55 protein-coding genes and 6 pseudogenes (2 of these 61 running past the window's edge) are annotated in these 54,275 nt (G+C 61.5%); 28 read left to right on the forward strand and 33 right to left on the reverse strand.

The features are described from left to right. A protein-coding gene (locus FJ977_RS33690; protein ID WP_140776826.1) for a low affinity iron permease family protein crosses the window boundary here: on the forward strand, positions 1-42 show its end. The gene continues 378 nt to the left of window position 1, outside the view; the window shows 42 of its 420 coding nt (coding positions 379-420); its start codon lies beyond the left edge, outside the window; the stop codon is at positions 40-42. A gap of 48 nt (positions 43-90) precedes the next feature. Here the strand turns inward: FJ977_RS33690 and FJ977_RS33695 are convergent, their stop codons facing one another. After that, positions 91-462: a response regulator gene (locus FJ977_RS33695; RefSeq protein WP_181180155.1), complete on the reverse strand. Its 372-nt coding sequence runs from the start codon at positions 460-462 to the stop codon at positions 91-93. A gap of 171 nt (positions 463-633) precedes the next feature. On the opposite strand from FJ977_RS33695, the gene FJ977_RS33700 reads away from it, so the two are divergent. The 4 genes from FJ977_RS33700 to FJ977_RS33715 all read left to right on the forward strand — a co-directional run bounded on the left by FJ977_RS33700 (position 634) and on the right by FJ977_RS33715 (position 6,074). Continuing rightward, positions 634-2,427, forward strand: coding sequence for a PAS domain S-box protein (locus FJ977_RS33700; RefSeq protein ID WP_140776830.1), 1,794 nt, complete (start codon positions 634-636; stop codon positions 2,425-2,427). A gap of 166 nt (positions 2,428-2,593) precedes the next feature. Continuing rightward, on the forward strand, positions 2,594-2,815 hold the full coding sequence (locus FJ977_RS33705) for a hypothetical protein (RefSeq protein WP_140776832.1): 222 nt from the start codon (positions 2,594-2,596) through the stop codon (positions 2,813-2,815). 225 nt (positions 2,816-3,040) lie between these two features. Beyond that, on the forward strand, positions 3,041-3,775 hold the full coding sequence (locus FJ977_RS33710) for a Crp/Fnr family transcriptional regulator (RefSeq protein ID WP_140776943.1): 735 nt from the start codon (positions 3,041-3,043) through the stop codon (positions 3,773-3,775). 340 nt (positions 3,776-4,115) lie between these two features. After that, complete coding sequence (locus FJ977_RS33715) at positions 4,116-6,074, forward strand: PAS domain-containing sensor histidine kinase (RefSeq protein WP_140776834.1); 1,959 nt, start codon at positions 4,116-4,118, stop codon at positions 6,072-6,074. A gap of 252 nt (positions 6,075-6,326) precedes the next feature. On the opposite strand, the gene FJ977_RS36050 is transcribed toward FJ977_RS33715, so the two are convergent. Continuing rightward, positions 6,327-6,476, reverse strand: coding sequence for a hypothetical protein (locus tag FJ977_RS36050; RefSeq protein ID WP_181180156.1), 150 nt, complete (start codon positions 6,474-6,476; stop codon positions 6,327-6,329). Between FJ977_RS36050 and FJ977_RS36515 the strand changes: the two are divergent. Continuing rightward, positions 6,475-6,752 (forward strand): annotated as a pseudogene (locus FJ977_RS36515) (hypothetical protein); the annotation flags it as partial. The gene FJ977_RS36050 and the pseudogene FJ977_RS36515 overlap by 2 nt on opposite strands. 929 nt (positions 6,753-7,681) lie before the next feature. Here FJ977_RS36515 and FJ977_RS33725 read toward each other — a convergent pair. Next, positions 7,682-8,512: a PRC-barrel domain-containing protein gene (locus tag FJ977_RS33725; protein ID WP_246683404.1), complete on the reverse strand. Its 831-nt coding sequence runs from the start codon at positions 8,510-8,512 to the stop codon at positions 7,682-7,684. An 801-nt stretch (positions 8,513-9,313) separates the two neighbouring features. On the opposite strand from FJ977_RS33725, the gene FJ977_RS33730 reads away from it, so the two are divergent. Continuing rightward, a complete protein-coding gene (locus FJ977_RS33730) occupies positions 9,314-9,535 on the forward strand; it encodes a hypothetical protein (protein WP_140776836.1) in 222 nt (73 codons plus the stop codon). A gap of 190 nt (positions 9,536-9,725) precedes the next feature. Here FJ977_RS33730 and FJ977_RS33735 read toward each other — a convergent pair whose 3' ends face one another. Both FJ977_RS33735 and mobC read right to left on the reverse strand, forming a co-directional pair. Beyond that, positions 9,726-11,966, reverse strand: coding sequence for a relaxase/mobilization nuclease domain-containing protein (locus tag FJ977_RS33735; RefSeq protein WP_140776838.1), 2,241 nt, complete (start codon positions 11,964-11,966; stop codon positions 9,726-9,728). After that, the gene (gene mobC, locus FJ977_RS33740) at positions 11,963-12,370 is read right to left on the reverse strand and encodes a plasmid mobilization relaxosome protein MobC (RefSeq protein WP_140776840.1); all 408 of its coding nucleotides are present in this window, start codon (positions 12,368-12,370) and stop codon (positions 11,963-11,965) included. Before mobC ends, FJ977_RS33735 begins: the two co-directional genes overlap by 4 nt. A 470-nt stretch (positions 12,371-12,840) precedes the next feature. Here mobC and FJ977_RS33745 point away from each other — a divergent pair, with 470 nt between their 5' ends. Then, complete coding sequence (locus tag FJ977_RS33745) at positions 12,841-13,521, forward strand: ParA family protein (protein WP_181180157.1); 681 nt, start codon at positions 12,841-12,843, stop codon at positions 13,519-13,521. Further along, complete coding sequence (locus tag FJ977_RS33750; protein ID WP_140776844.1) at positions 13,518-13,925, forward strand: hypothetical protein; 408 nt, start codon at positions 13,518-13,520, stop codon at positions 13,923-13,925. The genes FJ977_RS33745 and FJ977_RS33750 overlap by 4 nt, the downstream gene beginning before the upstream one ends. 115 nt (positions 13,926-14,040) lie before the next feature. Here FJ977_RS33750 and FJ977_RS33755 read toward each other — a convergent pair whose 3' ends face one another. Together FJ977_RS33755 and FJ977_RS33760 are read right to left on the reverse strand one after the other, a co-directional pair. Beyond that, positions 14,041-14,379: a hypothetical protein gene (locus FJ977_RS33755; protein WP_140776846.1), complete on the reverse strand. Its 339-nt coding sequence runs from the start codon at positions 14,377-14,379 to the stop codon at positions 14,041-14,043. 58 nt (positions 14,380-14,437) lie between these two features. Beyond that, positions 14,438-14,761: a DUF736 family protein gene (locus FJ977_RS33760; protein ID WP_006205585.1), complete on the reverse strand. Its 324-nt coding sequence runs from the start codon at positions 14,759-14,761 to the stop codon at positions 14,438-14,440. A gap of 36 nt (positions 14,762-14,797) precedes the next feature. On the opposite strand from FJ977_RS33760, the gene FJ977_RS33765 reads away from it, so the two are divergent. Continuing rightward, on the forward strand, positions 14,798-15,154 hold the full coding sequence (locus tag FJ977_RS33765; protein ID WP_140776848.1) for a hypothetical protein: 357 nt from the start codon (positions 14,798-14,800) through the stop codon (positions 15,152-15,154). A gap of 308 nt (positions 15,155-15,462) precedes the next feature. On the opposite strand, the gene FJ977_RS33770 is transcribed toward FJ977_RS33765, so the two are convergent. From FJ977_RS33770 to FJ977_RS33795, 6 genes and pseudogenes are all read right to left on the reverse strand, one after another. After that, complete coding sequence (locus FJ977_RS33770) at positions 15,463-15,996, reverse strand: hypothetical protein (RefSeq protein WP_140776850.1); 534 nt, start codon at positions 15,994-15,996, stop codon at positions 15,463-15,465. 192 nt (positions 15,997-16,188) lie between these two features. Continuing rightward, complete coding sequence (locus FJ977_RS33775; protein ID WP_140776852.1) at positions 16,189-16,695, reverse strand: GNAT family N-acetyltransferase; 507 nt, start codon at positions 16,693-16,695, stop codon at positions 16,189-16,191. Then, positions 16,696-16,980, reverse strand: coding sequence for a DUF1778 domain-containing protein (locus tag FJ977_RS33780; RefSeq protein WP_140776854.1), 285 nt, complete (start codon positions 16,978-16,980; stop codon positions 16,696-16,698). Between the two features lie 206 nt (positions 16,981-17,186). Further along, positions 17,187-18,128 (reverse strand): DUF2493 domain-containing protein, encoded by a 942-nt coding sequence (locus tag FJ977_RS33785; protein ID WP_140776856.1) that lies wholly within the window; start codon positions 18,126-18,128, stop codon positions 17,187-17,189. A 248-nt stretch (positions 18,129-18,376) separates the two neighbouring features. Then, entirely contained in the window at positions 18,377-19,426 is a 1,050-nt protein-coding gene (locus FJ977_RS33790; protein WP_140776858.1) for a toprim domain-containing protein, read from the reverse strand. 13 nt (positions 19,427-19,439) lie between these two features. Beyond that, positions 19,440-21,257 (reverse strand): annotated as a pseudogene (locus FJ977_RS33795) (strawberry notch C-terminal domain-containing protein); the annotation flags it as partial. A gap of 122 nt (positions 21,258-21,379) precedes the next feature. On the opposite strand from FJ977_RS33795, the gene FJ977_RS33800 reads away from it, so the two are divergent. Genes FJ977_RS33800 through FJ977_RS33810 form a run of 3 tightly spaced genes read left to right on the forward strand, consistent with a single transcriptional unit; the run spans position 21,380 to position 24,827 of the window. Further along, positions 21,380-22,915 carry a tyrosine-type recombinase/integrase gene (locus FJ977_RS33800; protein WP_140776860.1) on the forward strand — a complete coding sequence of 512 codons (1,536 nt, stop codon included), beginning with the start codon at positions 21,380-21,382 and terminating at the stop codon, positions 22,913-22,915. Beyond that, a complete protein-coding gene (locus FJ977_RS33805) occupies positions 22,912-23,823 on the forward strand; it encodes a tyrosine-type recombinase/integrase (RefSeq protein WP_140776862.1) in 912 nt (303 codons plus the stop codon). Before FJ977_RS33800 ends, FJ977_RS33805 begins: the two co-directional genes overlap by 4 nt. Further along, complete coding sequence (locus tag FJ977_RS33810; RefSeq protein WP_140776864.1) at positions 23,820-24,827, forward strand: tyrosine-type recombinase/integrase; 1,008 nt, start codon at positions 23,820-23,822, stop codon at positions 24,825-24,827. The genes FJ977_RS33805 and FJ977_RS33810 overlap by 4 nt, the downstream gene beginning before the upstream one ends. 165 nt (positions 24,828-24,992) lie before the next feature. On the opposite strand, the pseudogene FJ977_RS33815 reads toward FJ977_RS33810, so the two are convergent. Beyond that, a pseudogene (locus FJ977_RS33815) lies at positions 24,993-27,637 on the reverse strand (strawberry notch-like NTP hydrolase domain-containing protein); the annotation flags it as partial. 196 nt (positions 27,638-27,833) lie between these two features. Here FJ977_RS33815 and FJ977_RS33820 point away from each other — a divergent pair. Continuing rightward, on the forward strand, positions 27,834-28,310 hold the full coding sequence (locus tag FJ977_RS33820) for a hypothetical protein (protein ID WP_140776866.1): 477 nt from the start codon (positions 27,834-27,836) through the stop codon (positions 28,308-28,310). A gap of 45 nt (positions 28,311-28,355) precedes the next feature. Here the strand turns inward: FJ977_RS33820 and FJ977_RS33825 are convergent, their stop codons facing one another. The 8 genes and pseudogenes from FJ977_RS33825 to FJ977_RS33860 form a co-directional block, all read right to left on the reverse strand. Beyond that, positions 28,356-28,778: a hypothetical protein gene (locus tag FJ977_RS33825; protein WP_140776868.1), complete on the reverse strand. Its 423-nt coding sequence runs from the start codon at positions 28,776-28,778 to the stop codon at positions 28,356-28,358. Between the two features lie 330 nt (positions 28,779-29,108). Further along, a complete protein-coding gene (locus FJ977_RS33830; protein ID WP_140776870.1) occupies positions 29,109-29,738 on the reverse strand; it encodes a DUF1419 domain-containing protein in 630 nt (209 codons plus the stop codon). An 84-nt stretch (positions 29,739-29,822) separates the two neighbouring features. Further along, the gene (locus tag FJ977_RS33835) at positions 29,823-30,239 is read right to left on the reverse strand and encodes a hypothetical protein (RefSeq protein WP_246683405.1); all 417 of its coding nucleotides are present in this window, start codon (positions 30,237-30,239) and stop codon (positions 29,823-29,825) included. Between the two features lie 62 nt (positions 30,240-30,301). Next, positions 30,302-30,778: a hypothetical protein gene (locus tag FJ977_RS33840; protein ID WP_140776872.1), complete on the reverse strand. Its 477-nt coding sequence runs from the start codon at positions 30,776-30,778 to the stop codon at positions 30,302-30,304. A 70-nt stretch (positions 30,779-30,848) separates the two neighbouring features. Further along, positions 30,849-32,993: a ParB/RepB/Spo0J family partition protein gene (locus FJ977_RS33845; RefSeq protein ID WP_140776874.1), complete on the reverse strand. Its 2,145-nt coding sequence runs from the start codon at positions 32,991-32,993 to the stop codon at positions 30,849-30,851. A gap of 118 nt (positions 32,994-33,111) precedes the next feature. Then, the gene (locus tag FJ977_RS33850; protein WP_140776876.1) at positions 33,112-33,312 is read right to left on the reverse strand and encodes a hypothetical protein; all 201 of its coding nucleotides are present in this window, start codon (positions 33,310-33,312) and stop codon (positions 33,112-33,114) included. A gap of 47 nt (positions 33,313-33,359) precedes the next feature. Continuing rightward, a pseudogene (locus FJ977_RS33855) lies at positions 33,360-33,511 on the reverse strand (DUF2958 domain-containing protein); the annotation flags it as partial. Positions 33,512-33,693: 182 nt separating this feature from the next. Beyond that, positions 33,694-34,890, reverse strand: a complete 1,197-nt coding sequence (locus FJ977_RS33860; protein WP_140776949.1) for a DUF932 domain-containing protein — start codon at positions 34,888-34,890, stop codon at positions 33,694-33,696. A 317-nt stretch (positions 34,891-35,207) separates the two neighbouring features. Between FJ977_RS33860 and FJ977_RS33865 the strand changes: the two genes are divergently transcribed. Then, a complete protein-coding gene (locus FJ977_RS33865) occupies positions 35,208-36,422 on the forward strand; it encodes a DUF1173 domain-containing protein (protein WP_140776878.1) in 1,215 nt (404 codons plus the stop codon). 66 nt (positions 36,423-36,488) lie between these two features. On the opposite strand, the gene FJ977_RS36055 is transcribed toward FJ977_RS33865, so the two are convergent. Further along, positions 36,489-36,809, reverse strand: a complete 321-nt coding sequence (locus FJ977_RS36055; RefSeq protein ID WP_181180158.1) for a hypothetical protein — start codon at positions 36,807-36,809, stop codon at positions 36,489-36,491. Between the two features lie 92 nt (positions 36,810-36,901). Between FJ977_RS36055 and FJ977_RS33870 the strand changes: the two genes are divergently transcribed. The 6 genes from FJ977_RS33870 to FJ977_RS33895 all read left to right on the forward strand — a co-directional run bounded on the left by FJ977_RS33870 (position 36,902) and on the right by FJ977_RS33895 (position 39,149). Further along, the gene (locus FJ977_RS33870) at positions 36,902-37,180 is read left to right on the forward strand and encodes a hypothetical protein (protein ID WP_140776880.1); all 279 of its coding nucleotides are present in this window, start codon (positions 36,902-36,904) and stop codon (positions 37,178-37,180) included. 20 nt (positions 37,181-37,200) lie between these two features. Then, entirely contained in the window at positions 37,201-37,560 is a 360-nt protein-coding gene (locus tag FJ977_RS33875) for a hypothetical protein (RefSeq protein ID WP_140776882.1), read from the forward strand. Positions 37,561-37,563: 3 nt separating this feature from the next. Continuing rightward, positions 37,564-38,268, forward strand: coding sequence for an SOS response-associated peptidase (locus FJ977_RS33880; RefSeq protein ID WP_140776884.1), 705 nt, complete (start codon positions 37,564-37,566; stop codon positions 38,266-38,268). Between the two features lie 11 nt (positions 38,269-38,279). Beyond that, complete coding sequence (locus FJ977_RS36060) at positions 38,280-38,453, forward strand: hypothetical protein (RefSeq protein ID WP_181180159.1); 174 nt, start codon at positions 38,280-38,282, stop codon at positions 38,451-38,453. A 187-nt stretch (positions 38,454-38,640) separates the two neighbouring features. Then, positions 38,641-38,934 (forward strand): hypothetical protein, encoded by a 294-nt coding sequence (locus FJ977_RS33890; RefSeq protein ID WP_140776888.1) that lies wholly within the window; start codon positions 38,641-38,643, stop codon positions 38,932-38,934. Then, positions 38,934-39,149, forward strand: a complete 216-nt coding sequence (locus tag FJ977_RS33895; RefSeq protein WP_246683406.1) for a hypothetical protein — start codon at positions 38,934-38,936, stop codon at positions 39,147-39,149. Before FJ977_RS33890 ends, FJ977_RS33895 begins: the two co-directional genes overlap by 1 nt. Before the next feature lie 378 nt (positions 39,150-39,527). On the opposite strand, the gene FJ977_RS33900 is transcribed toward FJ977_RS33895, so the two are convergent. After that, a complete protein-coding gene (locus FJ977_RS33900; RefSeq protein WP_140776890.1) occupies positions 39,528-40,406 on the reverse strand; it encodes an ATP-dependent DNA ligase in 879 nt (292 codons plus the stop codon). Positions 40,407-40,537: 131 nt separating this feature from the next. Here FJ977_RS33900 and FJ977_RS36830 point away from each other — a divergent pair, with 131 nt between their 5' ends. From FJ977_RS36830 to FJ977_RS33930, 4 genes are all read left to right on the forward strand, one after another. After that, the gene (locus tag FJ977_RS36830; protein WP_348643257.1) at positions 40,538-40,900 is read left to right on the forward strand and encodes a hypothetical protein; all 363 of its coding nucleotides are present in this window, start codon (positions 40,538-40,540) and stop codon (positions 40,898-40,900) included. A gap of 407 nt (positions 40,901-41,307) precedes the next feature. After that, a complete protein-coding gene (locus tag FJ977_RS33920) occupies positions 41,308-42,141 on the forward strand; it encodes a thermonuclease family protein (RefSeq protein ID WP_246683407.1) in 834 nt (277 codons plus the stop codon). Between the two features lie 234 nt (positions 42,142-42,375). Next, complete coding sequence (locus tag FJ977_RS33925) at positions 42,376-43,062, forward strand: DUF309 domain-containing protein (protein ID WP_246683408.1); 687 nt, start codon at positions 42,376-42,378, stop codon at positions 43,060-43,062. A 283-nt stretch (positions 43,063-43,345) separates the two neighbouring features. After that, on the forward strand, positions 43,346-43,810 hold the full coding sequence (locus FJ977_RS33930; RefSeq protein WP_140776896.1) for a MucR family transcriptional regulator: 465 nt from the start codon (positions 43,346-43,348) through the stop codon (positions 43,808-43,810). Between the two features lie 136 nt (positions 43,811-43,946). On the opposite strand, the gene FJ977_RS33935 is transcribed toward FJ977_RS33930, so the two are convergent. The 4 genes and pseudogenes from FJ977_RS33935 to FJ977_RS33950 all read right to left on the reverse strand — a co-directional run bounded on the left by FJ977_RS33935 (position 43,947) and on the right by FJ977_RS33950 (position 46,285). Continuing rightward, entirely contained in the window at positions 43,947-44,159 is a 213-nt protein-coding gene (locus FJ977_RS33935; protein ID WP_006339568.1) for a cold-shock protein, read from the reverse strand. 237 nt (positions 44,160-44,396) lie between these two features. Further along, positions 44,397-44,827 (reverse strand): annotated as a pseudogene (locus FJ977_RS33940) (plasmid maintenance toxin (PemK-like)). Next, on the reverse strand, positions 44,814-45,107 hold the full coding sequence (locus FJ977_RS33945) for a type II toxin-antitoxin system Phd/YefM family antitoxin (protein ID WP_140776898.1): 294 nt from the start codon (positions 45,105-45,107) through the stop codon (positions 44,814-44,816). The pseudogene FJ977_RS33940 and the gene FJ977_RS33945 overlap by 14 nt, the downstream one beginning before the upstream one ends. A gap of 473 nt (positions 45,108-45,580) precedes the next feature. Beyond that, on the reverse strand, positions 45,581-46,285 hold the full coding sequence (locus tag FJ977_RS33950) for a hypothetical protein (protein WP_140776900.1): 705 nt from the start codon (positions 46,283-46,285) through the stop codon (positions 45,581-45,583). 248 nt (positions 46,286-46,533) lie between these two features. Between FJ977_RS33950 and FJ977_RS33955 the strand changes: the two genes are divergently transcribed. Continuing rightward, positions 46,534-46,734, forward strand: coding sequence for a DUF6494 family protein (locus tag FJ977_RS33955; protein ID WP_125002587.1), 201 nt, complete (start codon positions 46,534-46,536; stop codon positions 46,732-46,734). A 568-nt stretch (positions 46,735-47,302) separates the two neighbouring features. On the opposite strand, the gene repC is transcribed toward FJ977_RS33955, so the two are convergent. From repC to FJ977_RS33980, 4 genes are all read right to left on the reverse strand, one after another. Next, a complete protein-coding gene (gene repC, locus FJ977_RS33965) occupies positions 47,303-48,508 on the reverse strand; it encodes a plasmid replication protein RepC (RefSeq protein WP_140776902.1) in 1,206 nt (401 codons plus the stop codon). Positions 48,509-48,662: 154 nt separating this feature from the next. Beyond that, a complete protein-coding gene (repB, locus tag FJ977_RS33970) occupies positions 48,663-49,628 on the reverse strand; it encodes a plasmid partitioning protein RepB (RefSeq protein ID WP_140776904.1) in 966 nt (321 codons plus the stop codon). Positions 49,629-49,708: 80 nt separating this feature from the next. Then, positions 49,709-50,911, reverse strand: coding sequence for a plasmid partitioning protein RepA (gene repA, locus FJ977_RS33975; RefSeq protein ID WP_140776906.1), 1,203 nt, complete (start codon positions 50,909-50,911; stop codon positions 49,709-49,711). Between the two features lie 634 nt (positions 50,912-51,545). Continuing rightward, a complete protein-coding gene (locus FJ977_RS33980; protein ID WP_140776908.1) occupies positions 51,546-52,640 on the reverse strand; it encodes a hypothetical protein in 1,095 nt (364 codons plus the stop codon). A 194-nt stretch (positions 52,641-52,834) separates the two neighbouring features. Between FJ977_RS33980 and FJ977_RS33985 the strand changes: the two genes are divergently transcribed. Then, on the forward strand, positions 52,835-53,098 hold the full coding sequence (locus FJ977_RS33985; RefSeq protein ID WP_140776910.1) for a hypothetical protein: 264 nt from the start codon (positions 52,835-52,837) through the stop codon (positions 53,096-53,098). A gap of 336 nt (positions 53,099-53,434) precedes the next feature. Here the strand turns inward: FJ977_RS33985 and FJ977_RS36520 are convergent. Then, a pseudogene (locus tag FJ977_RS36520) lies at positions 53,435-53,794 on the reverse strand (hypothetical protein); the annotation flags it as partial. Positions 53,795-53,969: 175 nt separating this feature from the next. Between FJ977_RS36520 and FJ977_RS34000 the strand changes: the two are divergent. After that, a protein-coding gene (locus FJ977_RS34000) for an MbcA/ParS/Xre antitoxin family protein (protein ID WP_179296568.1) crosses the window boundary here: on the forward strand, positions 53,970-54,275 show its 5' portion. It continues 30 nt past the right edge of the window; 306 of the gene's 336 nt are visible here — the first part of the coding sequence; the start codon lies at positions 53,970-53,972; its stop codon lies off the right edge, out of view.

A 54,275-nucleotide genomic window follows, 5' to 3' on the forward strand; every position in this document is an offset into this window, starting at 1 on the left:
TCGGCGGGCCGACGGGCGAAACGGCAATCGCCACCACCGTGACACGTGGGACCGGCACTTAAGCCCCCGAGCTTAAGTTCAAAGGAGCAGCTATCCCGTCATCCTCGGTTGCTGATCTGCCAACAGCTCTCTGAGAAGGCGGACGATTTCTTCCGGTCCGGCCGGCTTCATCACTGTCACACCACGTGAGAATGCCTCGTCGTGATCCTCGACGCCAAGACCGGAATACACGACGAAGGGCACATCCCGGCCAGCCAGCGTTCTTGCTGCCTCAACGCACTCACCGTCCGACAACCTGACATCCAGGACCGCTGCGGCAGGGGTGTGGTCGGCAAGAAAACGCTCCGCTTCGGAACATGACGATGCCAATGCTACGGTAAAGCCTGCCTCGCGAAGGGCGGACTCCATCTCCAGGGTAATCAAAGCTTCGTCGTCAACGACAAGGACCAGAGATTTGTCCATTTGAGGCACGATTTGCACGTTACGCGAGGTTGTTTTCCGTTCGGGTCTAAGCTTGCATGTCGCAACAGGCTGAATCAAGAGCGGCATCGTGCGCAGGCCGCGAGGCAGGAGCTGCTGGAACAAATTGGCCACAGGCCGCGTTATGGGCGGTTAAGCAGCAAGGGGATTGGGATGTATGAAGTGCCGCACGCGAATGTTGTCGCGTTCAAGAACCAAGAAACATCCGGTGGGGATAGCCGGAACTTCAACTACCAGGATTTCTTCGAGAACGGCGCCCTTGCGCTCCATCTGGTGAGCGGCGACGGCGTGATTCTACAGGCCAACAAGGCCGAGCTCGACCTTCTCGGCTATCCCGCGGAGGACTATATCGGCCGCCACATTGCGGAGTTCTATCCGGACCGGGAGGTCATCGAGGATATTTTGAACCGCCTCACCCATGGCGAAAAAATCGCGAGATATCCGGCGCGATTGAGAGCCCGCGACGGATCAATCAAGCATGTCGAAATTTCGTCCAGCGGCCACTTCCGAGACGGCGAGCTGGTACACACAAGATGCTTCACCGTTGATGTATCCGACCTCGAGCGGACGCCGACAGAACTGAGACTCCAGGACAGCACCTACCATCAGGTCCTCGACAGTCTCCCGGTAGCCATCTACACGACCGACCCGGATGGGATCATCACTTACTACAACCGGGCCGCCGCCGAGCTGGCCGGCAGGGAACCTGAGATCGGCAAGGACAAGTGGTGCGTGACGTTCAAGCTGTTCATGCCCGACGGCACGGAATTGCCGCACGACGAGTGCCCAATGGCGATCGCGCTCAAGGAGAACCGGGCCGTGCGCGACCAGCAGGCCATAGCGCAGCGTCCGGATGGATCCTTCTTTCCATTTCAGCCCTATCCGACCCCGATCCGCGATGAGACCGGCAAGCTGATCGGTGCCGTGAACATGCTGTTTGATCTCACCGACCGCCAGCGTGCCCTGGAGGCCAGGCACCATCTCTCGGCCATCGTGGAGTCCTCATTCGACGCAATCGTCAGCAAAGATCTGAACACCGTCATCAAGAGTTGGAATCGCGGTGCCGAACGGCTGTTCGGCTACACTGCCGAGGAAGCAATCGGCCGATCGGTGACCATGCTCATCCCGGATGACCACCAGGACGAGGAACCCCGCATCCTCGAACGAATCCGCCGCGGCGAATCCGTCGACACATACGAAACGATCCGTCAGCGCAAGGACGGCAGCCTCGTTCCGGTCTCGCTGACGGTATCGCCTGTACGCAACGCGACCGGGCAGATTATCGGCGCATCCAAGATCGCACGCGACATCACGTCCGCAAGGGAGAACGAGCATCGTATCCGCATGTTGATGCGCGAGGTCAACCACCGGGTCAAGAACCAGTATTCCGTCATCCTTTCGATGATCAGGGAAACCAACAAGCGCGCCGAGAACCCCGCAGTGTTCGAACGGCAGGTGCGCGAGCGGATCATGGCCCTGTCACGCTCGCACGATCTGCTTGTCGCCGGCGACTGGAAAGGCGTCACCCTTTTCGAACTGCTGCTGTCGCAGGCCAAACCCTTCGGTAATGAGGGGCGCATTTCCATGTCGGGACCATCCATCTTGCTCAGCCCCAACGCCGTCCAGTATTTCGGCATTGCCTTCCACGAACTCGCGACCAACTCAGCCAAATACGGCGTGCTTTCTGGCGATGACGGGACGATTTCGGTCCAATGGGACGCGACCGGCTCTGGTGCCTCGAAGCACTTCCACCTCTCCTGGGCGGAAACAGATGGGCCGAAGGTCCAGAAGATCGGCCAGGGCGGCTTCGGAACCGTGGTGCTGAAGCGGGTGGCGCCCGAGGCGGTCGGAGGCAAAGCCAATCTTGAGTATGGCCCCCATGGGATCACCTGGACGCTTGAAGCGCCGTTGGCCGCCGTCGAGGCATCTGTTGAGAAGGACGTCTAGAAGTCATCGGTCCCTGCCTGCCGACGTCTGTTTCATCTCAGCCGGACGGTGAGGCGGTCGGCAGCTTACCCCGATGTAGAACGGTAATCGTCAAAAACGTACCGACTATAGCGCTCTATCTGCTTATCGCTAACGTGCTGATGTGTGCTGTTAGAGGGTAGCAGCGATGACCGACCCTACAGTTCCCCCAGGTGGCATGGCCTATCCCGATGACCTTGCCTTGCTGAAATGCGTTTACGACCATGTGTGCCAGGAGCAGGGTATAGCCGATGGCAGTTCCGAGGCTGCGGATTTGGCGGCCCGCGCCATGGCTCTTTTCTCGCAAGGTGTCGTCGACGAGGCGCTGCTTCGCGAACATCTTAAGCGATCCGGCCCCAACGCCGGCTAGCCCCATCCCTCCTCGGGTTTCGCTCCTGCCGGGCAATCGGCACGCAGTGGCTGGATTAATCTTTTCCGGACTCTTCGGCCTATTCGGTGTACTGTGCGCGCATCAGCGATCGACGTTAAGGGCATCGCTGGCTGTGAGCGACCAACATGCTTCCGCCCCAAGCCGGAGGAAGCCATGGGCAGTTCCCATACCTCAGCAATCCGTATTCTTGATCAAAATGACCGGATGTGGCAGTCGCCACATGACGATCCGGAATGCCCCTACAGGAACCTGCTGCTGCGGCTCATGAGTACGGCAGACCTGGCCTTGCTCAAGCCGCATCTGCGCAAGGAAAGTCTCCCGCTCAGAACACCGCTCGAAACCGCAAACACTCCGATCGAGGCCGTCTATTTCTTTGAGACGGGAATCGGTTCGGTGGTGGCGAAGCTACGGCCGGAATTCGACGCCGAAATTCGCGTCATCGGCTTCGAGGGTATGACCGGATCGGCATTGATCATGGGGTGCGACCGGTCCCCACACGATTGCTACATCCAGGTGGAGGCGGAGGTCCTCGGCATGGACGCAACGCCATTCGCGCAGGCGCTCTCGGACAGCCCCACCCTGCGGCTCTTTCTGCTGCACTACGTCCACTACGCCCACGTCCAGACAAGCTATACCGCCCTGGCCAATGCCCGGCTGAAGCTTGAGGCCCGTTTGGCGAGATGGCTGGTCATGTGCGACGACCGCATAGCGGGCGACCGGCTGCCGGTGACCCATGAGTTCCTGTCGGTCATGCTGGGCGTGCGGCGGCCTGGCGTGACGGTGGCACTTCAGGTGCTGGAGGGCCGCGGCCTGATCCGCTCAAATCGTGGCGAGGTTATCGTCCGCGACCGGGATGGTCTTATCTCTTTGGCCGACGGCTCGTACGGCCAGCCCGAGGCCGAGTACGCCCGGTTGGTCGGCGAGCTTGCTTCACCGTGACCTTTGGAGAGCGGCGGCGTAACTTGGGCGAAACGTCGCACACCTCCTCCCACCAGGAGTTCTTGACTTCGATTGTACGCCATTATGAAAACGCCGTGTCGTTGCAGGACAGGATTGTCGAGCACGCCCGGCGGGCCCGTCTACCCTCAAAAGCCGATGAAGTCCTGCTGGATTGTTTGCGCCGTTCCCTGGGTCGGGCTCGCAGGGCGTTGGAGTGCCAAGACGGCCGGGTCCGACGCTGTGACGATACGAACCCGGCTTCGTCACCAGACGCTAGCCGGCTGGACCAAAGTGAGGCAGCGAGGTAGATTTATGAGTGTATGGCACTAAATAGGCCAACATGGCTGACAACAACACCCAAAATCCACAAATCTCCCAGACCGCTGCAGAGCAGCTGCTGCAAAGTGTCGTCGATTACGCAATATTCATGCTCGATACCGGCGGCAGGATTCAAAGTTGGAACTCTGGCGCAGAGCGGATCAAGGGATACGCCGCGGGTGAGATCATCGGCGAACATTTCTCGCGTTTCTATACACAAGAGGATCGCGCCGCCGGAGTGCCGGAAGCAGCCCTGAAGCAGGCTGCCTCGGAGGGAAGATTCCATGCCGAAGGCTGGCGTGTGCGCAAGGACGGCAGGCGGTTTTGGGCGATGGTGGTGATCGACCCGATTTTCGAGAACGGGAAGCTCGCCGGCTACGCTAAAGTCACCCGCGACATCACGCACCATCGTGAGATGCAGCTCGCGGCCTTGGAGGGTGAGCGTCGCTTTAGGCTACTGGTGCAAGGTGTGACGGACTACGCCATCTACATGCTTGATCCAGAAGGCAACATCACGAACTGGAATACCGGGGCCGAGCGCATCAAAGGCTACAGTGCGGCTGAGATATTGGGACAGCACTTTTCGACCTTCTATACAGCAGAGGAGCGCGATGCCGGGTTGCCGCGTCAGGTCTTGGAGGCTGCGGAGAAGGAAGGTCGCTATGAAGCTGAAGGGTGGAGAGTCCGCAAGGACGGCACCAAATTCTGGGCAAACGTGATCGTCGACGCAATTCACGACAACGATGGCCAGCTTCTCGGTTTCGCAAAGGTCACACGCGATCTAACGGAACGAATGGAAACTCAGCGCCAGCTCGAGCAATCCAGAGAGCAGCTGTTCCAGGCGCAGAAAATGGAAGCGATCGGACAACTGACCGGCGGCCTTGCGCATGACTTCAACAACTTGCTGACCGGAATCTCGGGAAGCCTGGATCTCCTGAAAACCCGTTTGGCCCAAGGCCGGGTTGATGAGCTTGGCCGCTACATCATGTCGGCTCAGGGCGCGGCGAAACGTGCCGCCTCCCTCACCCACCGGCTCCTGGCTTTCGCTCGAAGACAAACGCTCGACCCCAAGCCCACCAACGCCAACGACCTGATCACTGGCATGGAGGAGATGATTCGTCGCACGATCGGCCCGACGGTCGAAATGGAAACGGCGCTCGCCATTGGTCTGTGGACCACAATCTGCGACGCAAACCAGCTTGAAAACGCGATCCTGAACCTGTGCATCAACGCCAAGGACGCAATGCCGGATGGAGGGCGGCTTACGATCGAAACGGCAAACAAGTGGGTGGATGACCAGATAGCCAAGGAGCGCGACATGCGGACTGGGCAATACATTCAAGTCAGCGTGAGCGACACCGGGACAGGCATGCCGCCGGATGTCGTGGCTCGTGCCTTCGACCCATTCTTTACCACCAAGCCTACTGGAGAAGGCACGGGGCTCGGGCTTTCCATGATCTATGGCTTTGTGCGCCAATCCAATGGGCAGGTGCGCATTTACACAGAAGAGGGCAAGGGCACGACCGTAGCGCTCTACCTCCCGCGCCACTGGCTCAGTGGCAAGGCTGATGAAGAAGAGCATATGGCGGATAAACCCGCGCCTCAGGGCCTAGGGGGTACGATTTTGGTCGTAGACGACGAACCTCTCATCCGAATGCTGATCTGCGAGGTGCTGGCCGACACTGGCTATCGCACTGTCGAAGCCGCCGATGGCTCTTCCGGGCTCAAGGCCCTTCGTTCCGGTCAAAAGATCGATCTGCTCGTCACCGACGTAGGACTCCCTGGAGGAATGAACGGGCGGCAACTTGCGGACGCCGCACGAGAAATTTACCCCACGTTGAAAATACTTTTCATCACTGGCTACGCAGAGAATGCCGCCGTCGGAAACGGGCATCTCGCTCCAGGCATGCACGTTCTCACCAAGCCTTTCGTGATGGAAAAGCTGGCAGCCAAGATTACCGACATGCTCAGAAACGACTAGCGCCCGCCTGGTGTCGCTAAACTTCATATGCCGTAGGCGGAGTCAGGTAGTGAATCCCTTCGCACCCGCCAGCGTTAGCTAGACTAGTGGACGCAGGTTGGAAGGGGCTGAACGTTTGGCATGGGGGGCAAAGCGGTCTTTATTGCCTGAGCCTGGAAAGAAGAACCAAGGCGCCGACCACGAGATAGTCCGAATTTGCTGCTTTGCGGGAACAGCGCCGGACTCTCCATTGAAATGGAGGGAACAAGGGTCTCAGGTCACCTCGTAGGGCGTTAAGTCCAGATCGCCCGGGACATTCTTAAGGCTCTCCTCATCGATCGCTTTCTCATGGGTTTTCATCACCGCTTGGTATGCCTTCCACGTCAGCCCTGCGCCCGTGACGGCATCGCGTTCGGCACGCACCGAGCATCTTAAGGGGAAAGCCCGTGACGCAGTGCGCTGTGAGGGCTCGCCAATCACGGTGGCTTTCGAGGATCCGGTACTGCGTGCGTTGGGTCTGAAAGATGACACCTATGGGGAAGCAAAGCGCTTCTTCGAACTGACTGGGAATTGCATGACGTCGTCTGCAGTTGCCATGTCGGGACTACAATGAGAGGGCAATGGGCTGCCGCTAGGGTCCGCCAGATAACCGGCGGCAGCAGGCTTCTTAAATGGATCAGAGAGAGAATGTGGCATTAAGGTTGCCTACGACTGCGACTCCCGAGAGGCTTTCTTCGTCACGTGTGCGCTAGTCCGGGGTGCCGCCCAGTTAGCGGAAGACAAGGCACCAAAGCGAGAGTCAATTTCGCGACCGTCGAAATGGGCAGTGCGCAGTGCGCAATGGCGGTAGCCGGCCATACACCTCGGTCGCCGCTTGGACGGCGCTTTCGTGTCGACCAAGTGCGCGATTCTCATGCCTGGATGTTCGGAGTCAGGCATTCCCGGGCTTCCGGTTGGTGGTCCTTCTAATCTAAAAGCAGCGTGATGTTCAGCGGTCCACTTTTGAGCGGCAGCGCACCGCGTTTTCGAGACGCGTGCAGCTGATGAACCGTTGGGAAATACGATGCGGTTGGCCGTCCGTTGAGCGCAGCTGTGGACACGAGATTGCTTAGTCCCGGTATTGCTGGAGCGGACCAAGCTTGAAGAGCTCGCGCTGTGCTTCCCAAGCCTTGCAAATGAACTCATAGGACGTGAGGTGTTGAGCCTGCGGCGAAGTTGTAGGCCGAGATGAAGTCGGCATTGTACTGGCGAGCTGATCGCGGCTCTCCTAGAAGAAGCGCCTGACGGTCGCATCCAAATGTTTAATCCTGCCAGAACGGTTTGGGGAAATTCTGACCTTGTGGCTTCGAGTGGTTGCAGTCGAATTTCAGGATGGTGGACTGACGCGACGGAAATAATCAAATCGGACGAGCGGCAAATTTTTGATAATCCCTGAAAGGATAATTCCCGCGCGTGGCAGAGAAGCGGGTGCGCACGTTTCATTCTGGAAATCAAAACCCGCGGGAAGAAAAGGTATTTAATTCGCTCGGTAATTCAAAAAATCCAACGGGAACTCCCCAAGAATCACTGCAACCCGGCCGATAGGGGCCGGATTGCAGGAAGGCGGCCGTTCTATTCAACGAACAGATTTAGTTCACCACCATACGTTGCTTGTCTCGCGCGTTGGCATAGCTGCCTTTGTCATAGGCCGGCTGCGCATTAAACTGCTCTTTTGTAAAATTCGTATAGAGGTACCTATTTCCGGACTTGTCCGTCATGAACTTCAGGTTGTCCATGCCAACGGCCACCTCCTTCGTGCCCATGCCAAGGAACCCGCCGACGTCAATCAGGACCGCGTCGACTTTTTTGTCACCCGTTAGCACCACGTCGCCGATCTTTCCAACCTTGGCATCGTTGGCCCCATAGACGGTCGTGCCGACCAGATCCTCGACCCGGACCTTGTCGATCGGGACCGCGGTCATTGCAGTTTTATCAACGGCCGCCGTGGTAGTTGAGTCAGGTACTACCGTCGTAGAGGCCGGGGCGGTGTTGGAAGCCGTGGTTGGATCATAAGCTTTGGTATCGAAGTTCGGCTGAGCCTGGAGATCTTCCTTAGTGGTGTTGATCACAAGCCAGCGCTTGCCGTCCTTTTCGGCCCACTGGGCCTTGTTGAAGTCGAAGGCGACGTCCTTTTCACCGATGCCGAGAAAGCCACCCACACCGATAATGAGGGACTGCGCCTTGCCGTCCTTCGCAAGGAGGACGTCATTGACCTTGCCGATCGTCTGAGCATTGGCGTCCGTTCCGTTGTAAACTGAAGCGCCTATGATTTTGGACACCAGGCTGCCATTGGGCGCGACCGCAGCAGTTGTCGCAGCGTTGTTGACCGCGGGCGCCGTTGTCACGGCATTCGCGGCATGGGCTCCTGAGGCAATGAGGGTTGCAAGTGCGGTGGCGGCAGCCAAACTTTTGTAGCTCATGATGGTAATCCTTTGTTGGGTTCGTCGCACACCCTGCCCGCTTTCCAGCCGGGGCGGCAACATGATGCACCACAACGGAATGCGTTGATCTAGGTTCCCGCGATGCCTTCGCTGAAGCCAGCGCCACGCCCTGCCGCACAAGGGCACCGGCTGGGCGCGACGCTGGCGATCGCGAGAACCCTGCCCCGACTGCATCGGCGTCACATTTTACTTGCCAAGGAGCGGACGCGCATTTCAACCGCGAGGCGGGCGACTGCCGGCCGAAGAATCCGCGGCTTTCTGCCGGGGCGCCACATGCTGCATGACAAGCCGAAGCATTGCGCCAGAGCGATTGCCGCCAGGGTAACTCTCGGTTGCTCAAGGCGGCCCAACTCCTCGCTGTTTGCCTTGGGTTCAAAACCTCGGACCAAAAGTTCCCGGCCGAGGCCGGTTACGGCGCGATCTGGATGGCCAGAAACCCAATAATGGGGTCGCCATTCCATCCTGCCTCGCGGACCCCATCGAGCAGCCATAGCCATGCGGGTTGGCCGAGGTGCCGACGCCAAGGCAGCGCGGCGGTGATCCGTAACGCGGAAGGCAATGCCATGATCTAGCGCCGACGGATCCGTCAAGGTCACGGAGCCGGTGGGCTCCCGCAACGGGGCGGAAGGGTGGCCGCGACAGGCGGGCAGCAGGCTTGAACTTCCGCCCTATCATCATCTCGAACAGGATATCCAGATCCACAATTGCCCAATTTTCTGCCTTTGGTCGGAACGCGCGGATGGACCGAACGTTCTGTATTGAATTAAGGGAGCAAACGAAATGATTCGCAAAATCGCAGTCGCTACAGCCCTGATCAGTCAGTTTACGGTTTCGGCGTTTGCTGCCGAATATTGGGTGGCGAAAGACGCGGTCTCGAAGCAATGCGAAGTGGTCACGAAGAAGCCTGATGGAACCTTGGTTATCGATCTCGCGAAGACCACATACAAAACCGAGACACAAGCGAATGCTGCAATGACAAAAATGCCAAGCTGCAAGAAGTAACTGCCGCAGCAACCCTGTCTGGCCGCTGTCCACGTCGGCCGCCTCAGAAGGCTGATGCGCTTACAAGGTTGAGTTCGCCGCCGCCTCCCTGGTTGACGTTACTCGACGCGTATCGTGACGCAGTTTCACAATTCGTCGGCACTCGGACACTTGGGCTCTGGAAAGGCGACCAGTTTCAAGCGATTTTTGCTCAGCGCTCGTAATCGTTATCGTTCGAGCGCTGGGTCTTGCGGTCCTGCTCTTCAGCCTGCTGAGCCTTCTGCTTGTTCGCGTCCTTCTGTTTGGCTTTCGTCTCCTGCTCGGTGCCGGTGCGCGGCTGCTCTGGCTGGCGGGGATCGTCCCGGGTTGGAAGGTCTCGTCCTCGCGCCTCGCGCTCAGGGATCGGCTCTCCAACTCCACCGCCACGACGTTGTTGCTGCCGCTCGAATTGGAGCCGCGCGAGACGGTCGTGCATCTTCTCGTTGACCTCGTCACGATACTGTTCGAACTGCCCTTTTTGCGCCGGCGGCAGCGTTTCGCGGATGTTGTCGAGAGCCTGATTGACGCGGGCCATCTGACGCCGCATTTCCAAGGGGGTTTGCGCCATGTCCAAATCTCCTATCAGTGCATTCAATTCTCTCATACCGGGATGGGACAGGAAAGACTTCTGCCCCGATTGATCAGCTCCGCGACCCGCGGCAGAACCTGCCTGCCCCTCCCCTGTTCTATCGCGACGGAACTGCAGAAAATTGTTGCCGATCGACTCCGCTGCCGTGAGAGCCTGACCGACTACGCCCGCGGCACGCATCGTCGTCACAGTCTTTTGCCATGCGGCAGCGATTGCATCGCCGTTCACGACAAGGGATTGTCCATCCAAACGGCGTTGTCGCTTGGCCTCCACTCGCTCGATCGTCCTGGCACTAACCTGGTAGCGCGGATCGCTCTTGGCGCGGCTATAGGCTCCGGCATGCTCCTTCGTGAATGGCCGCGTCATCGCATGGTCCATGCGCCGCGTCGCCACCATCGCAATGCCGTTCTCGCGTGCTTTTTCCGCAAAGGTCTCGCGCCAAGCGGCCAGATCTGGCTTGTAGAATTTCAGGCGCTCGCCGTCGGCAGAGCGCGCCTGTACCATCGCATGGATATGGACGTGCTTGGTGTCCTTGTGATGCGCCAGGACGAACTTGTATCCTGGCGCGCGCTCCTCGAGCACGGCGCGCGCTGCAGCCATGACGGCGTTGGCATCGGTGCCGGCTCTTGCCGAGAAAAGCAGGTGATAGGCATTGCGGCGCTCACGCCCCGAAAACTGCGGGCGCCATTGTTCATAGAAAGAAGCCGCCGCCTTGGTGGCATTCTTCGCCCCGGGCACAGGCTCGCCATTTGCGTTGCGGACCTGGTTGTGGGTGCGGATGAACTTCTGCAGGAAATATTTCGCTTTGGGTTCACGGCTGACGGCCGCCGTTACCTCTGCCTTGGCGACCACGCCAGCGGCGTCCATCGCTTCCGACAAGCGCGCCTCGATCTTGTCGAGCGCCCTGCTGCGCGAATTCTCCCGACCGCCAGCCAGGACTCTCGCCAGCGGTCCGGCCCGCTCATCCGTGTGTGCGTAAACCTGCACCGTCTGGCCGTCCTGCTCATAGATGAACGGTTTTGCGCCGAAGGCCTTGTTCAAGGCCTCGCTCAATGCGGCATCGGTGACCTCGCCGGCGAGTTCGAAACGAACCTCGATAAAATTGGTGTTTTCCAGGGGCGGCTCGAACGTTTGGCAAAACGTCTCCAGGAACGCCTTTCGTGCGCCGCCTGTCGCCAGGACCTGCCCGTCCTCGTCAAAAATCTCGATGTCGTGTTTCTCGCCTTTTTCGTCCTCGCGCTTTCCGATGTAGTTGAGCAGCCGAGCGGCCGCTTCCTTGGTCGATGGCGGATTGGGCATAACCTTGAACACAGCAGGCTGCGCGCCCGCCGCATAGCCTGCCCGTGCCGCCACGGCCCGCGCCTGATAGACCGCCCGCGCCGCTCGTCCTGTACCGCTTAGACGACCCCCACCACGGCTGCCGCCCCCGCCGCGCCGCTTCCAGTCTTCCTCCTCCTCTTCCGGCCGGAAACCCGCGAGCGTGGCGCCATAGACCATGATCGGCGCGCTAGCGGTCTTGGGCGAGCTCGCGGCCGCAGCCGACTTCGAAGCACTGCCGGAGACGGAGCTCCCTGCCACTCCTGTCCCTCCCGGCGAAGAACGAGGGGCGCCCCTGCCGCCACCTCCGGTCGAGCCGGCTTGACCTTGCCCGAGGCGTCCGCCGTCACCGGTCAGCTCATAACTCTTCATCGCCTGAAATTCGCTGGCAGCGCGTGGGGTCCCCGTCAGAGAATTGTCGTCGTCCAGGTCCTCACGCTTCACGCCGGACCCGCCCCGCAGATAGCGTTCGATTTCGGCCGCGTAGCCAGCAAGACGACCGCTCAAGGCCTGGCCTCCCTCGCCTTGCGAGAGCCGACGGTCATCGCCTTCAGTTCCTCGCGGAACTGCCGCACGAGCTCGCCCACCGCGATCAACGCCTCCTCAAGATCCTCATCATGGGCAACACGGCCGTCGTTCATGGCGCGCACGACCTGATTGAAATTGACGCCGACGCGCCGTAGCTGATCGGTCATGTCCACGATCGCCGGCCGCAACGCCTCTGAGGCGACAGGCAGATGTCCGGCCTCAGCCCGCACCAGACGCCGGACGACCTCACTGATGGTTGAGCCCTCCCGCTCCGCAATGGCTTTGAGGCCCGCCAACTCGTCAGCCGAAAACCGGATGTGCGTCACCTCGCCATAGCGTCGTGACGCGCTCTTCACCGCTGGTTTCTGGGCGTCTGCATCCATCTCTCAAGCCCGCTTGCGGGCGCTAAGGCCCGACAGGGCCGCGCCGCCTATTTTGTGTGTATCACAAAATAGGCTATCCTGCCAAGGAAGCGAGGAGGAAAGAAAATCATGTGCGTGTCTTCTCACCAGCCAGTTGTCAGCGGCAGCAACGCGGGCGAAATGTTCCCATCGTGATTTGATGCGATGTGTCTATGATGCGTTGGCGACTTGTATCCATGTTAACATGGATACATCGGGCTCCTATGCGCAGCCGGAACACGCTTAGTCGGAAATGCGCAGTCGATTCTTTTCTGGCGAAAGCACCTGCGCAAAACTGCATCTTTAGCGAGCCCTTATCTGTGCGCGCCTAGGTTGCCAAACCAGGCTTCCCCTTACATCATGTTTCGACCGTGATTTCGTTTCATGTGTCCATGATGACTTGTCTCCATGTTAACATGGAGACAAGGAGACAACGCCGGAAGGAGGCCCGCATGATCATCTCCGCTGCGATCCCAAAGGGTGGCACTGGCAAATCGACGATGCTGCGTGCCCTCGCATCCGTCGCGCTGCATAGGGGCTATTCGGTCACTCTCATCGACGGCGACCGGCGGCAGAACATGACCCGCTGGTTCCAGATGCTGGGCGAAGCTGGCAATCGTCCTGACAGGCTCCAGATGGTGAGCGCCATGACTCCGCAGGAAATCCTTCGCGCGGCAGCCACTCACAACGGTGAACGCTCGGTCGTCTTGATCGATACGGAAGGCACCACAAACGATAACCTCATGGCTGGGCTCTTCGCCGCCGATATTGTCGTCGTGCCGGTCTATTTTGCCCTCGACGATGTGACCGCCGCCATCCAGATCACCGACCACTACATTCCGCTTGCGGTAGAGAGCCGGGGTAGACCGCTGCCTGCGATTTTCGTGCTGACCAAGCAGACCATCATCGATGGCAGGGCGCGAGCCCTGACCGAACTGCGCGCCATTATCCAGGCCAACGGCACGCCGATTGCAGAACACGTCCTGCACAATCGTGTTGTCTATCGCGACCTACAGACCGGGCAGACCCTTTACAGCCCCGCGGTGCCCGATGCGAAGGCGGTTGCCGAGAGCGAAGGGGTCTTTGACGACCTTCTGCAAACCTTCATCGAAGCCACAAGGAATGCGGCATGAGTGAAGAAACCACACCGAAAACCGGTGACGACAAGAAAGCCCGCATGATGAAGGCGATCTCCACGCAGCCGCCGGCGCTGCCTAGCATGTTCATCCCACCGAAGGCCGAGACGTCAGGGGCCAAGGAGCAAGCTGCGCCACAGATGCAGGAACCGACAAAGCCGTCCCCGGCAGTTGGGCCCGATTTCCGCAAGCTGCTGCGGCAGGGGCTGAAAAAGGACCCCATCGCCGGAAAGAAGATACGCGAGGAGGAGATGATCCGCTGCGGCTACTATTTGACGGCTGCGGAGCAGCGCCAGTTCAAGTTGCTGGCGATTAGCAACGGGCACAGCATGACCGAACTGCTGCGAAAGGCTGTCCAGGACTATATCCGCATTCATAAGCACAAACTGCCGAAGGAATAATCGGCGGTTTGGAGTCGCTGTCTCTTGCTGTAGCGGGTGATGTTCGTGGCTCTTTTGCGACGTGCAAAAAAAGGGCCGCGACGGAACACTCCGTCGCGGCCCTGGGACGTGTTGCCTACTTGGGTTGGTTGAGGTGTTTCAGCACCTGGCCGAAGATTGTGTCTCGCACCGGACGCCCGCTGGCTGCCGCTTTGTCGTCGACCAGCTTTGCGGCCAGTTTGGGCGACAGCGGGATGAAGTCGTAGCCGTGTGACATGGCTGCGCGGTGAAGATCCTCAGGCGTTTCGAACGCGCGATCGTGGGTGCCGAGCCAAAGACCGGGCTCGTCGGTTTCTTCGTGCGGGAACGCTTGCAGGAAGTAGGTCCGGAGCGGTGGATCGTAACCGATGACAGCGTCTGGATCCGAGCGGACTTTTCCGATGGCACCAGTGACAGTGATGGTGTAGCGGCTCATTGCAACCTCCTTTTTGCCGGTGGGGAGCCGGCCCCTTGCGGGGCCGGCCACCGATGCCTCACTGGGGGTTGTTCCAGAGGATGACCTTCTTGTTTTCCTCGCCACCCGGGGCGGGAGCGAGGTTGCCGAAGATCACGCCGATCTCGGGGGCTTCCAGCTTGACCGAGAGGTATTCCTCGCCCGAACGCTGGGAGATGCGGTGCCAGCCGGCTCCGATCTCGAAGCCCGTGCGCTTGTTGACGATCCGGTAATCGGGGGCGTCCTCGCGCGACTTGTTGGTATTCGGGATAAGGGTGATCGGGGCGTTGACCCGGAGCGTGGCAAAGACGCCTTCCATCGAGCCGTCGGCCTTGGTGGTGAGGTTTGCGATCGTGGTGGCCATGGTAGTTCTCCTTCGGTTGCATCGGGACCATTCCCGATGGCGCCAAAGGAGAGGGCCGTCCTGCTGCGGTCATCTCGGCGAAAATTCTGGAAAATTCTATTTGCCGAAAATTGCGGGCAGGCCCTTCGCCTGACCGCAAACAAAAAACAGGAATCGAATTTTCCTGAATTTTCGCCGAGTGTACCCCCAACGGGGGTTGACCGCACAAAGCAGGCGGTCGTCTACAAAGGCGACATGAAACGGGAATGGCCCCGGATGCGGCAGATGGAGAAGAACTCAGGCCGCCGTCGCTTGACCGCCTACGCAACGCTGCCGGATCGCAGGAACAGCCTGCAGCCTCTCGGGTCATGTCGCCTGCGTCGTCAACACCTCGAACAGCAGCATGGCGCGTGAACCGCCTTGCGCGTTCGGTTGGCGGCACAGCGGTTTCGAGATCGGAGCCGGCTGGCAGCGAACTTCACACCCCTGGCGATGCCTCGCGGCCAGGATGGATGACCGCGCAAGCCAGGTTCGGCACGCTTGCACCCGCTTCAGAGGCGAGACGGGTCAAGATGATCATCTGCACAACGCCACGCGGCTCTGCGCGTGGGCCGGGTCGAAAGGTGCCGGTTCCGGCCGTTCAAAAAAGTGGAGTTGGGGACGCGGGGCCGGAACAAGCATATCGTATCAGCCTCGACGGGCTGTCGGTGGGACAGCGTACATCATCCTGGCAGCGCCAGACGCTCGTCCGGCGTCATGCGGGCTTCGGCTTGCCGGCGAACGTCGAGGCCGGCATGGCGGAGCATGGCGCACCAGTCTTCCACATTGTACGTGGTCGCCACGCTGCCCCTGGCCAGATCGTAAATGACGCACGGCTTGTTCGCGATGGCGAGCCGAAGCACGTTGGCGGCCGTGCCGGATGATGCGCCGTCCCAGACCATCATGCCAAAGTCAGCGCGCCGCGCCATCTCCCGGTCTTTGGCGGCGTGGACCCAGTATCCTGTGGCGTTGCCAGGAGAAGGAACATGGTAGGCGGCCCAGTCGCCCAGATTATTGCGGGGTTCCTTGCCGGTATGGAAGACCCCGACATGCTCGTACCTGTAACCCGCGAGCAGCCCTTGCGCCTCCGCATCGGCTCCTGACGCATCGCCAATCAGCACGCCGTGCTCGGCAGCAACGATTGCGCCGATGCGAGCGATGGCAGGTTCAGGCAGCTCGAATATCTCGCGTGATCCACCTATGAATATCATCGACATCGTGACTTTCCTTCTATCGAGCGCCCCCGCCCCGCACCGGCCGCCCTCTCCCTCTGCCCTGCGCGAGGGATCGTCACCCGAAGGCCGAGACGGCGAAGCCGGCGCGGGGAGCGGCGGGACGCCGCGACTAGAGCCCGGCCGGCCGCAGGCCGGCGCGCCTAGGCCCTGCCGCTGCCGGACGACGCGCGTGGACTAGCTGCCTTCGGCTAGCCAGAGGCTCACGTCCTGGATCGAGCGCATCAGGATAGACGGGTTGTCTCGCGACGGGACAAAACCCCAGCTCTGCCAGTAGCGCTCGGCCTCGGCGTCGATCGCCCGCACAACCACCGCGCGGCCGGCGACAATGTCGGCGCCGGCGACGCAGCGACGAAGCGCGTCCTTGACCAGGCCGCTGCCGATGCCTTGTCCGGCATAGCGATGGTCGACGGCGAGTTGCCCAATGAGCAGGCAGGGGATCGGATCGGGCGGGCGGCCGGTGCGGATGGCGCGCGGTGCGCTGTTTGGCTGGATCACGCCCGGCGCAAGGCCGTAATAGCCGACGACTGTTCCCTCATCGTGAACGACCAGAACGCGGGTAAACCCGCGGGCCTGGTTCGTTCGCGCGAAGCCGGTCAGCCAAGCGTTAAGCGCCGGCTTGCCGCAATCGAAGCTGTCGAGGCGGTGCGCGTCGTCGAGGAGTTCGATGCCTGAAAGCGCCACCTAGCGGTCCCAGGGCGGGGACCGACGCAGCCGCTCCGCCGCCTTCGGCGGGGGCGCGGCGGCTGGGGCTGAGATCGCCTGCATGAAGGCGTCATAGGCTTCCGGGGACACGCGGATGACGGTTTCGTTGAGGATGGCCGCTTGCGCCTCGTGGAGTGCTGCGCGCCGCATGAACTCCGTGCGCGACAGGCCGAGCAGCTCCGCGCCGCGGTCGATGATGGTGAGATCATCATCGCGAAACCGCATCGAGACGGGGGTTTCCTTCCTTGGGGCTGTGGTGGCCATGGCGCGCTCCTGTGATGCGCACGTATATACGTCTATGTAACGCTGAACGCAATACATGTTGCCTGGCGGAATGCTCCACCGCGTCGATACGATCTTTGAAAGCGGAGGTTGCGGTGCTTCGCGCGCGGCTTTGGTGCGCTTCGCGCGGGCCGAACCCGACCGCGCCCGGTCGGGTTCGATAGTGCGGTTGCGAGGAAAGCGGCGCTTCACGCGCCGCCCTCCGCGAACCGCCAGACGGGGATGCCGAGCCGACGGGCCTTGTCGGCAAGGTTGTCGGTGATTCCGGAGCCGGGAAAAACGATCAGGCCGTATGGCACCACCGAGAGAAGCTGGTCGTTGCGGCGGAAGGGTGCGGCCTTGGCGTGACGGTTCCAGTCCGGCTTGAAGGCGATCTGGGTGACCTTCCGGTTCTCGGCCCAGCAGGCGGCGATGCGTTCGGCGCCGCGCGGGCTGCCGCCGTGGAGCAGGACCATGTCGGGATGCTTCTCGCGGGCCTTGTCGAGCGCGTCCCAGATCCGGTCGTGATCGTTGCAGTCGAGGCCGCCGGCGAAGGCGATCTTGGTGCCGGCCGGGACGAGAACCTCGGTTTCGGCGTGGCGGCGAGCGGCGAGGAAGTCTCTGGAGTCGATCATGGCTGCGGTCATTGCCTGGTGGGAGACCTTGGAGCCGGTGCGCGGCCGCCATGCCGATCCTGTCTGCGCCTCGTAGAGGTCGGCGGCCTCGTCGCGCATGATTTCGAGCACATTGCGGCGCTCGATATAGGTGATGCCCTCGGCAGTGAGCCGTTCCAGCTCGACCGACTTCACCTCGGAACCGTCTTGCTCCTGCTGGCTTGAACGCTGGGCCTCCTCGTTGCGATCGAGGCTGCGGGCGACGCGCTCGGCGGCGCGGTGGAAGACGTTTGCGAAGGACCAGAGCAGGTCGTCGAGATCGGGTTCGAGCCTGGTGTCGCCGAGCATGCCGGCGAAGGCCTCGACGATCCCGGCAAGGCCGGCCCGGATCACACTCTCGTCCGGCAATGGGCGGGGATCGGGCTCATCCTGATGCGGGCGATGGCCGTACATCTGCAGTTCGAGGATGACGCGGTCGGTCGGCGAGGAGGCGTGGTAGGGCTCGTAGGCGTCGTCGAAAGGAAGCTCGTAGGCCATCGCGGTGTCTCCGTCGGTTGTGGCCGCGCCTATCGCGGCCTGACAGCGCATCCCGGCCGCGCCCCGGGCGCGGCCGCACCGAAGGCCGGAGCGTGAGCGGAGGACGGCGCAGCCGTTGCGGCCGTGAACGGGGGGTGGCAGGGGTCGCCTCTTGGGCAGGCCGCGGGCGCGGCCTCTCCGGCGGATCGCCGCCATGCCTGCACGCCCTTCTGTAACGCCACCCCTGCCCGCCCGCAGGCTCGGACCGTTCATCCCGCCGGCAGGAAGAGACGGGCATCTTCCGGAACGAGTTGATCGGCGAGCCATGCCGCGAGATGGGCCGGCCCGAGATGGCGCAGATCGTCATTGAAGTCGCCGAGCTGCGGCTGCAACGTCAGAGCGAGAATCCCGGCCTCGCCCGCGCGCTGGCTGAGACGTTCGATGCCGTGCCGGCCGGCGGCGTCCGCATCGGCCGCGATGTAGAGGCGACGGCAGCCAGGCGGGAAAATCAGGCCGGCGAGGTGATTGGCCGAAGTGGCGGCGGCCACCGGCAGCGCCGGCATCACCGTCCGCAGCGAGGCCATCGTCTCAAAACCTTCGCCGGCGGCCATGACCGGGACAGGAGCACCGGGTTCAAGGCCGAGCCAGATGCCGTTGCCCAGCAAGTGACCGAGAGAGCGGCGGGGATCGTCGAGTTGAGCTTTGCCATTGCCGTCCGGAGCGAGCCAGGTACGCTGGAGACCGGTGATGCGTCCGTCCAGACTGGTGACGGCGGCGATCAATGCGGGCAGGGTCTGCGTCTTGCCCGTCACCAGTTCACGGTAGTAGCAGCCGGGGTGGAAGCGGAGAGCGCGCTCACGGGCGGACAAGACGATGCCGCGGCCGGCCAGATAGCGTTCGGCCAGCGTGCCGACGATCGGCTGCGACATGGCGAACAGGCGGCGCGCCGATTCGGGGGAGCCGCGTGCCACCGCAGGCTGGCGCTGGGCACCGAATGGTCGGGACTGGGGCTCTGGCCGTGGCATGGCGAGGAAACGCCGCGCTTCGTCCGCGACATCGCGAAACTCGATGAGGCCGCAGCTTTCGCGGATGACATCGAGCAGATCGCCAAACTCGGTGGTCGCCTCGTCCACCCACTTACCAGCAGGGCCCTTGGCATTGGCCTTCAGCCGCACATGCATCGAGCGGCCGCGCGTGTTGCGGACATCACCGACGATCCAGTGGTTGCCGGAGCGATGGCCGTTGGAGAGATATGCGCGGCACACCGCCTCTGCATGGTCGCCAAGGCGGCGCGCCAGCTCGGAGGCCGAGCCGGTCATGATCGCCTCCGTTTCAAGCCGCTGCGGTGCGGTCGGTGACGCCGACCAGCGTGTGGCGCTCAAGAAGCGAGGCGAGCATGGCGGATCCCTGCCCGCCCGTCGGGATGAACAGCCTGAGCTTCCAGGAGATGATTTCAGAGATCAGACCGAGGGCCTTCAGCCGGGGGACCATCGCGTCGGTGAATCCGATAAGCTCGATGCGGTAATCGTTCATGACCCGGCTGCGGCGCAGGATCAGGCCGTCGGCGAGCTGCAACCCGATGCGTCCCTCTACCAAACCCGACCATGCCTCGTGCGGAGCGAGTATCGGCACATTGTCGATACCGAGATTGCGCAACATGGTCGCGACCAGCGTCGGCGCGATGTGACGACCGATGATGCGTTCGCCGGCATCGGTCTGGATGCGGTAAACTCTGCAGTCATCGTCTGGCAGCCGCCGCCAGATCGGCAGCAGCAGGCCGGTGACGATGTGGAAGGTGCTGGTGGTAAATTCCGGGACGGCGGCGACTTCCGAGTCCCACAGTTCGCAGAAGAGTTTTCGGTCGGCCGGCTGCCAATGGGTTTCGGCAAGCGCGTCGAGACCGAAGCGCAGCTCGTCGGTCGGCCGCAGCAGGCGCACGCGATGCTCGACCGCGCCGTCGTCGAGCATCAGGCTGGCGGTCGGCAGCTGGATCGCCGCGCGGTTCGACCGCGTGTTGACCAGCAGGACCGCCTGCGGTTCGGCGCGGGCGATGGCCAGCGCATCGACCAGACCGAGCGGCCGGATGCGATCCTTGCGGGCAACGGTGAGCACATGCGACTGCGCACCCGAGACCGGATGAGTGTAGACCGTGCGGCGATCGGTAATAACAATGCTTTCCGCCGTGATCGTCTCCAGCCCTTTGTCATAGTTGCCGGCGGCGATGGCGCCCTCGACCTTTGCGGTCATCAGCTGCTCGAACACCTCGAACAGCAGATTCTGGGTCTCGATGCGCAGCGCCAGCAGCCGGTTGAGCCAGGTCGTGATCGGCGGCAGCTCGTCGCGCAAACCGCCCTCGTCGGTGGTCAGTGACAGGCCGGTGACCGTCTCGAAGATCGTAAGCGAGCAGCCGTCGATCTTGCCTTGGTGCAGCAGCACATAGAACTGCCGCAGTGCTGCGCGGGCATAGGAGCTTTCCAAATTGTCCTCAGACCGGAACAGCCCTGCACCGCCGGTCTGGCGCTGGCCGCGCGTGATCGCGCCCAATGTGTCGAGCCGCCGCGCGATCGTCGACAGGAAGCGCTTGCCGGCTTTTACATTGGCGGCCATCGGCCGGAACAGCGGCGGCTGCGCCTGGTTGGTGCGGTGGGTCCGCCCAAGACCCTGGATGGCGTTGTCGGCGCGCCAGCCAGCTTCGAGCAGATAGTGCTTGCGCATCCTCTGGTTCTTCGCCCCGAGATCGGCGTGGTAGGAGCGGCCGGTGCCGCCAGCGTCTGAGAAGATCAGCACGCGCTTGTCGTCATCCATGAAACTCTGGGTCTCGGCTAGATTGGCCGAGCCCGGACGGTTTTCTACAGCAAGCCGATCGATGCCGTCGCGGCCGGTCTTCCTGACGATGCGGCGTGAGCGACCGGTCACCTCGGCGACGGTCTCTGTGCCGAAGTCGTGAATGATCTGATCGAGCGCGCTGCCAACCGGGGGAAGCGAGGCCAGCCTTTCGATCATCTCGTCGCGCCGGCGCACCGCTTCCCGGCACTGGACAGGATTGCCGTCCGCGTCGTGGACGGGCCGCGAGTAGACGTTCCCCTCGGCGTCCGAATACTCCTCGAACAGCTGCGTCGGGAAGGAATGCATCAAATACCCGCCGACATAATATGCCGCGTCCGCATTATGCAGAGCACGGCGGGTCAAGTCTTTGATCTGCTTTTTCATTTCCTCATCTCCACTTGGCATAATCATGATGCCTCTGCTCTCAACAGCAGAAGGACACCCTCATGGCTTCCCACCCCAACTCTCGCTCCGCCTTTGACCCACGCGCCGCCGTTCTCGACGATCGTGCTCTCGTCCAAGGCTATCTGGCGCAGCACCCCAAGCTCGCGGCAGGCGCCCTGAGCGCGGCGCGACATTTTCTGAAGTGGGCAAGCGCCCACGATATCGCCTACAAGGATCTCGATGCGGCAGCGGTTGATCGTTTTGCGCGGCATCGCTGTCGTTGCGGGCGCTATAGACCCCGCCAGCTGCGTGACCCGGTTTACACGACCGATGTCCGCCGGTTCCTCCGATATCTGGAGAATGCCGGGATCGTGACCGTTCCGGGCAGTGTCGAACGGCTGGACAAATATCTTCCAGAGTTCGCCATCCGGCTTAGAGCAGTCGGCTACAGCAAGCCGACCTATGGTGGCCGATTAAGTCAGGCGCGGCATTTCGCCGAATGGATCTTGCAGGCGCGTATTCCTGCAAAGGAGATCACTGACGTCACCATTGAACAGTTTGCCATGCACGATTGTCGGTGCGGTATCCGAACCAAGCGAGGCAGACGAGTTACCGGCACGGTAACCAAAGATCGCCGTCGCGGTGCTCGTCGCTTCGTCAATTTCCTGCGTGACCAAGGCGTGATCGATCCCTCTGCGCCACCCGATACTCTGGAGATCGATCCGCGACTGGACGGCTTAGCCCAATGGCTGCGCCGCGAGCGTGGGGCGACGGAGGAGACGATCCGGCGCTACCAGCACGAAGCCGGACGCTGGATCGGCGTTCTCGGCAAGGACCCGGCGCATTACAATGCCGCGACCATCCGCTCTATCGTTCTGGATCAGATTCCGGAACGCTCGCGCTCTTCGATCCGCATGACGGTGACGGTGCTGCGCGCGTTTCTGCGCTTCACCGTCAGCCAGGGCCTTTGCGCTCCCTTTCTGCTGCATGCAGTGCCGCCAGCAATTCGACGGAAGCTATCAACCGTTCCGCGCGTTATCCCGACGGCAACGATTGAAGATATCATTGCATCCTCGGGTACGACGACATCGGTCGATATCCGAGATCGCGCCATCCTCCTCCTGCTCGCGCGAATGGCATTGCGGGCGGGGGATGTGTGGCAGCTGCGCCTTTCCGATATCGACTGGCGGGCCGGTCGACTACGGTTGCTCGGCAAAAGTCGTCGCGGGACGATGCTGCCGTTGCCCCAGGATGCGGGTGATGCACTTCTCGCCTACATCGAGGATGCGCGGCCCATCGTCTCGACGGACCGGGTATTTCTGCGGACACAGGCGCCGTTTACCCCGCTGCGTTCTTCGGCCGAGATCGCGGGCATCGTCGCCCGCATCTTGAAGCGTGGTGGATTTTCCCACCTGCCGACAGGATCCCATGTGTTCCGCCATTCACTTGCGTCCGCCTGGCTGCGCGACGGCGCTGATCTTGATCAGATCGGCATAGCACTCCGGCACGCCTCTCGGGACACGACGGCGATCTACGCGAAGGTGGATGTCTCGATGCTGGCAGCCGTTGCCCAGTCTTGGCCGGGAGCAGCGTCATGATCCACCACCACGTCGACCGCTATATCCAGTTGCATTGCACCCTCGGCAAGAAGTTCGATGCGCAGGAACAGGCACTGAGCCAGTTCGCTATACTCGCCAGCGAAAGAGCCGCCACCATCATAACCGCCGAGTTGATACTGGAGTGGGTGCGTGAAGCGGCTACGCCGAACGCCACCCGTATCCGTTTTGGCCTCGCACGCGCCTTTGCCGCTTTTCTGCACGGTGAAGACCCACGGCATGAAGTACCGGCCGCAGGGCTGATGGGGCGCGGCAGACGGCGGCGGCCAGCTCCGTACATTCTGATGCCGGATCAGATCGCAAGCATCATGGCGGAGGCCCTGAAGGTGCCAGGCTTGGCTCCGATCAGCCCGCTTACATATTATCATCTGTTCGGATTGCTTGCCTCGACGGGGCTCCGCATTTCGGAAGCTCTTTCCCTCAGCTGCGATGATCTGACGGATGACGGCCTCATGGTTCGCAGCGGCAAGTTCGGTAAAAGCCGCCTCGTTCCGTTGCACGCTTCAAGCCGGACTGCCCTTGAGCAATACCTTGCCGTCCGACGTGAGTTTGGTGGCGCAAGCGACGATCTCTTTGTGCTGGGTCACGGTCATGCACCGACCAAGACCAGAGCCCATGTGGTCTTCGTCCGGATTGTCAGACGGCTCGGGTACCGCAACCCAACAGGGCCCGGTCCCCGGCTGCACGATCTGCGCCACACCTTCGCAGTGCGGTCTCTGGAAGCCTGCGGGAATGATCCGCAGGCTATTCTGCGACACATGCGTGCACTGAGCACCTATCTCGGCCATGCCGAGGTTGCCAACACCTATTGGTATCTCGAGGCGACGCCTGTCCTATTGCGCACAATCGCTTCAGCAACCGAAGGCGCTTTCGTCGGAGGTGCAATATGACTCCGCTCGCTCCGGACCTTTCCACGTTCCTGCAGAGCCACCTCCCGAACGAACGTGGTGCAAGTCCGCATACAATTGCCAGCTACGCTCATGCGTTCACGCTGTTGCTGCGTTTCGCCGCCGCGCGTCTCAAACGACAGCCTTCCGACTTCATGATCGAGGATCTCGATGTCGGACTGGTGAGAGCATTTCTACAACATGTGGAGGAAGGGCGGGACAATACCGCCCGTTCTCGCAATGCACGGCTCTCGGCGATCAAGGCATTCTTTCGCTTCGTCGAACATCGGCAACCGGCCTGTCTCGAACAGGCCATGATGATCCGGGCGCTACCGGTCAAGCGAACGGACAGCCGGCTCATCGATTACCTGACAAAGGAAGAGATACGAGCGCTGCTTGCGGCGCCCGACACCCGCACGCGGGGCGGTCTGCGCGACCGTGCGATGCTCCATCTTGCCTATGCCGCGGGTTTGCGGGCATCCGAACTATTGGCGATGCGGATGGAAGACTTCCCTGATAGGTCGCTTTCCAGCGTTCGCGTCCTCGGCAAGGGGCGACGGGAACGTATCCTGCCGCTCTGGAAAGAAACTCAGGCCGCATTGCGTGCATGGCTGGCCGTTCGGCCGGGTGGTCAGGGTCCAGAACTATTCCTGAGCCGGGATGGCAAGCGCATGAGCCGCGATGGATTCGCGTACAGGCTCCAACTGCACGTCGCCAAAGCCGGCAAAACGGTGCCGTCGATTACCGGCAAAAGCGTCACGCCGCACGTGCTTCGGCATAGCTGCGCCATGCACACGCTCCAGGCAACCGGAGACGTTCGCAAGGTGGCGCTGTGGCTCGGCCATGCCAGCATCCAGACTACCGAGATGTATCTGCGCGCCGATCCAACCGAAAAGCTCGCGCTTCTCGACGCACACCATCCCCCGCTTATCAAAGCCGGAAGGTTCCGGGTGCCATCGGACAAACTGATGGCCGCTCTCGCGGCCGCAACCAACCCACGGCACTAGGAAATCCGAACAGCCATCACCGAAAACAGTGTCGGGCGGTCTCCGCCCGGCACCTATGATTATGCCAAGTGGAGATGAGGAAATGAAAAAGCAGATCAAAGACTTGACCCGCCGTGCTCTGCATAATGCGGACGCGGCATATTATGTCTTATCCCGAACTCGGGATAAAACGTACTCGCGGGGCGTGACATCGACATGGAGATCCGACCATTCCTCCGTCGGGATGTCTGCAAGCCGGCGTTCCATCAGCGCCTCGCCGGTCGAGACGATCTGCACGACGGCCGCGTGGCCGTCAGCGAAGTCCTGCCTGATTGCGCTGATCAGGGTCGGTGTCATCATCGAGGTGATGAGATGACTGAAGAAGCGCTGCTTGGTGCTCTCGAACGCCGAGCGCGCTGCCGCCTTGGCGTTGCGGTTCAGCGTCCCGGCGTCGCTGGTGATGTTGGCCGCTTCGAGCGCCGCGTTGAGGTTGTTGTGGATGACCTGGAACGCGTCCGCATAGGCGTTGTAGATGCGGATCTGCTCGTCGGTCAGTTTGTGCTCGAGCAGGTCGTATTCGACGCCATCATAGGAGAGCGAACGCGCCGTATAGAGGCCGAGCGACTTGAGATCGCGGGCGAGCACTTCCATGGCGGCGACGCCGCCATCCTCGATGGCCGCGACGAACTCGGCACGGTTAGCGAAGGGAAAGTCCTCGCTGCCCCAGATGCCGAGGCGCTGTGCGTAGGCGAGGTTCTCGACCGCCGTCGCCCCGGTGGCCGAGACGTAGACGATACGGGCGTCGGGCAGCGCGTGCTGCAGACGCAGCCCCGCCCTGCCCTGCTGCGGGCGACGTCACCGCGTTCGCTTTTTCCCCCGGCGGCATTGGCCATCGCGTGGGCTTCGTCAAACACGATGACCCCATCAAAATCCTTTCCGACCCATTCGATGATTTGGGCGATGCGCGACTTCCTGCCCTCGCGTTCCTGGGAGCGCAGGGTGGCGTAAGTCGTAAAGAGGATGCCTTCGGCAAGGCGGATTGGCGTGCCCTGCCGGAAGCGGGAAAGAGGCTGGACGAGCAATTTTTCCTGGCCGAGCGCTGCCCAGTCGCGCTGGGCGTCTTCGAGAAGTTTGTCGGATTTCGAGATCCAGATCGCGCGCCGTCGACCCTGCAGCCAGTTGTCCAGGATGATACCGGCGACTTGCCTCCCCTTGCCGCAGCCGGTGCCGTCACCCAAAAACCATCCGCGGCGGAAGCGGACGGCGTTGTCGGCGCCTTCGGAGGCGGCGGAGACGACATCGCAGGTTTCGTCGACCGTCCAGGCGCCGGCGAGATGGCCGGAATGTGCCTCACCGGCATAGATCACACTTTCGATCTGGGCGTCGGACAGCAGGCCTTCGTCGATGATCGCATCCGGCAGGAGAGGCCGATAGGAAGGCTTCGGCGGCGCGACGGCGGCCATTGCGGCCGACTGGACCAGAGGCGTCGGATGCGGCTTGGCGCGCGGGATGTCGATCGACTGCAGCGCATAGGGCTCGTAGATCGTGTCGGTGAGCCCACCGCCCTCCTCGGGCATCCAGTCGCGCAGCTCGTAGGCAAGGGGAACGGCAGGCGTGGTGCCTGTTACGACCGGGAGGATGGGCTTCATCCGGGCAGCCGGTTGGGTTAGGCGGATAGTCTTCGCGGCAGCTGCAGATGCTGCGATGGGTGCGGCTTTCGTCGCATTTCGCGCGGCCATTTGAGCCGCGGCATTGCACAGGATCGGGTTCGAGAGGGCGCCGATCGAGTCCGGAAAGCCGCCCGGTGTGCGGGGCGGCAGGTCGGATATCCAGGCGAGCAGCGTTTCAACGTCCAAAGCCTTGCCCGGCGACGCGACGAAATGCGCTGGATCGGCTGCCTGCACCTTGTCGATGATTGTGAGGCGGGTTTCGGCGGTCGTGCCGTGGCGGGAATAGACGCGGCCGTCGATCGCCGCAGTGAAGACGATGGTGCCCTGCCGCTGCAACCGTTCAAAGGCGGCTCGCCATTTGGGGTTTTCAGGGGAAAGCCCGGTGCCGGTGATGGCGACAATTCGACCGCCGGCGCGCAGCCGGGCGAATGCGGAGGACAGGTGCCGCCATGCCGCATCGGAGACATGGCCGTCGACATAGGCGCCGACCGTGAAGGGTGGATTCATCAACACGACGGAAGGCTCGAAAGTGGTATCGAGATGATCGTCGATATGGGCTGCGTCGTGCCGGGAAACGGGAGCGCGCGGGAACAGCAGGCCGAGCAGATCCGCGCGGGTCATGGCAAGCTCGTTGAGGGCGAGCGACGCTCGGGCAACCTCGGCATGGACTGCGAGCAGGCCGGTGCCGGCCGAGGGTTCGAGGACGACATCCGAAGAGGAGATCGCCGCCGCTTGAGCGGTGACGAAGGCGAGCGGCAGCGGCGTCGACAGCTGCTGCATGGCCTGGCTCTCGTCGGAGCGCCGTGTGTGGGTGGGAACGAGATCGGCGATGCGCCTCATCATCGCCAGCGTTGCCTCGGGCGAGGCCGACCGGGACAAGATCGCCGGTCCGAATCTGCGGATGAACAGGACCTGGGCAGATTCGAGCGCCTCATAGGCGTCCTTCCAAACCCAGAAGCCTTGTGCGTCGGTGCCGCCGAAGCTGTCGGTCATGGCAACGCGCAATGTCCTCGTAGTGATGGGCTTGCCTTGTTCGAGGAGAGGCAGAAGCTCCGTGGCCGCCCGGTGGATCGCCCGGGCGGTGTCGATGGCGTCGGATGCCGGCGCGGTAACGGGAGGGGCCGTCCGAGCGACGGTCGATAAGGTCGAAACAATGTTCATGGAGATGTCCTTCGCGGGAGAGAGTGCCTGCCCCGCCGGCACTCTCTGCGCCCCGGCCTGGCCGCGCTCCTTCCGGCCCCGCTCTCCCTCTCGCGACGAGAAGCGAGATGTAGCGAAGGGCTATTCAGGTAGGGAAGCTGCGGACTACCCAGCGGCTGGAGGTCGCGGGGACGGCGGGATTGGTGGACCGCTGCTCGTGACCGAAGTAAATGACGACCGGATCCTGCAATGGGATCGATTCTCACCAGGGAACGCGATTATGAAGCGACCCACGCGACCTTTTGTCGTGGAAGTGAAGAAGAGGCGCGGCAGTCCTGCAAAACCGCGATCGATCTGGGGCAACCTGGACCTTTCCACTGCAGCCGTCGACACTTTGCCCGTTTCCGAGGGGATCCTTGAGCCGGTCGGGAATGATCGCGATCCCGATCCGATCGTCGACGTTGACTGCACGAGCAGTACCGGCTCCTCAATCGACACCCCATCAGAAGACGGTGATGCGCACGCCATTGCCGACGCAAACCATGCCGAGCCGCATCCTGCTGAGGTCGAGACGGAAGGCGCTGCCGAGGAGCCTGCACGGTCGCCTCGAAAACGTGTCAGACGTCTCGACGAACCAAATTTGCCACGTGGGCAGCGTTGGAAACGTCGGCTGCCAAAAGCCTTTCGTCGGTGATCTGCGGTTTGCTCGGAAAGGATTTCGGTCCTGCGTTGGTGCTGATCATGACCCTGGTGGCTCTGTCAGCTCATCGGGATCGCGGCGTTCCTCGATGATCGCTTTTGCCTTCTCAATCACGACAATTGCCTTCGGCAGCCAGCGCTCGAAGTTGACCCTGGATAAACCGATCGGTTCGGCGACATAGACCAGCTGATCGAACAGCTCCTGGAAGTGGGCGGCCTTGCGCTGGATCGTCTCATGAAACTGCGATGGCACGGTTATTGACTCGGCACGGTAAGCGGCATCTGCACCGGACCAGATGCCTGTGATGTATGTCTCGCCGGCCGTTTCGTGGTCGAATTTCTCCGCGGACCAGTCGTCGTCCTCGACGGCCTGACGACACGCCTCGGCAGGCGTCGCGGCATCGTAGGTACGGTGGCGATACACGGGCAGATGGTAGGTGCTCTCGAGAGTGAATTTAGGCATTGCCATTCTCCTGCATTGGATGTGCGATGCCCGGCGCTCGCGCCGGATAGAGTTCAAGGCTGATGGTGGGTTTGCGGGTCGGTTGAGGCGACATCGCTTCGTGTCAGCCGCGATCGGAACCCGTCGCGGCGCAACTGGTCGGTCAGGGGACCGAACAGACGTCGAGCGCATTGTCGCCGCCCCGGAGTTGATCGGCCATCGCGCGAAAGCGGGCGCGTTCTTCGGCCCACGCTTTACGCCGAAGGCATCGACGACGACGAGCGTCGGGTGGCATGCGACGGCAGGATCACGGAGTGCGTGTCCTAGGTGTGTTTGGCCGTCGGCGACTGCTTATGATGGCTCCGCATCGCTCGCCTCTCCCCTCCTCGACCGTGCATGGATTGCTGGCATGCGATTGTCGATCTCTTCGTCGGAGAGATCCTCCAGCAGCTTGAGGACTGTCCCCTGCGTGCCAGCATTGATCAGGATAGTTCGCTTGCCGTGATGCTCCGGCGGCCAGGCGTCCGGGTTTGCCTCGCCAGCGATGCCCTTGAAGTCGGGATGGGTGGCGGACCAGATCGCCTCGAGCTTTTCCTGGCGCGTCATGCTGTCGACGGCGCCCGTCTCGTGGGCGATGATCGCCGCGCGCATCGCGTCCGGACTGCGTTTGTCGGAGAGGTCGCAGAAGCCGTGGAACCATCGTTCACGGCCACGGATCCTGATGGCGAAAAAGACGCTGGTCACATAGCCAGACTTGTATTCGGACATGCCGAACATGCCGGTTCGCTGGAACAGCGGCGGCAAGAGCGCGAGCATGAAGTGGTATTGCTCGGCGGCAATCTCGAAATACTCGCCGGCGTAGGGCGTGCCAGAAATTGGATCTATACCCGGAGTGTCTTTGTGCCGGTTGAAGAGCCGGAACATCTGCTCGCGCGTTGCGACGCCGTCGAACACCTTTCGGAACGGGGGATGGGTGGACATGGCTGCTCTCCGGAAATAGGCGGTCGCCCGCCACAGCAGCGCTGCAGCGGGTGACTGTCGGCGGGTGACGGGATCGTGGGCAGTTCAGGCGGCGCGGCGATCCGCGGAAGGTGCGGCATCGTATCCGACGCCCGTAATGGCGCGGACCGCTGCGGCGAGCGCCGGGATGTCATCGAGCATGCCGAGCGCGACGAAGTGGTTGGCACCGCCGGTATAGTCCTTGCGGCCCTTGCAGGTGCGGATCAGAATACCGTGCCCCGACGACAGCCCGAACTGGCCGACCTGGATATAGGCGCGGTCATGATGCAAGGTGATTTCACCAGATACGGCGATACCCGCCCTATTCGAGCGGACTTCGAAGCTGCCCGGCGTCAGGGCCAACTCGGCGGCAAGCTCTTTCAGCCGTGAGCGCGCCCTCGTATGAAAACGCCTCTTCTGCTGCTCGTTGTAGGAGCAGCTTGTGTTCCAGTCGAACATGTCGATCTCCATGAAACGGAACATGCCCGGCGATCGCTTGCGCGACCGCCGGGCATGCCGTGGGTTGGTTTAATGCGATGAGGAAGTCAGGCAGCCGTGCGGCCCTCGATGATGTCGGCGCCGACCTCGTCGGCGGAGACCTCTTCGAGATAGGCTCGGCGGTACGGATTGGTGGCAAGCCAGCGTTCGGCCGCCTCGCGGTCCCTGGCGAGATGCAACAGCTCCGGGCTGTCGCCGAGATCCTGCAGCACGCGGACCATGCCGATCGACGGACGCTCGACAACGTCGAAACGCAGGTCACTTTCGACGGACCACGTGCGCCGGACCGAGACGACGATGATGCCGCCTTGGCCGAAGTCGCCCTCATGCAGGGTGAAACAGGCTGGCGAGCTATAGGTCGCGCGCGTTCGCGGCGGCTCCTTCTTGACCAGTCGGCCGGTGCCGTTGCGGCTCTCCCAGGCGGACAGCTTCTTTCTGAAGCGGGCCGGCGGTCTTGCCGTGCCGTCACAGTAGCGGATGACGCTCCCCAGAGGGGCGGAATCGTAGACGATATGAGCGGACATGCGGAATCTCCATGTCGGTACACGAAAAAGGGGCCCGGCGGATGCCGGGCCCGGTGCAAAGCGGGGCCAATTACTCGGCGGCCTCGAGGTGGTCTTTTGCCTCGTCGGCTTGGATCGTCGGTTCCTCGGACGCTGTGTCGGCAAGGAAGGCCGGCAGCTCGGCGGCATCACCGTCGAGAGCCGTCTCGTCCGCCGCATCCTCCGGGATAGTCTCGCCAGCGTCGACTGCCGCGTCGCCTTCGAGGCGCAGCGGCTCGGGCAGCCAGTTCGATCCTACGAGAAGGCGGGCGGCCTCACGGGCCATAAGGTCCTTCTTCATGTGATCGATCAGCTGCGCGGAGTCCTCGCCGCGAGCCTCGCGCACCGCCTGGATGATCCTGGCCTTGGTGACGCGGCCGAGATAGTTGTCAACGGTCGGTTCCCAGCCGGCGGTAACCATGTCGAAGCCAAGCGTGGCGGCGAGCACATCGGCATGGGCAAGCGCGCCCGGCCGCCTGTTCCAGGGCTCGACGACGGCGTTGAGCGAGAGCGACGCGCAGTGCGCGAACAGCGCTTTGCGGCTCGCTTCGTCGAGACCAAGCAGGAACTCCCAGAGATTGTTGCTTTCGGGCATATCCCTGTCCCAGGCCTCGTGGCGATCGGCGATCTCCTTCGCCCAGGGCGTGTCGGCCAGACCCTGGACCTGGCTGAGGCTGTTGCTCACCATGTTGATCTCTAGGCAGCTGTCCTTGGCGAACCGATAGAACACCTGCAGCACGAGCGCATGGAGAACCGTGACGAAGGCGATGTCGGGGTCGCTTGCCAACGCGTTGCGCAGCGCAAGCGTCTTCTGTGCGGTGAGATCAAAGACGAGGCGATCGGGCAGCGGCTTGATTCCTTCATCCTCAGGCTCTTCGGCCGTGTCGGATGCGCCGTTCACGGACCGGCCGTTGACGACGACGTGATTGGCGCTGTCATCGTCGGACTGCGACGGGTCGCAATCCCCGCCCTCGGCTTCTTCATCGTCATCGCCCGTCTCGACCCGTGGTTCGTCCTCGGGGCGGACAAAGCCGGCTTCGATCTGCAGTTGGCCGTTGGCGCCGAGCGCCACAAACGCTCCGGCGATAGCCTTTTGCGCCGGGTCATAGACCTGGGGGCGATCGCTGAACGCGTCGAGTTCGGCGCCGAGCTGATCGAGCTTGTCCTCGATCTCCTGGTCGGCGTCCTCCATCTCGGCATATTTGGCGTCGAGCGCATCATACTCGGCCTTCACCGCTTCATAGCGGGCGATCTCCTCGGTGCTCAACTCCGCCGGCTCGGCATAAACGCGCCGCATGCCGGAGGTGTGGCCGTACGGGAAGCTGATTGCCGTCTCGACCCATTTCCATCCATCGGCGCGGATGGTCTCGGCGTCGAGCTTGAGCTTGTCGAAGACGAGTTGCTCGAGAAGGGCCGCATCCTGGAACCAGCCGCCGGAATCCTGCTCGAAGAGGTCGCGCAGGATGACGCCGCCCGCGGCTTCATAGGCCTCGGCGCCGACATAGACCGCGCGACGATCGTCGGCACGAACCGTGGTTTCTGTGAGCAGGCGCCGGATGTAATAGGGCTCCTGCATGTGCGGGTTGCCGGAGATGCGCTCCCAGACCTGCTCCTGGCGGGCATGGTCGTTGGAGATCGAGAACGCCATGATCTGCTCGAGGCGGGCCTCGTCCTTCTCGTAAAGCTCAAGCAGCTTTGGCGATACCGAGGCAAGCCTTAGGCGCTGCTTGACGGTGGCTGTCGATACGAAGAAGCGGGCGGCGATCTCTTGGATGTCGAGACCCTGCTCCTTCAGTGCCTTGAACGCGCGGAACTGGTCGAGCGGATGCAGGTTCTCGCGATGTACATTCTCGGCAAGCGAGTCCTCCTCGGCCGAGGTCGTTCCGCTGCGATTGACAATGCAGGGGATCGGCTCGTTCTTCGCGAGACGCTTCTGCTTGACCAGAATGCCGAGCGCGAGATAGCGGCGACCGCCGGCGGGCACTTCGTAGGTGCCGGTCTCCTCGCCGTCTCCATCGAGGACGGGACGGACGTTCAGGCTCTGCAAGAGCTTGCGCCGGCCGATGTCCTCGGCGAGCTGCTCGATGGTGACGCCGTCCTTTACCCGGCGAACATTCTGCTGCGACAGGACAAGCTTGTCGTAGGCGATATTCTCCGAAGGGTTCATTGCGATCTTCTGAATGGCGCTTTTTGCCATGGTCAGGGTCTCCATGACGGGCGGCCCGGGAACTCTCCCCGAACCTCCAAACCCGTCAGGAACCCTCCCCTCCGCCCTCTGCCTCTCGCGGCCGCCGCGCCGGCGCAAGCCGGCGGCCTCAATGCGGTTCGGCGACATCGACTCGTCCGGCTTTGCGCAGCGCCTCCAGCATGCGGGCATGGTCCATGAGAATGTGGATGAGCGCCTGGCGATCGACGGTGACCGTCCTGCTGGTGCTGCGCGTGCGATCGTGCCGCTCGTGCAGGGTCTCGAACTCGGCAAGAGTGGTACAGAGCTGGAGAATGGGGCGATCGCTCATGGCGCGGTCCTCGGTTCGGCCGGTGCGGACGTGGCTCCGACGCCTGGGATGTCGCCGTCAGCATCAAGCTCGGTTGCAAGCCAGGTGCGGATCCCGACCGGATTGAAGAACTTGACCACCGGGACATGGTCGCGATCGCTCTGGCGCCGCGCACGTTGGCGAGGATCTGTTCACGCTGGTCAGCTGTCAGCAGCGGCATTCGGGTATTGGCGGTATCGTGCATGGGTCGCGCTCCATGACGGACGATCGAAAGCCCGCCTTCCGACCTCGTGGTCCGTCACGACGAAAGGCGCCGCCCTCGTGCTTGTGAGGACGGCGCTTTGAAGTGGCGATGAAAGGGACCCCGGCTCTGATATGTGGGATCGCCGGCCTGGGCGGGGATCAATGAGCGAGGTCGAGGAGCTTCTTGGCTTTGCCTTCCATTTCGAGCCGCGCGTCCTGATGCTGCTTGTCGCGCGCAACGCGGGTGATACCTTGGACGAAGTCGAACACCGATGCCGGCGGATGGCCTTCGTCGGTGAGCACAGCATCGATAATCTTCGTGGTTTCGCCTTTCGAGAAGCCGCGCTTGCGCAGGAATGTCGTCCGATCATCGTCGTTGCGGGCAACAACGCGCTCGCGCGCTGCCTTGATGTCGTTGACGAAGGGCATGGGCGAGGATTCCGCGAACTGGATCAGCGCCGGTTCGGCTTCCAGCGCAAAGCGCGAGGCGGCGTATTTGGAGTGACGGATGGTGATTTCCTGGAAATCCTCGACGCCCCACAGATTGCGATTTTGGCATACGGCTCGCAGGTAAAAGCTCGCAATTCCTAGGGTTTTCGAGCCGACCTCGCTGTTCCAGGCGTAGAATCCGCGGAAGTAGAGATCCGGTTCGCCGTTGGGCAACCGGCCGGCTTCGATGGGATTGAGGTCGTCAACCAGGAACACAAAGATGTCGCGGTCCGAGGCATAGAGCGTGGTCGTGTCCTTCGAGATGTCGACATTGGGGTTGTAGATGCTGGTCGACCAATCGAGTACGCCGGGCACCTTCCAGCGCGTGTCACCGGTGCCATTGCCGGCAATCTTCTGGACTGCCTCGACGAGTTCGTGGTCGAAAATCCTGCCGTAGTCGGGGCCAGTCACGGCGCGAAGCTCGATGCGGCCATTCTGAATTTCGAGCGTTTTTACCTGCTCGGCCCGCTGCGAGGTCAGCCCGAACTGGAGATTGATGGCGGCAAGCGGGGCCGGAAGTTGGCGCAGGTAAGCAGCTGGTGCGCCGACCAGGCTCGCAAGCTGACCGAAACTCCAATGCGTGGGTGCAACCGGTGCCTCGGCATCGGGCAGCATGAGCATGAGGCGTTCAGCGTCGTCGCGGCTGGCTTCGACGCGGATCCGTTCGCTTTCGACAACGCGCGTACGGCTGCGCTGCGATCGGGCCCCCACCGAGTTCCGGAGGTCGGTGAGCGACAGGTAGCGCTCGTCGGCTGGTCGGTTGAACCATTCAGACGACACACGGCCGACGCGCTGGCCGCGGCCCACATCCACCTTGTAGCCTGCACGCGCGTTCAGCGTCGGTGCCTGAATTTCCATCTGTGTCATGAGTTTGCTCCGCGGCGGACGCCGGGAGCCTCTCCCCCGGACCTTCGTCCGCCCACCGCAAGCCCCGCCTGCCCTCTTCCTCTGCTGGCCGCACCGTCGCCTCTCGAAGTGCCCGCCGGCGTGGCAGCGCCAAAACACACGCCCAAGGTGAAACGCCCAAGGTGAAGACCAGCCGCACGCCGGATGTTCAGCCAAGCGCAGCCCCTCTCGGAGCGAGACCCAGCGATCATGTCGTGACGAACAAGCCCGTTGCTTCGATGGCAAAACCATGACTCAATGGATGTGGGGATGCGGCGGCATCCGGAGCAACGGAGGCAATGCGACGTTTTAGACTTGCTGACCAGGTGATCGAGGAGGCGGCGCCTGATCTACAGGCTGCGCTTGCGGATGCATATCGTAGAAAGCTGCGACCGCTTTGCTTGTGCAAAGAGCCCTGCCCGGCGATGTATATTGCGCAGGTTGGCGACCAATACATGGTCAAGCGGATGCCGCTGTCGGGTGGCAGCCATGATCCTTCCTGTTCCTCTTACGAGCCGCCCGACGAACTGTCCGGCCTTGGCGTGTTGATGGGCAGCGCTATCCAAGTCGATTCCGAGAGCGGCATGGCCGCACTGAAGCTGGACTTTCGCCTGTCGAAGGTCGGCACGCGATCTGTGCCGGCAGTTGGCGCCGCAGGTTCGGACAGCGTGGTCGGGGACACCAAGAGACTCTCCCTGCGAGGCCTGCTCCATTATCTCTGGCACGAAGCGGAACTGACAGTCTCGACGTCGCGATGGGCTGGCAAACGGCATTGGTGGAATATTCGTTGGCACCTCGTCGAGGCCGCTGGCCAGATGACGGTCAAGGGCGGAGCGCTGAGCGAAATCCTGTTCGTGCCCGAGCCGTTCCGGTCCGCTGATAAAATCGCGATCGAGCAAAGGCGCGGGCAGGCGCTTGCACCTGCGCTGCCCCCGAAGAGCGGCCCCAGAAAGCTGATGATCCTGGTTGGCGAGGTCAAGGAGTTCAGCCCGGCTCGGAGCGGCCACAAGCTGATCGTCAAGCACATGCCGGGCTTCGTGTTCTTGTTGGACGAAAGCCTTCAACGTCGGCTTCAAACGCGCTTTGAGAGCGAGATTGCACTCTGGGGCTCGGATGAGGCATCGCATTTGATTGCGATCGCCACCTTCGGGTTGACCCCGGCGGGGCTGGCGGTGATCGAGGAAATGGCGGTTATGGTCGTGGCGGAGAATTGGGTGCCGTACGAGTCAGCCTATGAAAAGAAGCTGGTCGACGCCCTTGCCAGGACAAGGGAGCGAAGCGTGAAAGGACTGCGCTATAATCTACCGGTGGACATGCCAACCGCGGCGGCGATATTGCAGACACAGCCGCGGCCGGTTGGCCTTTATGTCGTGCCCCCCTCCTCCGACAGTGCGTACCAGGAAACGCTGAGCGAACTGATCGCATCGCGACCAGAGTTCGATTCCTGGATCTGGCGGACGGCCGATAGTGAGATGCCGACTTTGCCTGGTCGGCAAGACGGCAGACGCTATTGACTCGCGCGTCGGCGAGTATTTTCAGCTACCCGGCCTGTGCGTGACCGGTATCTTAAGCGCTCGCATTTATCTTTCGTCGCGCCAGATCACACGCCGCTCCCATCGGATCTCCACCAAGCGCCGGAAGCGGATCGTGTGCGCCTGCTCTCCGGTGGGGTGGAATAGCTGCGCGCTCATCCACTCCCGGCTCTTGCACTGCTGACAGCGGACCTTGTTCCGCACATCGTCGATAGTGACGTTGCCGATCATCTCCCGCAATTCGAGCGGCTTATAGTAGCGCGTGACGTTGCAGCGGGCGCAGCGGATGCCCGCTACTTGCCCCGCGTCGTGGGCATGCGTCAGGGTCCAGGCAGCACCTCGCGGCCACTTTTCGGGTTGTTCTGGCATCTGCTGAAATGAGGAACATATTCCTGTCAGGTCAAGGGGTCTTGACTCCTACGTTCACTTTTTGTTCACTGCTGACAAATGGAGGTACGGCCATGAAATCGATCATCGCCACCGAATCTGAGCAGCCCGAGATATATGCCACGGTAAAGCGCGAGCGGCCCGCAATTCACCGGGCCGTCAACAAAATGGCAAAGCAGATGCGCGGCCTCTCTGACGTCAGTCAGAAACAGGCCATTGCTGAATTGACGGCTACATGGATTTTGGCAATTTACCCGGAAAACCTGGAGTTGGCGCTGTCACTTTCGGACGCGATGCGCGAACAGACCGACATCTATCTGCGTGAAAGCAAAACGGCCAGCGCCCGACACTGATGGTCAGGCGCAGCCGGGGAATGCCCACGCCCACGGTCATCGATCGCGAATTGCCGCACCAGGTCGCGCTGCCCGACGACCTTTGTACCGATCGCAACTACACGCTGATCAGGCGCTTTCTGCAGGAGCACGGACTGACATGCAGGACAAGGGCGGTGTTGGCGATCTGGGAATGCGGCAAGCAGGAACAATGGCGGCTGCATTGCTTCGCCAATCCTGAGGCCGCGGCAGCTTTCCTTGACCACTTCGGTGGCATCGTGTTCGATCCGAAGCGAGACAGGGAGAACGGGCGCGCTCGCGGTGTCTGGCGCCGGCAGGGCGTTTATGAGCTAATTCTGGAGCTTGGGCTGCTGAGCGTGCCAGAAGCCCTGCGGAGCTAAAGTATGTGCAATCTCTACAACATCACGACCAGCCAGGAGGCGATCCGCCAATGGACGCGGGCGCTCCGCGACATCTCCGGCAACCTCGAGCCGTCGATCGACATCTACCCCAATCAATTTGGCCCGGTGGTGCGCAACGCCGCCGACGGCAGCCGCGAACTCGCCAATCTGCGTTGGGGCATGCCGACACCACCGGAGCGCGTGCGTGGTAACGCTGATTCCGGCACGACCAACGTCCGCAATCCGCAATATGCTCATTGGCTACCCTATCTCGGAGTCGAAAACCGCTGCGTGGTGCCGGTGACGAGCTTCGCCGAGCCCTCCCCGAAGCCCGGCGACAAGGATCCCGAAACCGGCATCCAGAAGAACTTCTGGTTCGCGCTGAGCGAAGCGCGGCCGCTGTTCTTCTTCGCCGGCCTGTGGACAGGCTGGCAAGGTGTGCGCAAGGTGAAGGAAGGTCCGGGCGACCACGAGCTCTACGGCTTCCTAACCACAAGGCCGAACGCGCTGATCGCGCCGATTCATGAGAAGGCGATGCCAGTGATCCTGACCACGCCGGAGGAAACCGAACTGTGGCTCACCGCGCCATGGTCGGAAGCAAAGAAGCTGCAGCGGCCCGCGCCTGACGACGCGCTTGTGATTGTCGAGAAGCCTGCGACGCAGATCAAGTCTCCAGCCGAGCCGCCGGCGCAGGCTTCCTTGTTCTAAGGAGAACCGCCATGGATCAGATCATCACCCTGGACAGCCGCCAGGAGGCAGCTCTGCAGAAGGTTGCCGACAGGTTCGTTTCCCTGCACGAGGGCGATACGATGAAGGCGTTGAAAGAAATGATCGTGCTGAATGGTCGGCTGCAGCATCAGATCGACGCGCTCAAACGGCGGCAAAACCAGTGAGCGACGAACCGACCCGCCCCGGCGAACTTGTGCAGCCGCGCGATCACGGACCGCTTGGACACGTTTGCGAGCACACTGGATGCGGCAAGGATGCCGGTTGGGGTTTCGCCCGACCAAGGCAGCCGTCGCGCTGGTTCTGTTTCGAGCACCGCGGCGAAGGCGAGAGATTCCTTTAGGAGCATGGCCGATGTCCCTCCATCAATTCGTGCAGGAACTGGAAAGCACCGCCGACCATATCGCAGACGCTTCGCGGGCCGACTTGCAAGTGCTGCTGCGAAGGGCTGCATTGCTGCTGAGAAACGTCGGCGGGCTCAGTCTCGATCCGCGCACCGACGAGGCACTGAGCGGGCTGGCCGCCGAGATGGGCACTGCTAAGTCGGATCTGGTGGAGACGATCGTCGGCGAGTGGCTGGTGGCCAACGCCTATCTGCCGGTGCCGCGCCAGTTGGATGAAGAGAGCACCGTGGAAGGCAACGCATGATGAGCCGGCCAAGACAGAAGCTCGATTACGCCGATCGCGAGATCGACTGCCAGGAAGCGATGGAGCCGGGCTTTCAGATCATTATCGATTGCATGCTGGAGGCCGGCTGGCAGCGCGGCGAAGTCATGCGGGCGCTGCGGCGTCTGATCGCGGCCGACAACATGACGCAGAAGACGCCAAGGTGGAAGCCGAGTTGGCAATTGCACGGGCGATGATCCGCGCTGGAAAGTCGCTCTAAAGAGGTGGGAGACTTCGCCTTATGTATGCATCCTAATATTTTAGCAGGAGCGTATATTCATCGACAGCCGGTGCCCTTAGCACAAGTCCCCTTAGCTATCCCGCCGGTTAGGCCCGGCGGCCTTTGATCCCCAAACAGACAAGACTACCGGGCCGCTCCCGCGTTTCGCCTACCCAGCCAGCGACGAAGGCGGCCGCGTAGTGATGTCGCTCAGCTTCTCGCGCTTGGCCAGAACAGGCTTCTCATAGACTTCTTCAGGTATCCCCCATTTCAGAGCTTCGCCCGATGGTCCACCGTGGATCCGCCAAAACCTTATAGCTGGCCGAGGCGATGCGCTGTAGCGCATACGCAACACTTAATATTCCTCGCGGAAGTCCTTCAGCGATGCATGGCGCAGCTTTTCCTCGCCCTTCAGGAACTTGACCCGGCCGACTAGGCCGGGCGTAAGCCATTCGGCCTTTTCCTTGGCGAGCCCCTTCGGCGGAGGCGCGCCGGTCTTGCCCTGCACGCGGTCCCATAGGGCCTGTCGCTTGTCGGCTTTGAAGGTCACGAAGGCGCCGCCCATGTAGCGGCCCTTGTCGGCCATGAGCACCATCGCCGGCTTGCCCGCCTCGCGTTTTACCCCGATGATGTCCATCTCCTTCTCGACGTAGCACTTGATCTTGCGCCAGTTCATTGTCGGGCCGCTGCGAAAGACGCTGTCCAGCCGCTTCGAGACGATGCCCTCCAGGCCGGCTTCGCAGGCCAGATGGTAGACCGCGTCGCCCGTGCCTGGCAGCGCCTCGCTGAATTGGATGTGCCCGCCGGAGGGAATGAGCGCCTCCAGCACCTCGCGGCGATCTTTCAGCGCCATGTCGCGCAGATCATGCCCGTTGAGGTGCAGGAGATCGAACGCGACCAGGTAGAGTTCCTGCGGGTATCTGGTGATGGCCGAGCGCAGGGCGTGAAAGTCCGACAGCCCGGCTTCGTTCGTCACGATCGTTTCGGCTTCGATGATGAAGCTTTCGGCGTCGAGCGCCGCGGCTTCCTCCGCGAGCGGCCGATATTTCGCCGTCCAGTCGATCCCCGTTTTGGTGTACAGGCGGATGCCGTCGACATCCTTGATCAACTGCGTACGGTAGCCGTCGAATTTGACTTCGTGGCTCCATCCGTCGCCTTTGGGCGGCTGCTCGACGAGCTCCGGCTCCATCGGACGGACGAAGGACAACCGGACCCCGCCGGCGGGCTTACGCATCGGAACCCCAACGCAAAACTCGAATTTGATTCAATATCGCACAGCCGCAAGCGTTCCGTTAGCGGTTGCTTAAAAGGCTTGAGGGGAACGTGCCGGCGCAGCCGCTGTTTTTCTGGCCAGGAGGAACAGCCATGACCGACGACAAAACGAAACGCGATTTCCGGGACCGCGACCGCGAGTCAGCAGATGAGGATTATGAGGTACGCTACTTCGCCAAGCAGCACCGCAACGCCCGACCAAGTGCGGGAGTTGATCGGCACGCACGGCAACGACCGGAAGACCTTGGAACGCGAGGCCAGGAAATTGCGCGGGTGACGAAGCTTTCGGACCTTGGGCCGCCCATCGTCGGGCGCCGACATGGGGCCGATCCACCTCGCGAACAGGATCACTTCTACCATTGCAGGAAATGCGGCCAGCCGGTCGACCGACGCGATCTCCGGCAAGTCATTTGGCATGAACAGCCGGACCATGCGCCGCTTGAACTGGACAGTTGATCTTGGATTGTTTTAGGGCGCGCGGAACAAATTTCTCGCTTCGAGGTTAGCAAGCGCTGCTCACGGGGACTCATGCGATGCTCCTTGCCCTGGACGATGCGATCTCGACGGCTGTCTTGGCCGGCAGAGGCGCAGACGCGGAAATCCGCGGGGTGATCGACCTCACCAGCAGAAGTGAAGTCCAGATCGGCGCCATCAGCTTAGGGCGCGCTGTCCAGTTCGTGGCCAATGCGTCGGTGCTTGGCTACGACGTCCGCGGTGCAATGGTCTTCTACGGGGAACCAGGAACGCCAAGCTTAAGGACAAGGGACTGCGAACATCTGTGGGCGCAATACGGTGGCGCTCTGCTCCAGCCATAGTGGACTTCGAGCCTATTTAAGAGCATCCTCCCAAGCGGGGGAAAGGGCTTGGACAAGTCTCGTCACGACAATCGGTCTGGCCAATGGCGCAAGCGCACCGGAGCGCGACGGTCGCGTGCGCTGCGTTGGGCGAGCGTGCCGCAACGGCTGATCTTCGTGACCGTCGCCGCGGGCGGCGCGCTGATCGCGCAAACAGCTATGCAGCACAGCGACAGCATCCCTGATCTCAACCTGTCGAATTTGATCGGCCCGAGGCCAGCGCCGATAACCGGCGTCGCCTCCATCATCGACGGCGACACGATCGAAGTACATGGACAGCGGATCCGCTTCAACGGCATCGATGCACCCGAGAGCAGGCAATACTGCGACGACGCCAAGGGCTTCGAATATCCCTGCGGCCGGCGCTCCGCCGAAGCGCTGGACGGGTTCCTGGCCGCCTCGAGGCCGGTGCAATGCACGTTCGTGACGTGGGATCGCTATCGCCGCTTCGTCGGCGACTGCCGGCGCGCAGACGGCACCAGCGTGGCGGCATGGATGGTCGAGCACGGCCAAGCGCTCGATTGGCCGATCTACAGCCACGGCGCCTATGCAGGGGAGCAGGCGAAGGCGGAGGCCGCCAAGGTCGGGCTGTGGGTCGGAACGTTTCAGGCGCCCTGGGAGTGGCGAGCGTCGCACGCCGACGGCGCAGCGCCGTCGAGCCAGCCACTCGGCATAGTCAGCCGCAAGCTGGTCGCGCAGAGCGGGGTCTATTCGTGCGAGCCGCGACGCTACTGCTCACAGATCAGTTCGTGCGACGAAGCCCAATGGTATCTGCACAACTGCTCGTGGGGCCGGAAGCTGGACCGGGACGGCGACGGCATGGCGTGCGAGACGCTTTGCTGATGCCTCGCCGCCCAACGAGGCCATTCGATCTAGAACTGGAACTCGATAGATTCGCGTACCGATCGCTGACCACGATTACATCAGTGCGCGCTTCTGCAGTCGCGCTCGTCTATCCTCCCAATTCTTGTGGCAGGCACAACAGGCCCTTGAAAAATATTTCAAATTCATCCTGCTGGTCCACCGGATCAAGGCCCCAAAAATTCGCGCTCGCAGCTTCATTGTCGCACCGCAAGTTTGCCCAAAACCTCATTTTTCTGCCGACGGGCGCTCCGGAGTGATCATCCGGTCAGGATGTCACGGGTGTGCTATACGGCTTTGATGGTTATTGGTTCGATGTTGCGCCGGCGTTGGCTGCCGGAAAAGAGCTTTCCATCCTATGCGTATCTCCCGGGCAGGCAACCGCATCCGGTGCGCGATCCCGCGGGACACAGCTACAATAGCGACGCCATGCTGTCGGCTGAGATCTCGCTTGATTCAGACACATTCCTCTGGGGTCTCGACCTCTTCAACTATGGCTATTACTGGGAAGCCCACGAGGCTTGGGAAGGTCTGTGGCAAGTTGCAGACCGAGGCGCTCCGCTTCGGACGCTCTTCAAGGGATTGATCCTGTTATCGGCGGCCGGCGTGAAGATCCGCGAGGGCAAGCAGGCGGCGGCGATGCGTCATGCCGGACGCGCCGCGGCGCTCCTTCGTCGGCCGATGAACACGGCCGATCATAGCTTCGAGCGTGCGCTCGGCATGTCACCCGCAGCGCTCGCCGAACACGCCGAAGCCGCGGCAAGGACCCCGGGAGCCCTGCCGCCGACAGCGCTCGGTCAGCCGCAACCCGTGTTTGAGTTCATTCTCGGACCAAGCTCCGGCGGAAGCCCGATCAGATCGCAACTAAGACAAACAGTCATCCGGAGAAGACGCCAGGAATAGACCGGCCTCGTTGGCCCCACGTCACTGGCGAACGACGCACCTGGCCGTGTTTTCATGGAGCACGGAATTTCGTCACGTTGTTTTCGGAAATACAAAGGCTCAAGCTGGCGAGGCTGCACATCGGTTCCGGCGCATAGCAGCCGAACGAACGCTGGGGCCGACACGGATCAGCATTAGCTTATGCCGATACTTATGCTGCTGAGACATTTATTGCTTTCAGCGACGGCCATCAATATGTAGCAGGACTTCGCCCGCTGTCCTTTCAAGCCACCCGGAGAGTTTCATGACAGAAGAAGCCGATCACAATCTCGACAGCCTCATCGAGCTTACCGCCGATGTCGTGTCAGCCTATGTCTCGAATAATCCAGTCCCGGTGGGCGATCTCCCTGCCCTGATCGGCCAAGTACACGCGGCTTTGAAAGGCACAACCGGAGGCATCTCCGTAGCACAGCCGGAGGCTCTCAAGCCTGCGGTCCCGATCAAGAAGTCGGTGATGGCGGACTACATCATCTGCCTTGAAGACGGGAAGAAATTCAAATCGCTAAAGCGCCATCTTTCAACGCGCTATGGGCTGACCCCGGACGAATATCGCGCCAAATGGGGCCTGGCGAAGGATTATCCGATGGTCGCGCCGAATTACGCCGCTGCACGCTCGGCATTGGCCAAGACCATGGGGCTCGGCCGCAAACTGAAAGTGCCTGAAACGCCGGCGCCGGCGAAGCGGACCCGCAAGAAGGTCGCAGCCTAACTTTATCTCTCGAGGGTCATTCTGGAGCGCGCAGCTGCTTATAGGCATGATCTGCGCAGAATAGGTAAGGCGGGGACCAATCCCCGCCTTACCTCGCATTCATTTCATTCGCTGTTGCCGGGACGCAGGCGAAAATTCAGCCAGCTTTGCTGAGGCTGCCGGCAGAGGACTTGCCAGTCCGGCGGTCCTGTTCGATCTCATAGTTGATCTTCTGGCCGTCATTCAGCGTCGAGAGGCCCGCGCGTTCGACAGCGGAAATGTGGACGAAAACATCCTGCCCGCCATTGTCGGGCTGGATAAATCCAAATCCCTTGGTGCTGTTGAACCACTTCACGGTTCCGGTCGCCATATCTGTGCATTCCTCTGTGACAACTGCGACGTGGACTTGGCCCTTAAGCCAGTCCGGTTCATTTCGAGACTGGGGAGTTAAACGCAGCAGAAGCGAAAATTGCAAGACCCCATCGATCGGCCGGGTGTGGGTCGCACATGACGAGTATGCTCTCTACCGCCTATCGCGGCGCCCCAACTGTCGGCGCAAGTACAAGGCTCCTTCACCGATCGTGCGCTGATCGGCACCGATCAGCGGTTACGCGGAGCGTGGCGTGCTCCTGTGCGCTTGGCTTGTCGCAATGGCGACAAACCGGCGCCTGACCGCTGCAAACAGCGCTGGTGGCAGCGGCCCGTAATAGCCGCTCTCCGTGTCCAGCGGCCGGATATCGGGACCCGGCCAGGCGAACCGGTTGCTTTCCGTCAAAACGATCCACGACCATCCCCGTCGAGCCGCAAGCGCAACTTGACCGCAGCCGGGATTTCGATGGCATTGGCGGGATCAGAGGGCGGTGTGTGCGTGATCGGCAGGACTCGGACAACCGGCGAGCCGTCCTCCTGCATGGCGACCAGCGCTAGCACCAGGGAGGGCCGGTCCTTGTCGCCTTCCTCGCGGCCTTCGCGATGTTGCCAATGCCAGAGATATGAATAACGAAAAACGTGGCCGACCTTGATTTCAGCCAGCAGCATTTTTTGCCGTCAGACCTTTTGCCGGAAGAAGTTCGTCGTTGAGATGGTCAAGACCCGGCTCCATTTCGGCGGCTTCAACCGCGGCGATTTCGTCCGCACTGAGCTCTGTCGTCAGCTCGACCCGCCGGTCGCGCTTGGAGAGCCGGACGAAATCCTCGTAAGCCAGCAGCACGGTGCGCGGCCGGCCGTTCTTGGTGATGATGACCGGGTCGCGAACCGCGGCATCCTGATAGGCGCCGAAGTTTTTCGAGATGGCGGCGGCGGTGACGGTAGTGGTCATCGGCAGGACTCCTTTCTTCCGTAATATACGGGCTTTCCGGGCTTTCCAGGCTTTCCACAAGTAATCGCCAGACCCGCGAAAACGGCCAGGTCGCCGGCATTCGCTGCGCCCGCTGCAACGTCACACGTAACTATAAGCCCCTCGATTTGCGGGAGGTCATCGGCAACGTCACGATCCGCGATGTTAGAGCTGTCAGCAGTGCAAGAGCCGGGAGTGGATGAGCGCCCAACTCTTGTCATCCAACTGGAGAGCAGGCGCATACCATCCGCTACAGGCATCTCGTGGAAGTCCGCTGGCAGAAACGGGTTATCTGGCGGGACGAATGAACCACAACCTGGAACGCCTTCGTCCCGCTTGGCAACTTCCTGCCGTTCTCGGCGCCGTTCAGTCACCTGATTGAAGGCTTGCCGGAGAAGGTGCAGCGGTAGGAACACGAAAGGCCCTCCGGCTACGTCGGCCGGGGGTCCATCACTTTAGGCAAGGCCCAGTGCGGTGCGGACAGCCAGCGAGTTGACTGAAGCGCCAGATGCGTACTGGGCAAAGGACTTCTCAAGTTCGGCGAAGGGGCCACGGACCGCCGCGAACTGCGCTTCGGCTTGCTTCTGAAGTGAGGCGAATTCGTCCAGAATTCCTTGGCAGGGTCCGATAGCTCGACGTCGAGCTTCCTCGAACTGACGAAACGTGGCAGAGGCGTGGTCCCTCACGGTGTCAAAACGGGCTCCGTATTTTGCAAGGTCGCCCTGCATGGCCTGCCACACCGCGCTGTATTTTCCAAAGTCTCCCTGGACGGCATCTAAGGCCCTTCGAGCTGCCGAAGCTGCTTCGTCAAGGACAGCCGAGGCCGAAGGGCTCAGGGCACCAAGATGCCATTGCGGCCCGACCGGTATCCCCACATAGTTCAGGTGGCTGGACCTCGGCGTGGCGGTCCGCGCCGCCGCTCTCTTATGTGCAGCTACAAGCGCCGCCTCACCTCGCACGCGCCATTTGCCCTGCAATCGGTGAACGAAAGCCTCTGGGCTCGCGGCCTCCCAATCTTTGCGAGCGACCATAACTCGCCTAATCGCGGTGGTCTTCCTCATGTTCGGCGTCCGGATCATGAGGTCAGCCATGTCGGCCAAGAATGGTCCGTCTTTCTTGCCTTCGCCCGGGGGACGGCCACGGCCACGTTTCTCGGTCATCGCTTTTTCCTTTCGGTAAGATGACATGGCCCAGAGGATAGGTGATTTGCGGGTTTGCGCCAGCGAGATGAAATAGCCGTCCCAACTTCTTTGCGAGGGTAAATCTCGGCCGAAAGTGTATCAGCGAGAATAATTCACGGGTCACCCATTTTTTCTCGCTCTTGCACAGTGCCCGGTGCGTCAACGTCCTGCTTCCTTGATCCCTTGCCTTCCCTTACAATCTCTTCCAGACACAGAGGAGTTCCGCCATGAGCGAAGACGCCTTCAACATGTCGATCCGCAAGTTCCTAAAGGAAGTCGGCGTCACCTCCCAGCGCAAGATCGAGGAGACGGTGCGCGAAGGGCAAATCGGCGGCGAGAAGAAGAAGAAGTTGAACGTCCGCATGACGCTGACGGCGGAAGGCACCGGCCTCAACCACGTGGTGGACGGCGAGATCGAACTTCCATAAGCCGGGCGAAACGTCCGACGCGGCCGAAAACGTCGAGACGGATTAGCAGTTGGAATGGGGTCTGGTCGGATCCACGCGGTACCGCTCACCACACTCTTGGCTATCGGCCCGACTAGAGCAGTTCGAATAAAAGCGAAAACGAGGCCCTCGGCCCGTTGCGGACTGCGCCGCTCATTCGACATCGACGTTGGCCAGCGGCCACACCGGGCCATCGCCGGTCGCCTCCTCCTCCCGGCCAAGCTCCCGCAGCACCTGACTCACCGACACAGCCAGGCAAGCCATTCGAGACGATCATGGGCGATCTGTTCAATGTACTGACTGTAGAGCTGCGGATACGCGGTCTTCAGCCAAAATCGATGCTCCGGACAAAGCGCTATTGCCGCAAAACACCTTGTCGCGCCATGCGTTCCTGATCGCCGGCTCGAAAAGATCGGGCTGAACACGAACGGTCTTCGGACCTCTCCAGGAGAAAGGCTCCAGAAGGATATCGCAGCTCCACGTCACTTCCTGATTTTGTGTCACGGTTCCCGCGCAAGCTCTTGGAGGGGCCAGCGATGTGCTCGCAACTTCATCCGGTCATCCTCACGGTGGCGCCGTTGGCTTTAAGCGCCGCCATCAGCATAGGCCCGACGGAGAACTGCCCTGCCCTCGCCTTTTCGGTCAGCACCCGCAGATAGCCGCCGGCCGAGTTGATATGCTGGGCCCTTTGCAGGATGCAGGCAATCACGATCGCGGCGACCTCCTGACCCATCACATGGCAAGCCTCCTCATAGGCTGAGGGCGACACGCCAAGGTAGCCTCGCACCTGGGCCGCGGTGATCATCAAGTCGCGCCAACTGCCAATGCCATCGACGGCGTAGTCCGCAATTTCGGGGCAGGCCTTCAACACAAGTCCGATCGGATAGCCTTTCGGCTTCTCGTCGGCTTCTCGTCTTGGTTCGACCGTCGCCCCGCTTTTCTCCAAAGCAGGTTCAAGTTCAAAAATAGAGTCGGTGTTTGAATCAGATTGCTGCCGCTCGCTTTGAGAGTCATTGCCGCTCGGATTCGTGGAATTCATATGAATTTCCAGCACCTTATCCACTTCGTCGTGCAACGCGGCCAGATCAGCTACGATCGGTTCGAGCTCGGCAGTGCAGGCTCGGCGCGGAATTGCCTCCACAATGCCGCGGAAACGCTTCCACAGGCCTCCCCAGTCACCCGGAACAGCGTCGTCGACGGCGGCCTCGATCAGCTTGTGGATGTCACGGCGGTGCAAGGTGATCCGCTCGCGCATAAGCCTGAGCGCCCTGTTGCCGGCGCGAACGCGTTCGGCGGCCGCCTCGAACTCGAAAGCACGGGCCAGAAGCGGCGCCAGGGAGAAGCCAAAGGCTTCCTCGATCTCCCCTCCCCTGCCCTTGCGGGCGTAACGCTTGCCGTTCGGGCTATCCCGACGGATGATCAACCCGCCATCAACAAGAGCCGCCAGGTGCCGCCTGAGCGTGGCATCGGGCATTCCGTGCGCCCTGAGCGACAGCTGTGCGTTTGATGGAAAGACGATGAGGTCGTTTTCTTCACTCAACTCACTGTCAGGGTAGAAAGATAGCAGCGCATTGAGCACGGCCAGAGCACGATCGCCGATGCCGACGACGCTCTTGCCTTCGCAGAGGTTGCGATAGATCTGCCACTTGTCGACGACCCTGCCCTTGGGGATCTCACGTGACTCGTTTTGCGCTGCCAGCATGGCGAGCGACATCGGCCGCCGCCCAAAGGGCGTCGTTGCAATACCCGTCTCCATTTTCTTTCACCCTCGATTAGGCAAAAGAAATCTGCTCGCCAAAACGACGCCACGACTCTTGACAGTGATTCGGGGAAATGCGATTCTCAGCTTGCTACAGACGTGAGAAGGGCTTCCGCGACGGTGACGTTCGGGGGCCTTTTTCTTTTGCGGTTCAGTCTCCCGTTTTCTTTGCCTGTTCCGATTCCCGGAAGGCCACGAAAAGTTCGTCTAGCCTATCAGCAATGAACGCGCCGAAGGTCGACGCGTCCTTCGATTTCAAGGCTAGCGTAAAGATCTTTCCCGTATCGGTGATCTTGGCGCGTACGGACTTGTCCCCTGGCGTCCAAGCTCTGTCTTGCGACTTCGCCGACGCTCGGGCACGATTCGGAACGGAACTCAGGAAGTCAAACAATCGTGTGAAGCGGATATCGCTCTGAAGCGACGAAAAGTCTGCGCTCTTCACATAGTCCGCTGCCCTGAGCCCATTTTCATGGCGCTCCATTAGCTTTGCGAGTTGCCACCAGCGATCTCGACCTATGCCCTTGGCCGCTCCGACCGCCAAAATAATTCCCTCGGGCACGTGGCTGGTAACCGAGCGCATCTTGGAAAATGTCGTATCGTCCAGCGCTAGCGCCAGCTTGACGGTCTCAGGCGAATGGCCGGCCTTGAGGATACGCTCGGCAAATAAGGTCCGTTCAATGAAGGACAGATCTGCCCTGGCAGCGTTCTCCTGCCCCTGGGCTATCACATGGTCCTTATCGTCCATGTTCTTGACGACCGCTCGAACGGGCCGGCCCAAATGCCGGGCGACCTTGAGCCTTCGGTGTCCAAAGACAGTCTGATAGCGCCCTGGCGCCGATGGATGCGGCCTGACCAGGACGGGGGAATCTTGCCCGCGCTCCCGAATTGCCGCCAGCAGCTCAAGGAACTCGTCATCAGCGTCGTCGATACGATCTGAAACGAACGAACTGTCGATCAGGGCGGGATCCAGATCGACCACGGAACTCTTGGACAGCTCCTCAAAGGATTGCATGATCGATCGCGAGGCGCCGCGAACAGCGTAGTTGGCGACGTCCCGCACCTCTGCGGCAGCAGCCCCTGCCCCCATCACGCTTCCAAATACGTCCTTGCGGGCCATTCAATCGCTCCGATTTTCCGCTAGGAGACTGATTTCGTAGAAAAAACCGCCTTCTTTTACTGCGGTAAAGTGCCCTTCAATCATGACCTGCCCCATGTGCGATGAATGAGGTCGACGATTTCCGAATTCACTGCATCAAGTGACTCAAGCGCCCGATCGTAGGTCGAGCGCGTAAACGCCGATTTCTCCACCTCATACAGGGTCTGCTTGGTCAGGCCGGCGTCCGAGATGGCAGTTGACTTGAGCATAGGGTTCTCAAGGATCTGACCGGCCAGCATGGACTGCATGAAGCCGACCATCTGCGCTTGCGGAATGTCCGTGGGCTCGTAGCGGGTGATGAGGTAACGAAACCAGTCCAACTGGATTTCCGCGCCAGCCGCCTTAATGGTCTTCAGTATGCCCCCGAGCATCAGCAGAAACTGGCTCATGGACATCAGATCAAGCATCTGCGGATGAACCGTGATCAGAACGGATGTCGCTGCCGACATCGCCGTCAGGGTTAGATAGCCAAGCTGCGGTGGGCAATCGATGACGACGATATCGTAGCGGCTGTCCACTTCTGACAGCGCCTTTGCGATTCTGGTGAAAAACTGCCGGCCTGTACTGGACGACTTGTCCTGCATCGCTAGCGGCGTGTCGTACTCGTACTCCTGGAGTTCCAGATTGGCTGGGATGATGTCCAAGCCTGGGAAGTTGGTCGGCGATATCACGTCCGAAATCGGCTTTTGATCCTCATCGTAACGGATTGCCTCGTAGAGAGAGAGGTTGCGGTCCAGTTCGGGCTGGAACCCATGAAGCGCAGAAAGCGACGCCTGCGGATCGAGGTCAATTGCCAAAACGCGATGCCCCGTCAGGGCCAGGTGTTGGGCGAGGTGGGCAGCCGTGGTGGTTTTGCCGCTGCCTCCCTTGAAATTTACGACCGCCACGATCTGGAGCTTGTCTCCAGGCTTGCGGTGCGGCACGTACTTCTTCACTTCGGTCCGGCCATGGCGGTCCAGGAAATGGCGCAGCTCGAGCATCTGCTCCGCCGTGTAAGACCGCCGGCCGGAGGAATTTTGAGCGGGCAGGGGTCCTTTGCCCTCGAGATGAAGGCGCTTCAAATTGTTCTGCGACACGCCAAGATAGTGGGCGACTTCACCCATTGAGAACGTGCGCAGAGTCTTTGTCGCGTCGGGTGGAAACTTCTCCATGCGGAGTTGATTGAGGCGTCGCGATATCTCGGCACCCTGCTCGAGAATTTTGTCATCGAACTCGAAGCTTGGTAGCCGCATGGCGATGTTCATTCTCGTGAAAATCCGAATTGGCGCTTTTTGCGATAAAACTATCTAACAAGCGCCATTAAGCTCCGATTCGGCCAAGCACAGCAAGAAGTTTTCGGTTAACAGAAGGTTAACGGTGCGACCAGCTCTGGGGCAAACATCTCGATCATCGCCGACACGGTTTCCACCCGTGCAGAACTAAGCCTATGTTTCCTCTGCCATAAGCACCAGAATTTACGGCAGTAAAACGAGTCGCGCAGCAGCGATTGAGAGCTGGCCGGACTTTGCAGCCGCTGCCGACAGGACGGGCCGAGCATCGGGGGCAGCCCAGGGCATTGCAGGAGGTTATCGAGATATGGGCACGCAGAAATGCGCCCGCATCTTGGCCCACGATGCGAACGGGCCGAACAAATCTGCAGTTGTGGCGGCCATTTGCGCGATCTCGCGTGAAAACGCGCAGGTGTGCGCAGAAGTTCTCGGTGGCCGATGATCACCGCGTTGCCGGCGCGCGGTCGATCAGATTGCTGACCGAGACAGATGGCGCAGTGTCTTGACGCCGTCGTCGGACGAGATGCCGACCAAAACCGGCGCTACAATCGAAGGGGCGGCACCGGATCCCGCGTATCAAGCGCCTCGGCGCCACAGTTTTGCGTCTCGCTCAAAACAGATACGGTTTGTCCGCCCAGGCGAGCAGAACGGCGGCGTCCTGATCGGGTAGCCGCACCCGGCCCGTGCGCAGGCCTTCGGCGATCGCGTGACCGACATTCGGATCGACCCAGTGGCCGTGGGTCATCAGAAAGAACCAGGCGAAGGGCAGACCGATTTCGCCGTCGATCACCTCGATCCGTTCCATCAGCCGGTGCACGGAGACGCCTTCGTCGGCGAGCAGCCTCTCAGTCGGGATTTTGAGGGGCCGCGGAATAAAGCCAATCTCGCGCCGGCCGCGATCATCGAGGTCGTGGATGTCGAAGGCCCAGTGCGCAAAGATGCGGTCGATGGCCGCACTCGATCGCTCCCAGTCAACAAAAAAGCGGCTTTCGCGAGGCACGAAATCGAACCAGTCGGGATTGGCGTCAAAAAACGCGGTTTCGCGCGTGCCATCTGGCCCGACCTCGCGGATGACACGGTTTTCCAGCTCGGGCCGCTGCGCCTCGCGCAGTTCGCGTTCGATGCGTGTCCGGCGCGCCAAAAAACTGCGCATGTGGACGATGCCGCCGCCGGAACGGCCACGCAGCCGGTAGACTGGCCCTGCGAGCTGTTGCGTCTCGACCGCGGGACCGCGCAAAACCCAGGTCGGCTCGAACAGATCGTCGATGGTGCGGGGGCGATAGTCGGGATCGACCACCGCGCCTGCCAGAAACTCGATCTCGCGGCCGAGCGAAATCTGCACGAAGTCGGCGACGCCGGGACCGGTCGGGGCAAAGGCGAAGGCGGTGGTGCCGCGCCATTCGGCGAATTTTTCCCCGCTCTGACGATGCCGGTCCCAGAAGGCGTTGAGGTCACCGCCGACCTCGGCCAGTTCATGCTCGACCCAGGCGCGATGATCGCCGAGGCGGGTGCCGTCGGCAGCGACAACGTCGTGAGGGTTGCACCAGTAGGGATCGTCGATGGTCGCGACGGTGAAGACGAAGCCCGGAAAGGCCTTGTTCAGGGCAGGGGCGAGTTCGACGTCGGCCGACTGCGGCTCTAAACCCGCGAGCACGGTTTCGACGGAAGCGGTGTCAGGTAGGCGGACGGGTTTTTCCTCGGTCATTCTCGGGTTCCGGCCGGGTGGTAGATCCGTGCTTTTTTCGTCAAGCGAACCCCGGGCGTCGTCGTCGACGATGTTGGACCCGATTCTGGCTCATTTGGGTCACGAGAACAACGCTGACGTCGCCGACCGCCGATGGGTGCGGAAGAGGGCGGCAACTTGTGCGACATGCCTGAGACGACTATCTAGCACGAATTATGAGCAAGCATCTCGGTTCAGTCCTGACGACGGTGAACGCGCCCTACAGCGATCAATTGGACGACGCGGCGCTTGCGCATTGCCTTGCTGATATCGATCTGGCCAAGCAGCATCCCGGTCATGTCAGCGCCTTTCTCGGCGATGTCCCTCTCGCCCAGCAAGTCGAGTTCGCAACCGCGCACCACATCGCGGTCGACGACCTGAAGGCTTTTGCCGCCCACTTCTCTGCCTGGTCCGGCGAGAGCTATCCGCTCACCGCGTAATGACTGGACTTGATAGCCGATCCGTCCGAATGGCGGCGGCTTTTGGTATCACTACCGACCTGATCGACCAGCTTCGCGAGAATGCCGGGGCGCGATGACTTTGAACGGTCATTTGGCGGCGGAACGGCAATGATGATCCAGATCGGCCATCGCAAAAGCCGTGACATCGATATCTTCCTTTGCTCGAATTCCACCTGCACTTCGAAACAATGCCATCCGACTATCTGAGTGACGGGCTTCGGTTTCAGAAGTTCGCCTTCGAGGGAAAGACCCTGACCGCCTCACCCGATCAACCGGGGGAGGGGAGGGCTTTTCACAGCCCGGGCGCCTTGGTGAGTTGACCCGGAAGCGGTCACGCCGCCGCTGATACCTACGGGTCATCTCGGCGCTGGTATGGCCGAGTTGCTTCTGCACATAGCCTTCATCGACTTCGGCCGAGGGGGCGAGGCCAGCACGCCCATGTCTGGAAAAAATTCAATCCAGCCGCGACCGACGTCGGTTTGATCACGCGCAACACCAGGCCGAGATCCCGAGGGCTGGGCCGTGATGTAAAGGCCGACGATTTGTGGGTCTGGCGGCTGCGGATCAGACGACGTAACGCCGGCAGCAGGAGCAAAACTCCTTCCAGTCAGCGGCATAGGCGCATCGGGTGTTTGCCGAACTTGCTGCCTCGACATAGTCGCGCGCACGGTCGGCTCAATCCGCGTGCGTGTTAGGGAGCACCTCGAATTGGTTCGGTGCCGAGCTTGAAAGCTGCCCAGAACTGCCATATATTTTGCACAAGAAACATGACTCTCAATATGGTAGGATGAATTCTGTGGCTCATGCACTGAAGATCCCCGAGCAGAATGGACCTCTCATCTTGTCCTATATGGACCGGAACGGGAAGATTGCGATCGAGCAGGTCGCGGACGGTTTTGGCATGTCCAAGGGCCAGTTGGCCCAGACCGCCGGTCTTGCTCGCGAGACCCTTTATCGCTCGGAGCGTAGCGCTACGGTTAAGACACAGGGGCGTCTGCGGGAAATGCTTGAGATCATCAGCCGCGTGACGGATTGGGCGGGGGGCAAGGAGCAGGCGATGGCCTGGTATCGAGCTCAGCCGCTTCCAGCATTTGGCGGACGCACTGCTGAAGCGCTGGTGAAGGATGGCAAGGCAGCTGCGGTCCGTGATTATCTC

It is taken from the genome of Mesorhizobium sp. B2-1-3A (assembly GCF_006442655.1).
Lineage (GTDB): Bacteria > Pseudomonadota > Alphaproteobacteria > Rhizobiales > Rhizobiaceae > Mesorhizobium.

Excerpts from the sequence above, each read along its gene's own strand:
- FJ977_RS33760 (WP_006205585.1), bottom strand. The coding sequence starts at position 14,761 with ATGGCCACCACGATCGCAAACCTCACCACCAAGGCCGACGGCTCGATG.
- repA (WP_140776906.1), bottom strand. The coding sequence starts at position 50,911 with ATGAACATCGCCATGCGGCTACCAAGCTTCGAGTTCGATGACAAAATT.
- FJ977_RS33945 (WP_140776898.1), bottom strand. The coding sequence starts at position 45,107 with ATGACCACTACCGTCACCGCCGCCGCCATCTCGAAAAACTTCGGCGCC.
- FJ977_RS33895 (WP_246683406.1), top strand. The coding sequence starts at position 38,934 with ATGAGCCGGCCAAGACAGAAGCTCGATTACGCCGATCGCGAGATCGAC.
- FJ977_RS33780 (WP_140776854.1), bottom strand. The coding sequence starts at position 16,980 with ATGGCCACCACAGCCCCAAGGAAGGAAACCCCCGTCTCGATGCGGTTT.
- FJ977_RS33900 (WP_140776890.1), bottom strand. The coding sequence starts at position 40,406 with ATGCGTAAGCCCGCCGGCGGGGTCCGGTTGTCCTTCGTCCGTCCGATG.
- FJ977_RS33825 (WP_140776868.1), bottom strand. The coding sequence starts at position 28,778 with ATGCCTAAATTCACTCTCGAGAGCACCTACCATCTGCCCGTGTATCGC.
- FJ977_RS33695 (WP_181180155.1), bottom strand. The coding sequence starts at position 462 with ATGGACAAATCTCTGGTCCTTGTCGTTGACGACGAAGCTTTGATTACC.
- FJ977_RS33790 (WP_140776858.1), bottom strand. The coding sequence starts at position 19,426 with ATGACCGGCTCGGCCTCCGAGCTGGCGCGCCGCCTTGGCGACCATGCA.
- FJ977_RS36055 (WP_181180158.1), bottom strand. The coding sequence starts at position 36,809 with ATGCCAGAACAACCCGAAAAGTGGCCGCGAGGTGCTGCCTGGACCCTG.
- FJ977_RS33700 (WP_140776830.1), top strand. The coding sequence starts at position 634 with ATGTATGAAGTGCCGCACGCGAATGTTGTCGCGTTCAAGAACCAAGAA.
- FJ977_RS33710 (WP_140776943.1), top strand. The coding sequence starts at position 3,041 with ATGTGGCAGTCGCCACATGACGATCCGGAATGCCCCTACAGGAACCTG.
- repC (WP_140776902.1), bottom strand. The coding sequence starts at position 48,508 with ATGGAGACGGGTATTGCAACGACGCCCTTTGGGCGGCGGCCGATGTCG.
- FJ977_RS33980 (WP_140776908.1), bottom strand. The coding sequence starts at position 52,640 with ATGACCGAGGAAAAACCCGTCCGCCTACCTGACACCGCTTCCGTCGAA.
- FJ977_RS36060 (WP_181180159.1), top strand. The coding sequence starts at position 38,280 with ATGGATCAGATCATCACCCTGGACAGCCGCCAGGAGGCAGCTCTGCAG.
- FJ977_RS33705 (WP_140776832.1), top strand. The coding sequence starts at position 2,594 with ATGACCGACCCTACAGTTCCCCCAGGTGGCATGGCCTATCCCGATGAC.
- FJ977_RS33950 (WP_140776900.1), bottom strand. The coding sequence starts at position 46,285 with ATGACCGAGAAACGTGGCCGTGGCCGTCCCCCGGGCGAAGGCAAGAAA.
- FJ977_RS33935 (WP_006339568.1), bottom strand. The coding sequence starts at position 44,159 with ATGGCGACCGGAACCGTGAAGTGGTTCAACAGCACCAAGGGATTTGGA.
- FJ977_RS33835 (WP_246683405.1), bottom strand. The coding sequence starts at position 30,239 with ATGTTCCGTTTCATGGAGATCGACATGTTCGACTGGAACACAAGCTGC.
- FJ977_RS33800 (WP_140776860.1), top strand. The coding sequence starts at position 21,380 with ATGGCTTCCCACCCCAACTCTCGCTCCGCCTTTGACCCACGCGCCGCC.
- FJ977_RS33730 (WP_140776836.1), top strand. The coding sequence starts at position 9,314 with ATGATTCGCAAAATCGCAGTCGCTACAGCCCTGATCAGTCAGTTTACG.
- FJ977_RS33850 (WP_140776876.1), bottom strand. The coding sequence starts at position 33,312 with ATGAGCGATCGCCCCATTCTCCAGCTCTGTACCACTCTTGCCGAGTTC.
- FJ977_RS33715 (WP_140776834.1), top strand. The coding sequence starts at position 4,116 with ATGGCTGACAACAACACCCAAAATCCACAAATCTCCCAGACCGCTGCA.
- FJ977_RS33750 (WP_140776844.1), top strand. The coding sequence starts at position 13,518 with ATGAGTGAAGAAACCACACCGAAAACCGGTGACGACAAGAAAGCCCGC.
- FJ977_RS33930 (WP_140776896.1), top strand. The coding sequence starts at position 43,346 with ATGACAGAAGAAGCCGATCACAATCTCGACAGCCTCATCGAGCTTACC.
- FJ977_RS33865 (WP_140776878.1), top strand. The coding sequence starts at position 35,208 with ATGCGACGTTTTAGACTTGCTGACCAGGTGATCGAGGAGGCGGCGCCT.
- FJ977_RS33810 (WP_140776864.1), top strand. The coding sequence starts at position 23,820 with ATGACTCCGCTCGCTCCGGACCTTTCCACGTTCCTGCAGAGCCACCTC.
- FJ977_RS33830 (WP_140776870.1), bottom strand. The coding sequence starts at position 29,738 with ATGTCCACCCATCCCCCGTTCCGAAAGGTGTTCGACGGCGTCGCAACG.
- FJ977_RS33890 (WP_140776888.1), top strand. The coding sequence starts at position 38,641 with ATGTCCCTCCATCAATTCGTGCAGGAACTGGAAAGCACCGCCGACCAT.
- FJ977_RS33845 (WP_140776874.1), bottom strand. The coding sequence starts at position 32,993 with ATGGCAAAAAGCGCCATTCAGAAGATCGCAATGAACCCTTCGGAGAAT.
- FJ977_RS33955 (WP_125002587.1), top strand. The coding sequence starts at position 46,534 with ATGAGCGAAGACGCCTTCAACATGTCGATCCGCAAGTTCCTAAAGGAA.
- FJ977_RS33745 (WP_181180157.1), top strand. The coding sequence starts at position 12,841 with ATGATCATCTCCGCTGCGATCCCAAAGGGTGGCACTGGCAAATCGACG.
- FJ977_RS33765 (WP_140776848.1), top strand. The coding sequence starts at position 14,798 with ATGGCGCCAAAGGAGAGGGCCGTCCTGCTGCGGTCATCTCGGCGAAAA.
- FJ977_RS33840 (WP_140776872.1), bottom strand. The coding sequence starts at position 30,778 with ATGTCCGCTCATATCGTCTACGATTCCGCCCCTCTGGGGAGCGTCATC.
- FJ977_RS33785 (WP_140776856.1), bottom strand. The coding sequence starts at position 18,128 with ATGGCCTACGAGCTTCCTTTCGACGACGCCTACGAGCCCTACCACGCC.
- FJ977_RS33725 (WP_246683404.1), bottom strand. The coding sequence starts at position 8,512 with ATGAGCTACAAAAGTTTGGCTGCCGCCACCGCACTTGCAACCCTCATT.
- FJ977_RS33805 (WP_140776862.1), top strand. The coding sequence starts at position 22,912 with ATGATCCACCACCACGTCGACCGCTATATCCAGTTGCATTGCACCCTC.
- FJ977_RS36830 (WP_348643257.1), top strand. The coding sequence starts at position 40,538 with ATGACCGACGACAAAACGAAACGCGATTTCCGGGACCGCGACCGCGAG.
- mobC (WP_140776840.1), bottom strand. The coding sequence starts at position 12,370 with ATGGATGCAGACGCCCAGAAACCAGCGGTGAAGAGCGCGTCACGACGC.
- FJ977_RS33870 (WP_140776880.1), top strand. The coding sequence starts at position 36,902 with ATGAAATCGATCATCGCCACCGAATCTGAGCAGCCCGAGATATATGCC.
- FJ977_RS33770 (WP_140776850.1), bottom strand. The coding sequence starts at position 15,996 with ATGTCGATGATATTCATAGGTGGATCACGCGAGATATTCGAGCTGCCT.
- repB (WP_140776904.1), bottom strand. The coding sequence starts at position 49,628 with ATGGCCCGCAAGGACGTATTTGGAAGCGTGATGGGGGCAGGGGCTGCT.
- FJ977_RS33985 (WP_140776910.1), top strand. The coding sequence starts at position 52,835 with ATGAGCAAGCATCTCGGTTCAGTCCTGACGACGGTGAACGCGCCCTAC.
- FJ977_RS33755 (WP_140776846.1), bottom strand. The coding sequence starts at position 14,379 with ATGAGCCGCTACACCATCACTGTCACTGGTGCCATCGGAAAAGTCCGC.
- FJ977_RS33875 (WP_140776882.1), top strand. The coding sequence starts at position 37,201 with ATGCCCACGCCCACGGTCATCGATCGCGAATTGCCGCACCAGGTCGCG.
- FJ977_RS33860 (WP_140776949.1), bottom strand. The coding sequence starts at position 34,890 with ATGACACAGATGGAAATTCAGGCACCGACGCTGAACGCGCGTGCAGGC.
- FJ977_RS33880 (WP_140776884.1), top strand. The coding sequence starts at position 37,564 with ATGTGCAATCTCTACAACATCACGACCAGCCAGGAGGCGATCCGCCAA.